The sequence below is a fragment of the Colwellia psychrerythraea 34H genome, from assembly GCF_000012325.1.
Classification (GTDB): Bacteria; Pseudomonadota; Gammaproteobacteria; order Enterobacterales; family Alteromonadaceae; genus Colwellia; species Colwellia psychrerythraea_A.
In genome coordinates this window covers 3,690,975-3,748,645 of sequence record NC_003910.7, presented here as the reverse complement: position 1 = coordinate 3,748,645, position 57,671 = coordinate 3,690,975, and the positions used below count along the sequence as shown (strand labels likewise).

52 protein-coding genes and 6 tRNA genes (2 of these 58 cut by a window edge) are annotated in these 57,671 nt (G+C 38.0%); 23 read left to right on the top strand and 35 right to left on the bottom strand.

From position 1 onward, the window contains the following. Both CPS_RS16145 and CPS_RS16140 read right to left on the bottom strand, forming a co-directional pair. On the bottom strand, positions 1-127 hold the 5' portion of the coding sequence (locus tag CPS_RS16145) for a hypothetical protein (protein ID WP_011044366.1). 113 nt of this gene lie to the left of the window's left edge; 127 of the gene's 240 nt are visible here — the first part of the coding sequence; the start codon lies at positions 125-127; the stop codon falls past the left edge of the window. Positions 128-225: 98 nt separating this feature from the next. Beyond that, complete coding sequence (locus CPS_RS16140; RefSeq protein WP_011044365.1) at positions 226-927, bottom strand: pirin family protein; 702 nt, start codon at positions 925-927, stop codon at positions 226-228. A gap of 191 nt (positions 928-1,118) precedes the next feature. On the opposite strand from CPS_RS16140, the gene CPS_RS16135 reads away from it, so the two are divergent. The 4 genes from CPS_RS16135 to CPS_RS16120 all read left to right on the top strand — a co-directional run bounded on the left by CPS_RS16135 (position 1,119) and on the right by CPS_RS16120 (position 4,170). Continuing rightward, the gene (locus tag CPS_RS16135; RefSeq protein WP_011044364.1) at positions 1,119-2,027 is read left to right on the top strand and encodes a LysR family transcriptional regulator; all 909 of its coding nucleotides are present in this window, start codon (positions 1,119-1,121) and stop codon (positions 2,025-2,027) included. Between the two features lie 115 nt (positions 2,028-2,142). After that, the gene (locus CPS_RS16130) at positions 2,143-2,697 is read left to right on the top strand and encodes a heme NO-binding domain-containing protein (RefSeq protein ID WP_011044363.1); all 555 of its coding nucleotides are present in this window, start codon (positions 2,143-2,145) and stop codon (positions 2,695-2,697) included. Further along, on the top strand, positions 2,690-3,631 hold the full coding sequence (locus tag CPS_RS16125; protein WP_011044362.1) for a sensor histidine kinase: 942 nt from the start codon (positions 2,690-2,692) through the stop codon (positions 3,629-3,631). The genes CPS_RS16130 and CPS_RS16125 overlap by 8 nt, the downstream gene beginning before the upstream one ends. Positions 3,632-3,768: 137 nt before the next feature. Then, positions 3,769-4,170 (top strand): YkgJ family cysteine cluster protein, encoded by a 402-nt coding sequence (locus CPS_RS16120; RefSeq protein ID WP_011044361.1) that lies wholly within the window; start codon positions 3,769-3,771, stop codon positions 4,168-4,170. 96 nt (positions 4,171-4,266) lie between these two features. Here CPS_RS16120 and CPS_RS16115 read toward each other — a convergent pair whose 3' ends face one another. The 3 genes from CPS_RS16115 to CPS_RS16105 all read right to left on the bottom strand — a co-directional run bounded on the left by CPS_RS16115 (position 4,267) and on the right by CPS_RS16105 (position 6,240). Further along, positions 4,267-4,605: a DUF805 domain-containing protein gene (locus CPS_RS16115; RefSeq protein ID WP_011044360.1), complete on the bottom strand. Its 339-nt coding sequence runs from the start codon at positions 4,603-4,605 to the stop codon at positions 4,267-4,269. 69 nt (positions 4,606-4,674) lie between these two features. Then, positions 4,675-5,046 carry a hypothetical protein gene (locus CPS_RS16110; protein WP_011044359.1) on the bottom strand — a complete coding sequence of 124 codons (372 nt, stop codon included), beginning with the start codon at positions 5,044-5,046 and terminating at the stop codon, positions 4,675-4,677. A 222-nt stretch (positions 5,047-5,268) separates the two neighbouring features. Continuing rightward, positions 5,269-6,240 carry a LysR family transcriptional regulator gene (locus CPS_RS16105; RefSeq protein WP_011044358.1) on the bottom strand — a complete coding sequence of 324 codons (972 nt, stop codon included), beginning with the start codon at positions 6,238-6,240 and terminating at the stop codon, positions 5,269-5,271. A gap of 325 nt (positions 6,241-6,565) precedes the next feature. Here CPS_RS16105 and CPS_RS16100 point away from each other — a divergent pair, with 325 nt between their 5' ends. Continuing rightward, a complete protein-coding gene (locus CPS_RS16100; RefSeq protein WP_011044357.1) occupies positions 6,566-8,233 on the top strand; it encodes a hypothetical protein in 1,668 nt (555 codons plus the stop codon). 197 nt (positions 8,234-8,430) lie between these two features. On the opposite strand, the gene CPS_RS16095 is transcribed toward CPS_RS16100, so the two are convergent. Next, positions 8,431-9,237 carry an AraC family transcriptional regulator gene (locus CPS_RS16095; RefSeq protein ID WP_011044356.1) on the bottom strand — a complete coding sequence of 269 codons (807 nt, stop codon included), beginning with the start codon at positions 9,235-9,237 and terminating at the stop codon, positions 8,431-8,433. 185 nt (positions 9,238-9,422) lie between these two features. On the opposite strand from CPS_RS16095, the gene CPS_RS16090 reads away from it, so the two are divergent. Continuing rightward, complete coding sequence (locus tag CPS_RS16090; protein ID WP_011044355.1) at positions 9,423-10,628, top strand: MFS transporter; 1,206 nt, start codon at positions 9,423-9,425, stop codon at positions 10,626-10,628. Between the two features lie 121 nt (positions 10,629-10,749). Here the strand turns inward: CPS_RS16090 and CPS_RS16085 are convergent, their stop codons facing one another. Continuing rightward, a complete protein-coding gene (locus CPS_RS16085) occupies positions 10,750-11,673 on the bottom strand; it encodes a LysR family transcriptional regulator (RefSeq protein WP_011044354.1) in 924 nt (307 codons plus the stop codon). 165 nt (positions 11,674-11,838) lie between these two features. On the opposite strand from CPS_RS16085, the gene CPS_RS16080 reads away from it, so the two are divergent. The 5 genes from CPS_RS16080 to nudC all read left to right on the top strand — a co-directional run bounded on the left by CPS_RS16080 (position 11,839) and on the right by nudC (position 15,948). Then, a complete protein-coding gene (locus tag CPS_RS16080) occupies positions 11,839-12,408 on the top strand; it encodes a cytochrome b (RefSeq protein WP_011044353.1) in 570 nt (189 codons plus the stop codon). A 160-nt stretch (positions 12,409-12,568) separates the two neighbouring features. Beyond that, complete coding sequence (locus CPS_RS16075) at positions 12,569-13,168, top strand: YceI family protein (protein ID WP_011044352.1); 600 nt, start codon at positions 12,569-12,571, stop codon at positions 13,166-13,168. Positions 13,169-13,565: 397 nt separating this feature from the next. Next, entirely contained in the window at positions 13,566-14,420 is an 855-nt protein-coding gene (locus tag CPS_RS16070; protein ID WP_011044351.1) for a response regulator, read from the top strand. A gap of 143 nt (positions 14,421-14,563) precedes the next feature. After that, entirely contained in the window at positions 14,564-14,902 is a 339-nt protein-coding gene (locus CPS_RS16065; RefSeq protein ID WP_011044350.1) for a winged helix-turn-helix transcriptional regulator, read from the top strand. Then, a complete protein-coding gene (gene nudC / locus CPS_RS16060) occupies positions 14,902-15,948 on the top strand; it encodes an NAD(+) diphosphatase (protein ID WP_011044349.1) in 1,047 nt (348 codons plus the stop codon). The genes CPS_RS16065 and nudC overlap by 1 nt, the downstream gene beginning before the upstream one ends. A gap of 188 nt (positions 15,949-16,136) precedes the next feature. Here the strand turns inward: nudC and pcaF are convergent, their stop codons facing one another. From pcaF to CPS_RS16040, 4 genes are all read right to left on the bottom strand, one after another. Next, the gene (gene pcaF / locus CPS_RS16055; RefSeq protein WP_011044348.1) at positions 16,137-17,366 is read right to left on the bottom strand and encodes a 3-oxoadipyl-CoA thiolase; all 1,230 of its coding nucleotides are present in this window, start codon (positions 17,364-17,366) and stop codon (positions 16,137-16,139) included. A 278-nt stretch (positions 17,367-17,644) separates the two neighbouring features. After that, positions 17,645-18,955, bottom strand: coding sequence for an aspartate aminotransferase family protein (locus CPS_RS16050; protein ID WP_011044347.1), 1,311 nt, complete (start codon positions 18,953-18,955; stop codon positions 17,645-17,647). Next, a complete protein-coding gene (locus tag CPS_RS16045) occupies positions 18,955-19,722 on the bottom strand; it encodes a 3-oxoacid CoA-transferase subunit B (protein ID WP_011044346.1) in 768 nt (255 codons plus the stop codon). The genes CPS_RS16050 and CPS_RS16045 overlap by 1 nt, the downstream gene beginning before the upstream one ends. Then, complete coding sequence (locus CPS_RS16040; RefSeq protein ID WP_011044345.1) at positions 19,719-20,549, bottom strand: 3-oxoacid CoA-transferase subunit A; 831 nt, start codon at positions 20,547-20,549, stop codon at positions 19,719-19,721. The genes CPS_RS16045 and CPS_RS16040 overlap by 4 nt, the downstream gene beginning before the upstream one ends. Before the next feature lie 195 nt (positions 20,550-20,744). Here CPS_RS16040 and CPS_RS16035 point away from each other — a divergent pair, with 195 nt between their 5' ends. The 3 genes from CPS_RS16035 to CPS_RS16025 all read left to right on the top strand — a co-directional run bounded on the left by CPS_RS16035 (position 20,745) and on the right by CPS_RS16025 (position 23,948). Then, positions 20,745-21,548 (top strand): IclR family transcriptional regulator domain-containing protein, encoded by an 804-nt coding sequence (locus CPS_RS16035; RefSeq protein WP_011044344.1) that lies wholly within the window; start codon positions 20,745-20,747, stop codon positions 21,546-21,548. A gap of 138 nt (positions 21,549-21,686) precedes the next feature. After that, the gene (rmuC, locus tag CPS_RS16030; RefSeq protein WP_041737103.1) at positions 21,687-23,042 is read left to right on the top strand and encodes a DNA recombination protein RmuC; all 1,356 of its coding nucleotides are present in this window, start codon (positions 21,687-21,689) and stop codon (positions 23,040-23,042) included. Between the two features lie 162 nt (positions 23,043-23,204). After that, positions 23,205-23,948 (top strand): substrate-binding periplasmic protein, encoded by a 744-nt coding sequence (locus tag CPS_RS16025; RefSeq protein ID WP_011044342.1) that lies wholly within the window; start codon positions 23,205-23,207, stop codon positions 23,946-23,948. Between the two features lie 380 nt (positions 23,949-24,328). Here the strand turns inward: CPS_RS16025 and CPS_RS16020 are convergent, their stop codons facing one another. Further along, the gene (locus tag CPS_RS16020; protein WP_011044341.1) at positions 24,329-25,666 is read right to left on the bottom strand and encodes a sodium-dependent transporter; all 1,338 of its coding nucleotides are present in this window, start codon (positions 25,664-25,666) and stop codon (positions 24,329-24,331) included. A gap of 208 nt (positions 25,667-25,874) precedes the next feature. Here CPS_RS16020 and CPS_RS16015 point away from each other — a divergent pair, with 208 nt between their 5' ends. Both CPS_RS16015 and CPS_RS16010 read left to right on the top strand, forming a co-directional pair. Next, positions 25,875-26,534, top strand: a complete 660-nt coding sequence (locus tag CPS_RS16015) for an MBL fold metallo-hydrolase (protein ID WP_011044340.1) — start codon at positions 25,875-25,877, stop codon at positions 26,532-26,534. After that, positions 26,534-27,358 (top strand): ion transporter, encoded by an 825-nt coding sequence (locus CPS_RS16010; RefSeq protein WP_011044339.1) that lies wholly within the window; start codon positions 26,534-26,536, stop codon positions 27,356-27,358. The genes CPS_RS16015 and CPS_RS16010 overlap by 1 nt, the downstream gene beginning before the upstream one ends. Before the next feature lie 139 nt (positions 27,359-27,497). Here the strand turns inward: CPS_RS16010 and CPS_RS16005 are convergent, their stop codons facing one another. Next, a complete protein-coding gene (locus CPS_RS16005; RefSeq protein WP_011044338.1) occupies positions 27,498-27,953 on the bottom strand; it encodes a YaiI/YqxD family protein in 456 nt (151 codons plus the stop codon). Positions 27,954-28,064: 111 nt separating this feature from the next. On the opposite strand from CPS_RS16005, the gene CPS_RS16000 reads away from it, so the two are divergent. Beyond that, positions 28,065-28,418 carry an MGMT family protein gene (locus tag CPS_RS16000; protein WP_041737102.1) on the top strand — a complete coding sequence of 118 codons (354 nt, stop codon included), beginning with the start codon at positions 28,065-28,067 and terminating at the stop codon, positions 28,416-28,418. A gap of 45 nt (positions 28,419-28,463) precedes the next feature. Here the strand turns inward: CPS_RS16000 and CPS_RS15995 are convergent, their stop codons facing one another. The 3 genes from CPS_RS15995 to tpx all read right to left on the bottom strand — a co-directional run bounded on the left by CPS_RS15995 (position 28,464) and on the right by tpx (position 31,435). Further along, a complete protein-coding gene (locus CPS_RS15995) occupies positions 28,464-29,855 on the bottom strand; it encodes an FAD-dependent oxidoreductase (RefSeq protein ID WP_011044336.1) in 1,392 nt (463 codons plus the stop codon). Between the two features lie 123 nt (positions 29,856-29,978). After that, positions 29,979-30,449 carry an Hsp20 family protein gene (locus tag CPS_RS15990; protein WP_011044334.1) on the bottom strand — a complete coding sequence of 157 codons (471 nt, stop codon included), beginning with the start codon at positions 30,447-30,449 and terminating at the stop codon, positions 29,979-29,981. A 299-nt stretch (positions 30,450-30,748) separates the two neighbouring features. Then, positions 30,749-31,435 (bottom strand): thiol peroxidase, encoded by a 687-nt coding sequence (gene tpx / locus CPS_RS15985; protein ID WP_011044333.1) that lies wholly within the window; start codon positions 31,433-31,435, stop codon positions 30,749-30,751. A 172-nt stretch (positions 31,436-31,607) separates the two neighbouring features. On the opposite strand from tpx, the gene CPS_RS15980 reads away from it, so the two are divergent. Both CPS_RS15980 and CPS_RS15975 read left to right on the top strand, forming a co-directional pair. After that, positions 31,608-32,738 carry a response regulator gene (locus CPS_RS15980; protein ID WP_011044332.1) on the top strand — a complete coding sequence of 377 codons (1,131 nt, stop codon included), beginning with the start codon at positions 31,608-31,610 and terminating at the stop codon, positions 32,736-32,738. Positions 32,739-32,821: 83 nt separating this feature from the next. Then, positions 32,822-33,790, top strand: a complete 969-nt coding sequence (locus CPS_RS15975; RefSeq protein ID WP_011044331.1) for a sensor domain-containing diguanylate cyclase — start codon at positions 32,822-32,824, stop codon at positions 33,788-33,790. A 142-nt stretch (positions 33,791-33,932) separates the two neighbouring features. On the opposite strand, the gene lnt is transcribed toward CPS_RS15975, so the two are convergent. From lnt to CPS_RS15940, 7 genes are all read right to left on the bottom strand, one after another. Next, positions 33,933-35,531 (bottom strand): apolipoprotein N-acyltransferase, encoded by a 1,599-nt coding sequence (gene lnt / locus CPS_RS15970; protein ID WP_011044330.1) that lies wholly within the window; start codon positions 35,529-35,531, stop codon positions 33,933-33,935. Then, on the bottom strand, positions 35,524-36,402 hold the full coding sequence (locus CPS_RS15965) for an HlyC/CorC family transporter (RefSeq protein WP_011044329.1): 879 nt from the start codon (positions 36,400-36,402) through the stop codon (positions 35,524-35,526). Before CPS_RS15965 ends, lnt begins: the two co-directional genes overlap by 8 nt. Positions 36,403-36,504: 102 nt before the next feature. Next, entirely contained in the window at positions 36,505-36,972 is a 468-nt protein-coding gene (ybeY, locus tag CPS_RS15960) for an rRNA maturation RNase YbeY (RefSeq protein ID WP_011044328.1), read from the bottom strand. Next, the gene (locus CPS_RS15955; protein WP_041737101.1) at positions 36,972-38,084 is read right to left on the bottom strand and encodes a PhoH family protein; all 1,113 of its coding nucleotides are present in this window, start codon (positions 38,082-38,084) and stop codon (positions 36,972-36,974) included. The genes ybeY and CPS_RS15955 overlap by 1 nt, the downstream gene beginning before the upstream one ends. A 46-nt stretch (positions 38,085-38,130) precedes the next feature. After that, positions 38,131-39,573 (bottom strand): tRNA (N6-isopentenyl adenosine(37)-C2)-methylthiotransferase MiaB, encoded by a 1,443-nt coding sequence (gene miaB, locus CPS_RS15950; RefSeq protein WP_011044326.1) that lies wholly within the window; start codon positions 39,571-39,573, stop codon positions 38,131-38,133. A 151-nt stretch (positions 39,574-39,724) separates the two neighbouring features. Then, positions 39,725-42,442 (bottom strand): ligand-binding sensor domain-containing protein, encoded by a 2,718-nt coding sequence (locus CPS_RS15945; RefSeq protein WP_041737987.1) that lies wholly within the window; start codon positions 42,440-42,442, stop codon positions 39,725-39,727. A gap of 46 nt (positions 42,443-42,488) precedes the next feature. Continuing rightward, positions 42,489-42,962, bottom strand: a complete 474-nt coding sequence (locus CPS_RS15940; RefSeq protein ID WP_011044324.1) for a hypothetical protein — start codon at positions 42,960-42,962, stop codon at positions 42,489-42,491. 270 nt (positions 42,963-43,232) lie between these two features. Here CPS_RS15940 and CPS_RS15935 point away from each other — a divergent pair, with 270 nt between their 5' ends. Together CPS_RS15935 and CPS_RS15930 are read left to right on the top strand one after the other, a co-directional pair. Next, positions 43,233-46,448 carry an EAL domain-containing protein gene (locus tag CPS_RS15935; RefSeq protein WP_011044323.1) on the top strand — a complete coding sequence of 1,072 codons (3,216 nt, stop codon included), beginning with the start codon at positions 43,233-43,235 and terminating at the stop codon, positions 46,446-46,448. Between the two features lie 86 nt (positions 46,449-46,534). Further along, the gene (locus tag CPS_RS15930; protein WP_011044322.1) at positions 46,535-47,740 is read left to right on the top strand and encodes an FAD-dependent oxidoreductase; all 1,206 of its coding nucleotides are present in this window, start codon (positions 46,535-46,537) and stop codon (positions 47,738-47,740) included. A gap of 365 nt (positions 47,741-48,105) precedes the next feature. Here CPS_RS15930 and CPS_RS15925 read toward each other — a convergent pair. The 12 genes from CPS_RS15925 to lolB form a co-directional block, all read right to left on the bottom strand. Then, positions 48,106-48,182 (bottom strand) — tRNA-Met (locus CPS_RS15925). A gap of 85 nt (positions 48,183-48,267) precedes the next feature. Then, a tRNA-Leu gene (locus CPS_RS15920) sits at positions 48,268-48,352 on the bottom strand. 52 nt (positions 48,353-48,404) lie between these two features. Continuing rightward, positions 48,405-48,479, bottom strand: a tRNA-Gln gene (locus CPS_RS15915). Positions 48,480-48,542: 63 nt separating this feature from the next. Beyond that, positions 48,543-48,617: transfer RNA gene (locus CPS_RS15910), tRNA-Gln, on the bottom strand. A gap of 42 nt (positions 48,618-48,659) precedes the next feature. Further along, a tRNA-Leu gene (locus CPS_RS15905) sits at positions 48,660-48,744 on the bottom strand. A gap of 175 nt (positions 48,745-48,919) precedes the next feature. Next, positions 48,920-48,996: transfer RNA gene (locus tag CPS_RS15900), tRNA-Met, on the bottom strand. A gap of 619 nt (positions 48,997-49,615) precedes the next feature. Beyond that, positions 49,616-50,707, bottom strand: coding sequence for a redox-regulated ATPase YchF (ychF, locus tag CPS_RS15895; RefSeq protein WP_011044320.1), 1,092 nt, complete (start codon positions 50,705-50,707; stop codon positions 49,616-49,618). Between the two features lie 48 nt (positions 50,708-50,755). Continuing rightward, the gene (gene pth / locus CPS_RS15890; protein WP_011044319.1) at positions 50,756-51,340 is read right to left on the bottom strand and encodes an aminoacyl-tRNA hydrolase; all 585 of its coding nucleotides are present in this window, start codon (positions 51,338-51,340) and stop codon (positions 50,756-50,758) included. A gap of 30 nt (positions 51,341-51,370) precedes the next feature. Next, positions 51,371-52,006, bottom strand: a complete 636-nt coding sequence (locus CPS_RS15885) for a 50S ribosomal protein L25/general stress protein Ctc (protein ID WP_011044318.1) — start codon at positions 52,004-52,006, stop codon at positions 51,371-51,373. Positions 52,007-52,302: 296 nt separating this feature from the next. Then, on the bottom strand, positions 52,303-53,247 hold the full coding sequence (locus CPS_RS15880; RefSeq protein ID WP_011044317.1) for a ribose-phosphate pyrophosphokinase: 945 nt from the start codon (positions 53,245-53,247) through the stop codon (positions 52,303-52,305). A gap of 160 nt (positions 53,248-53,407) precedes the next feature. Next, complete coding sequence (gene ispE, locus CPS_RS15875; protein WP_011044316.1) at positions 53,408-54,310, bottom strand: 4-(cytidine 5'-diphospho)-2-C-methyl-D-erythritol kinase; 903 nt, start codon at positions 54,308-54,310, stop codon at positions 53,408-53,410. A 46-nt stretch (positions 54,311-54,356) separates the two neighbouring features. Next, positions 54,357-55,004 (bottom strand): lipoprotein insertase outer membrane protein LolB, encoded by a 648-nt coding sequence (gene lolB, locus CPS_RS15870; RefSeq protein ID WP_011044315.1) that lies wholly within the window; start codon positions 55,002-55,004, stop codon positions 54,357-54,359. 195 nt (positions 55,005-55,199) lie between these two features. On the opposite strand from lolB, the gene hemA reads away from it, so the two are divergent. Together hemA and prfA are read left to right on the top strand one after the other, a co-directional pair. Next, a complete protein-coding gene (hemA, locus tag CPS_RS15865) occupies positions 55,200-56,468 on the top strand; it encodes a glutamyl-tRNA reductase (RefSeq protein ID WP_011044314.1) in 1,269 nt (422 codons plus the stop codon). 251 nt (positions 56,469-56,719) lie between these two features. Next, a protein-coding gene (gene prfA / locus CPS_RS15860) for a peptide chain release factor 1 (RefSeq protein ID WP_011044312.1) crosses the window boundary here: on the top strand, positions 56,720-57,671 show its 5' portion. It continues 137 nt past the right edge of the window; only the first 952 of its 1,089 coding nucleotides appear in the window; it begins with the start codon at positions 56,720-56,722; its stop codon lies off the right edge, out of view.

Below are 57,671 nucleotides of genomic sequence, written 5' to 3'. Positions count from 1 at the left end.
CAATACATACATGCAGTAGTTTGTTATCAGGTAGATACGGACTAATCCATGTAGGAATAAAATACACTAAAGGAACCAGTGCGAAATAGTTAATGAGTGCAAGTAAGTGTTTGTTAGGCGGTATCATAAATTACTCCGAAGACTATAGCCTATAAAATATTGTGAACTAATAAATACTGGCCGATGTTGATACATCGACCGATATTCAATTATTGTGTCTTATGTTTAACCTTGACCAACCACTATTATTTCTACATCGCTAGTGGCGATAATATCGGTTTTATAGCTACGAATTAAATCGCCATCTTCTGCACTAAAGTTGTTATTTTCATCTGAAAAATCAGCGGTGCCTTTACTGACATAAGCTAATACCTCTTCGCTAAAGCTAATGTTTTCACCTGATGATAAGCGCACAATATCTATGGTTGTTTTGCTGGAAAAAGTTTTATTCTGATTTTTTTGTCCACCAGAGTCTTTACCTCCATAAATACGGCTGACACCTTTTGCCTTTAATGGATAATGTTTATAACCAGCCGGTTCTCCTGCTACTTCAGGTAATACCCACAATTGCAACAGACGGTTTTTAGTGTTGTCAGGGTTTATCTCATTATGTGAGAAACCTTCACCACCAGCACGTTGAACCTGTACTTCACCTGCGGTCAAACTTTGGCCATGCTTTAAAGAACCTTCATGAGTTACTCGACCCGTCAGCATGATTGAAATAACATCAATCTCTTTGTGAGGATGCATGTGGGTTTCACCATGAGGGTTAAACTGTGCGTCAGCTAGATAGACAAAACTGCCGATACCATCAAAAGTATTAGGCGCTTTACGTGAGCCAAAAAGACGACGGTCTGTTACTAAGCGGTGTTCGGTTAAACCGGCAAAACCGCCTAAAGGTAATGATTTTCTGCTGAGTACTTGCATGTTCTACTCCTAATAATTGGGGACTGTGTTTCAGTGATTACAATCATAAGTGTTAAGCATTGTTTGATAAATGCCACTTTGTTGATATGATAATCTCATTATCAACAACAATAATGATTTATTGAAGAGCGTGTGAACGAGTCTTTTTATTTCACGCTCTATATAACGCTTTGTGTTTAGGAAATACAGCAATGGAACATGATTTAAATGACATGATGGTTTTCTTAGCCGTCGTTGAGACTGGCAGCTTTACCCTAGCCGCAGACAGGCTTGGTATGCCTAAAGCCAATGTCAGCCGAAAAGTGTCGCGCTTAGAGAAAAACCTTGCCGTTACTTTACTCGAGCGCTCAACACGCTCTCAGCATCTAACTGAAGCAGGGCGCCGTTATTTAGCCCACTGTAAACGCATTCATGAAGAGCTTGATTTAGCGACCGCCTCAGTCTGTGAACTTTTTCATAGCTATACAGGTGAACTAAAAATTGGGGCATCTGTTGCTAGCGGGCAACAAGTCTTAAGGCCAGCACTTGGCAAGTTTATGCGCCAGTATCCAGATCTTAAAGTACAGCTTAACTTAGTGAATAGACGGGTTGATTTTATTGAAGAGGGCTTTGATGTAGTCATTCGCATAGGGCAATTAAATGACTCGATGTTAATTGCAAAAAAGTTGGGTGCCATTAACCGAAAAATATTCGCCAGCCCAAGCTATTTAGCCAAACAAGGTAATCCAGATAAGGTTGAGCAGCTAACCGAGCATCAGTTGCTGATAATGAATCCACTTAATATTTCAGGGAATAAAGACTTAAAGTTACCGTTAACCTCAACGGATCACGAGACATTCACTTTAGATTGTCAGCCACGCTTACTTGTCGATGATTTTTCCATGCTCAAACAAGCTATTGTCGATGGTTTAGGCATAGGGGTGCTCCCTGATTACATGTGTCGTCAAGAAGTGGCTTCAGGTCAATTAGTTAATATACTACCTGACTGGGGCATGGCAAAAGTTGACATTTATGCACTATACCCAAAACATCGAGCAAAAATCCCTAAAGTCAAAGCCTTCATCGATTTTGTGAGTGAACTCTATGGTGAAGTCCTGTAGTAATGCTACGTTATCTATTGATTTTTATATCAGTTATGGGTTTAATCAATTAAGTACTAAACTGGATTAATGTAATTAGCACTTTAGTTATATTATTAAAAATAATGGGGATATTATGCAAGGATCTATATATACAGCATTCTCAGATATGATTGTTGAGCAAATGGGAATGGAGCAGTGGAATGAATTAATTGAACAAACCAAGCCACCGTCACATGGAATATATACAAGCGGAGAGCAATACCAAGACAGTGAACTGATAAACATGGTGAAAGCACTATCGATTAAAACCGGTATTGAAGTTGATCAGTTAATTGAAAAATTTGGCCGATATTTATTTAAAAAATTATACGATACCAGCCCAGTAGACATCTCCACAATAGGTAGCTTAAAGAGCTTTTTACTTGCGATAGATAACCTCATTCATGTCGAAGTAAAACGTCTTCATCCCAAAGCTTATTTACCCACCTTTGAATATGAAACGGTAGATGATAATACCCTTATTATGTATTACAGCTCTAAGCGTAAATTATGTCATGTCAGTATCGGCTTAATTTTTGGTGCCGCGGATCAATTCAATGAAAAAATATCAATAGCGCACCCCGAATGTATGCATCATGGGGCTTCACGTTGTAAATTAGTGGTAACGTTTGAAGGTCACAATGAATAAGCCAGACCCCTATAGAGTTGCCTATGAGCGAGAGCGAAAAGCGAGATTACTTGCTGAGCACTTATTAGATAACAAAACGCGTAGTCTTTATGACAATTGTATTAAGCTTGAGTCAACCGTAAAAGCACTTAAAACAACTCAGCAACAGCTCATACAATCTGAAAAAATGGCCTCTATAGGTCAGCTTGCGGCAGGCGTTGCTCATGAAATAAATAATCCTATAGGTTATTCAATCAGCAACTTATCTATGCTGTCTGAATATGTCGATTCATTTCTTCTGTTAGATGATTTCATGATCTCTAATTTACCTGCATTAGCATCACAAGATGTTGCTCAATCCTATCAACAATTGAGGGAACAAGAAGACATTGATTATATTAGAGGTGATGTAAAATCTATGATGGCTGAAACAGGCAAAGGGCTGAATAGAGTTAAAGAAATCGTTAGTAATTTGAATAAAGTGAGTCACTCTGGCTCTTTTGAAAAAGAGCTTTGCGATATTAATATGCTCATTGAAGAGTCTCTTAAAGTTGTATGGAATGAGTTGAAATATTGCTTAACGGTAAATAAACACTTTACAGGATTACCTAAAATTTATTGTCATCCAGGTGAAATTAACCAAGTGTTGTTGAATATGTTTATAAACGCGGCCCACGCAACAAAAGACAAAGGTGCTTTAGATATAACGACCGGAATTAAGCAGGAGAAGGGAAGGGAGTACCTGACTATTGAAATAAGCGATCAAGGTGAAGGTATACCTCAGAAGGTAATTAATAAAATTTTCGACCCCTTTTTTACCACTAAACCAGTAGGTGTTGGCACCGGATTAGGTTTATCAGTCTCTTTTGGGATTATTGAAAAACACAAAGGTAAAATAGAGGTGGCTAGTGAGGAAAATCAAGGCACTACCTTTACTATTTACTTACCATATTAGCCATTAACTCAATAATTGACTTAGCTACAGCATGGCTACAAATGCTGTATCCGTTATAATTCAAACCTCTGAGACATGCATCTTGATTGATAACGGGTATATAATGATGCCGTGTCTAGCCAATTAAATAGCGAACTATGAAAGATTGTAATCAATGCGGAAAATGTTGTATCAAATATGGGGGAGAAGATCTTTCGGCCACAAAAGAAGAAATTGACCTGTGGGAGATATTTAACCCAGATATATTCAAATACGTGATAAACAATGAGATATGGTTCGACCCTGAATCAGGTGCAAGGTTAACAAGTTGTCCTTTTCTCGATATTGCTCCCAAGAAAAATCCGCTCGACCCAAACATGTATACCTGCAGCATTTACTTAGACAGACCAGAAGACTGTCGTCATTACCCTAGTCTTATTCCTGAAATGATTAGAGATGAATGTGAAATGATTGAAGTAATAGATTTAGCTAATCCAAAAAAAGCGCAAATAAAATTAGACATAATGATGGAAGATAGTCGCCCGGCAAGTTTTACTTAAAGTTCATCTAAATATAGTTACCTCCTCAATACATTGAGGAGGTAACTAACCTACGTGACATGACGTCACTTGCCATGCTTAGTTAGCTTGTAAGTTTTATGCGGTTGTAACAGACTTAGGGTTAACACCATAATCATTCGCATCATGTCCATCTTGTGCTAAGAAATAGATTAAAACAATCAAACCAATGATAGGAATTAATACTATTAATTGCCACCATCCAGAACGGCCAGTGTCATGTAATCTTCTTGCCGCTATGCTAATACTTGGGATTAGTAGTCCAAGACCGACCAATGCAGAAATGGCATCCAAACCAAGAACCGCTAAAACAACATTGATGATCATATAAATAAGTATGTACATCCAATACTCTTCTCTGCGTGCTCTGCCAGTGAAATCAGCATATTTTTTTAGTGCGCCTGTAAAATAATCCATTTTTGGACTCTCCTTGTTGTTAATAAACTTTTTAAAACTAATATTTGTTAGTTTGCGTGGATACTCTAATTAATCAAATACATAAGGGCAAGCACTATACTCATTAAAAGCATCATCCCAACGCTGAACGTCATTAGCACGTCTCCAACGAGCATGATAAAACTGCATCAAACAAGTGCCTTGTTTTAATTCTATGACAAGCGTATCAAATTCATTTACCTCACCATAATTGGGGTATGTATCGGCAACGCCCCATGATTTAGCTTTGTTTGTTTTTGCAAAATTTTGCCAAAATAAATCAATATCACTCCACTCATTTTTTTCGGCGTTCCAAGCTTGAAGCGTGCCTGAATCACTCTTTTTAACAAAACCATGCTCTGGTGCTGCAGCGTGAACATTGGTAATGATAAAACAAAGCATGAAAATAAATAATGTTTTCATTGGTGACTCCTAATAACTAAATGCCTCATTGAGAGGCGAGTAATTGTTTTCAAAAATGAGAGGCTGAACGAGATATAGCCAACTTATGTCAAGACTATAGTTATTATGATTTACGCGTCAACTTTAATTTATCTTAATTAACCGAGGTATCAAACTGTTAAACAGTAAATAACCTGAATTTATCTGGAAAAGTTTTAACCGTAACTAGAGCAACAGAGATATTTATTTATTCAGAATAGAGGGTTTTTCACTCTTGATTACTTGGGATAACCAGCGGGTAAAAGCGACCATGGGAGCATAGTTAAGTTTGTCATTGGGGGTGACTAAGTAATAGCCATTATCGGTACGTTGGGGTTTATTGCAAATCACCTGTAACTCACCACGTTGCAATTCACTTTCAACCAAAAACTTCGGCAATAAGGCCACGCCTAATCCTGCCACAGCAGCATTAGTTACTATGGAGAACTGCTCAAAATGCATGTCTTGTAGTGTTTTTTTCTTTGGCTGTTCTTTTGTTGTTGAGTCGACATTATGTTCATCAAACCAGTGCTGCCAAGCATTAGGCCGGGTTGCGATATGCAATAGCGGTAAATTAATTAAACGGGCACAAACATTATCGACCTTTGCCAATTCAGCCTGTTCGAATAATTTAGGTGAGCATACAGGTACGCTTTCTTCGGCCATTAAAAAAGTACAGTTGGCTTGCGACCAATCCGCTTTGCCAAAATGAATAGCGCAATGAATATCCTCATGAGAAAAATCAAATTGTGACAGCTTACATACCGTATTGATGGTGATTCGTGGGTGTTTTGCTAAAAAATCAGCCAGTCTTGGCATTAACCACCGAGAGCCAAACGTGGGTAATATCGCAATATTAAGTATGCCACCATCGGGGTTTGTCATGAGGTTTAGTGTTGCAGAACGAATATGACTTAATGCCGAATTGACTTCTTTAGCGTAGGTTTTTCCGGCTTCGGTCAGCGATATATTCTGTTTATGACGATGAAATAAATTAACACTTATCTGCATCTCTAGTGCATTCACTTGGCGGCTAATAGCCCCTTGCGTTAATGCTAAATCTTTTGCTGCCGCAGTAAAACTGCCTGTTCTTGCTGCAGCATCAAAGGCGGCCAACATACTGGTACTGGGTAATGATTTTTTAGATTGAGGACTTTCAGTAGGCAGTGAGTTCATTGGCTAAATAGTTCATTAGGTATGGTTAATTGGGTAATAGCTTAATATTGAGCGGTTTTTACATGCTTGTCAGTATAGCTAAGGGAAGGTTTCACTTTATTACTTAACATCAAACTAACGCTATAAATTAACGCAATAAAGGCATTCTTTTATTAAGGTTATTACCAAAGCTCATGACTTGGTGATTTTTACTCGTTTGATTCACGTCGCGCTTTCTTTGAAAATCACATCATAAAATATTTATTCGACCTCAATCTTTAACTTATCACCTTATAAAAAAGCGTGAACTCATCAATGTATTGAGCTTCTGCTAGAGAGCCTTATTATGACCGATTCCACCTCTAAAATTTCAGTAAGTAAAGCGCAGCATATTGATGTTGCGGTACTTAACCCAAAACAGCTTGATCCTAAGTTAGATGGCAATGTTCATGTTCGAAATAGTGGTATTAGTGATGTGAGCGAAATTGATATTAACGACATGATGGACGTATATCACTACAGTGATGATGTGCGTAAAACGATTAAAGATGAACAGCTACTGTCACCAGGTTTACTTAGCCGTTTACATGCGTCGTACCCACAGCATTCAGGCTTGCTAGATAAAGAAGCGCATATGTTCGATGAGAAAGATCAATACACAGGGCTTTCAGGCTTTCGCCGTGTGGTTGAAATTCTTGTAGCTAATAATATTGATATTGGTGATATTGAAGAGCGGGAACTTTTTATTGAGGTTTACCGATTTTTAGCCACTAAGCACAGTTTAAATAGCATTGACTGGACTAACTTTTATGAAGATTCTGTTTTTCAGTTAGTGATGCCACAACCTAATATGATTAACAAAATTACGGTGGCTGAATACTTAGCGGCAAGCGTGGCAGAGAAAAAAGTCATTGTTGAAGAATACCAAGAGAAAACCAGTCCGCATGATGGTAACCAACAACTCAATAAACCTTGGTTTGAAAACGAGCAAGGTGAAATAGAGTTTCTTGATGGTAGTCAGCATAAATATCCTCAGTGTCAGTTGATTTTTGATAAAACCACCCAAAACTGCTTTTCGTTTTGTACTTACTGTTTCCGTCATGCGCAAGTTCGTGGTGATGAAGATATGTTTATCCAAAAAGAAATTGACCAAATTCATCGTTACTTAAAAGTGCATGAAGAAGTCACTGATATGTTAATTACCGGTGGCGATGGCGGTTATATGCCTGCTAGTCGTTTTGAGCAATATGTCACGCCATTATTGGAAGACCGAGACTTATTGCACATAAAAACGGTTCGCCTTGCTACACGTGCGTTAACTTTCCAACCAGAAATGATTTTAAGCAGTAAGTACGACAAGATGTTAGCCGTATTTGATAAAATGCATGATAATGGTATTCAATTGGCATGGATGGCGCACTTTTCTACGCCACGTGAATTGTTAAACCCAACCACTATTGCCGCTATTCGTCGCTTGCAGCGTCACGGTGTGGTTATTCGTAGTCAAAGCCCAATGATGAATCACATCAGTTTATTCGAGAACAAAGATGGCTCAATTGATATCGATCGCAGCGCGCAAAACTGGATAGATTTATCTAATATCCTAGGGACTATGTTAATTAGTTTTCACTCTATGTATTGCGCCAGACCGACAGGTGAACATCATTATTTTACTGCGCCGCTTAGTGCCGTTAGTCAAATATTTGATAAAATATACCGTGAATTACCGTCGATTAACCGCCCATCTCGTCATCTTTCTATGACCACTTCTGCAGGGAAAATCTCGATAATGGGTGAATGTGAAGTTGGCGGAGAACGAGCCTTTGCTTTGATGTTCACCGAAGGGCGTAACATGAAATGGATGGACAAAGTATTTTTAGCTAAATATGATGAAACCACTAATGATGTGAAATTACTCAAACCGTTTGATACCGACAAGTTTTTCTTTGAAGAAGAGTTGGCCACGATTGAACATGATTTAGCGACAGCATTAACCAATCGATTAAAACCATAGATTTAACTTACAGAGTAGAGTTATAAAATAAAAGATTAATGCTAGTAACACGCTAATTTTGACTTTTGAATCAGCTCAAATAAAAGCCCTGTTGAATTAGCAGGGCTTTTATATTTTAAACTCAGCTTGAACCTAATTATCTCAATTTGACTAAACTCTGCTTAATACAACTAAGTTGGGACATATTCAGTGCTAAGCTATGTCGCAAGATATTTTTTAGGCGAACAACCTAACTGTTTTTTAAAGGCGGTTATAAAGGCCGATGTAGATTCATAACCTAGCTCAAAAGCAATATCGACAAGTCGCGCATTGCTGTTTAGTAATTCTAATGACTTTAATATTCTCAGCTTTTGCTTCCATCGGCTAAAGCCCATGCCATAATTTTGATTAAATAATCTATTCAAGGTACGACTTGAAGCACCTACTTTAAGCGCCCATTGCTCAATAGTTAATTTATTTGCGGGTTCTTGATTCAAAGTTTCAATGATAGGAAAAAGTCTTTTATCTTGAATAGTTGGCATAAAAAGCTCATTACTTTTAGCTATTGCTAAGCGGTCCAATAATACCAGTAGAAAACGCTGTGTCTCTTCCGTTTCTTCATAGTCTTCAGACCAGTTTGAGATCTCTAATATCAATGACTTTAATAAAGGGTCAACTGTTAACGGGCGTACTTTATCCCCTAACATTTCACTCAAAACCGGGTCGAAATATAAACTACGGTAACTGACTTTATTTTTGCAAAAGTGTTGATGAGCCATGCCTGGTGGCAGCCACAATGCTTGTTCTGGCGGAATAACAAAAATACCTGCATCGGTTTCAATATGCATAACACCAACACATGAGTAAGAAAGCTGTGACCACGGGTGGGAGTGACTAGTGATCTGAGTCATAGGTTTAAATTCTGCTGACAAGGGTAATACCGAGCGAGGTAAACTTGAATAAAGCCTGTTAGAGCTTTTTTGATGCCATATACCTTTTGTCTGAATTGATAAACTAACTGTCATAATTGTCGCTATTGGTCATATTAAAATCATCATATAATGGTCATTGTAGTGACACAAGCCGAACGTTATAAAAGAGCTTGGATAGTTATTAATTTTTTTACACTTATTTACTCTTGGTGAACTACTTCATATGAGTTATCAAGTGTTAGTCACCTAGCGTTAGTTAATTAAGGCAATAGACCCACATGGAAAAAGTAACCGCAGAAAAAGCAATTCCACTTATAGCAGAGCAGGGTAATAAGTGGCATAGTCCCTTTGTTTTCTTAGCTATTGCTAGCATTGTAATGTCAGTTACTTTTGCTGGTTGGATGGCTATGCTCAATAATTTTGTTATTGAACAAGCTGCGTTTACGGGGGCTGAAATAGGCATGTTACAGTCTTTAAGAGAAATTCCCGGTTTCTTAGCATTTACCGCAATTTTTGTTTTATTGGTGTTTACCGAACAAGTATTTGCGTTGATTTCTTTGTGTCTATTATCCATAGGGGTTGCGGTTACAGGACTCTTCCCCAGTATTTACGGCCTTTATGCAACTACTGTATTGATGTCGATTGGTTTTCACTATTACGAAACCTTGAATACCTCATTAAGCTTACAGTGGTTTAAAAAAGATGAGGCTGCGGAAAAGCTTGGTCAATTAATGTCAATAAAATCTGCTGCTTCACTGACTTGTTACGCCTTGATTTGGTTGGGCTTCAGTGTTTTTGCTACTAGTTATCAAGTGATGTACCTATTTTTTGGTTTGAGTGGTTTATTACTGACGTTATGGTTGGCATTCTCTATGCCTAAGTTTGTAATGGATCATCCACAGCATAAAAAAATAATTTTAAGAAAACGTTATAGCTTGTATTACTTGCTGACTTTTTTAGCGGGCGCGCGCAGGCAGATATTTGTTGTTTTTGCTGGTTTTCTTATGGTTGAAAAGTTTGGCTACAGTGTTCAGGAAATTACAGTTTTGTATATGATTAACCATGTAATTAACTTCTTTTTAGCACCGAAAATAGGCCTTTGGATTGCAAAAGTAGGAGAGCGTAAAGCGCTGACTCTTGAGTATTTAGGCCTAATTACTATCTTTGTTGGTTATGCGCTGGTTGAATCTGCCAATGTGGCTGCTGTGCTTTACGTAGTAGACCACTTGTTTTTCGCAATGGCTATTGCTTTAAAAACTTACTTTCAAAAAATAGCAGACCCTAAAGATATTGCTTCAAGTGCAGGGGTTAGCTTTAGCATTAATCATATTGCCGCTGTTGTTATTCCTGCTACTTTTGGTTTAATTTGGCTTTATGATCATACGTTAGTATTTTATGCGGGTGCATTTATCGCATTACTCTCTTTAGCGGCTAGTCGCTTTGTTAATACTGACAAGTATTCGCCATCAAACGTTTCTGATTAAAGCTTTTCATTCAAGCTCATAATTATACGAACTACTGATAGAGAAAACTGACTTGCCGATGTAGAGAGCCGCTTCAACTCAAGTCACTTTTTCGTTTCAACAACGCTCTTGGCGAGGGGAGTTAGTCTTTATTAGTCTTGCTATCTGAAATGCGCAAGTGTTCTTGTTCAATATCTGATAGCGCGGCTTTTAAAAAGTGATAAAAACTTTGAATGCGGGCGCTATGCTTTAAATCTTTATGATAAACGAACCAGATAGACTCACCGTTTTTGGGAATGTCTAAGTCGATTTTAACCATAGATGGATTTAGGCTTGCTTGGTGATCGCTTAAAGGACCAATGCCCATACCTGCGATAACCGCGTCGTGAATATCAGAAAAGTTGTTACTTTGAAAAACTATTCTGTTTTTATCTATTTTATCAACAATGTAATTAACAAAAGGGATGCGGTATTTCTCAGGTGTTGGTAATACCCATTGGTGATCGTTAAACTCATTGATAGTTTTAGGCTGACCAAATTCATCGATGTAATCTTGTGTCGCATGATAGGCCGTCTCTAGTTTAATTAGATTTTTAACGACCAGGTCAACACCAACAGGGCTTGGACCTGCTCTTAAGGAGACATGCGCAGCACCTGAATCGAGCGGTACAATATCATCTGTAGAGATAAGTTTAAGGCGGATTTTTGGGTACTTAGCTCGAAATGCTTTTAATGCGGGTGTGATCACAGGAGAGAATGAACTTACTGTGGTGATCCTGAGTTCGCCACTAATATCACCCTCTACATTTTGTAGTTTATTTTCTAAACTAGAAAATTTTGCCAGCATCTCGGGCATTTCATCCATTAAAACACAACCAGCATCGGTAAGCTTATAACCTCGTTGGTGGCGAATAAATAGTTTCACTTCAAGCGCTTGCTCTAATTGATTGATGCGTCTTAATACGGTGGCATGGTTTATTCGTAATGATACGCCTGCTCTACTTAAGCTACCATCAAGTGCGACTTGATACGCTATTTTATAATCATCCCATGAAGTCTCTTTCATATTACACCCTATATAAAATGCATTTAGTTGTGCATATTTGCACAATAGTTTCGCATTTATTGTTATTTTTTAATAGGTTTTAGTTCGCTATAGTAGCTTTAACAATTTGACAAGGATATTGTTAGCTTTTTAAATAAAGCGTTAACACAAAAGATAGATTACACCATGAGTAATAGCATATTAAAGAATACTGAAAACAGCTATGGCCTTATTGCCATTATGTTTCATTGGCTTATGGCAATAAGCATCTTTTCCTTATTTGGCTTAGGTCTTTATATGGTTGAACTAACTTACTACGATGCTTGGTACAAAGGTTCGTTAGATTTACATAAGAATATTGGTATGACGCTTTTCGTCGCATTGATGCTAAGAATCGTTTGGCGTGTGGTTAATGTTACGCCAAAAAATGCTGATAGATCTGCAAGTGAAATTGAAGTTAAAGCGGCCCATTATGCGCATTTAGCACTTTATGGCTTGATGGTAGTGTTGATGATAAGTGGCTATTTAATCTCAACGGCAGATGGCAGAGCGATTGATGTTTTCGGTTTACTATCGATACCAGCATTGCCAATAGATTTTGCTAACCAAGAAGATATTGCAGGTATTATTCATGAAGTTTTAGCATGGATCTTAATTTTACTCAGTGCTGGTCATGCACTTGCCGCATTTAAACATCACTTTATTAATAAAAATGATACCTTAGTACGGATGGTCAAAGTACTACCTAGAAAATAACTAATTAATTATGTATCTAAAAACAATCTAAAAAATATCGAACTAAATCAATAAATAAAGAACTAATTAACTTACCTAATATAGACGCAACTAAGTTAACGCATTCAATATTAATTTACACTTCATTCTTATTAATTTGAGAAAAGACAAGGAACATCACATGAAAAAGACATTAATTACCACCACACTAGCAACCACGTTATTAGCAAGCTCATTATTTGCCGCTATAGCGCCAAACACAGCACTTGCCGCCGATTATAAAGTCGACGTGAAAGGTGCACATGCCTTTGTACAATTTAAAATTAAGCATCTTGGGTATAGCTGGTTATTAGGTCGTTTTAATACCTTTGATGGCGATTTTTCTTATGATGACAAGTCACCTAACAGTGCAAAAATTAATATCGAAATAGATACTAAAAGTATTGACTCGAATCATGCAGAACGTGATAAGCATCTTAAAAGCGAAGACTTCTTAAACGTTAGCAGCTTCCCAAAAGCAACTTTTGTTAGTAATAATATTAAATTTAGTGACGATGAAAACGCGATTGTTACAGGTGAATTTACCTTGAAAGGCGTGACTAAGACTATTTCATTTCCCGTTGTAAAAATTGGTGAAGGGCAAGATCCTTGGGGCGGCTATCGTGCTGGTTTCTCTGGTACTACTAGCTTTAAATTAGCCGATTATGGTATTACCTATAATTTAGGTCCAGCCTCAACGCAGGTTGAAATGGCATTACATATTGAAGGCGTAAGAATCTAGTCCAGAATTATTTCAACTACCTATCTTGAAGCCAGCTTATTGCTGGCTTTTTTAATTGCTCCCGTAATTATTATCCTGTAGTAAATAATCCTATTGCGGTTAATCAAATAAAATTAATTGAAACGTTATTATCCTCTTACCTTTTATTTTCTTGCATTGTTTTTTGCAAAAACCATCTCAATTTGAAAATACCAACATCAGTGTTGAACTTGTCTAAATAGATAGAGTATTGCCACGACTACCATAAATAAAGGGCTAAGGTTGTTAGAAGTTATTTCCTTACGTCTTGGTATATCAATTGCAGTTTAGCTATTAGTTAGGGCTTACTCGTTTGAACTGAACATAGCAAACTCTATTCAGTTACTTCCTTTTATATTTTCCAAGGTCAGGAGATCATATGTTAAAAGAAAAAAGTGTTCTCATAGTAGATGATGAAATAGGTGTTAGACAGGCGTTAAAAAGAGGTATACACCGTCAATTTAACAGGGAAGAAAATAGAGTTTCTATTAATGAGGCGAGCAACGGTAAAGAAGCAATAGCTTTGGCAAATAGTTTTCTTCCTGATTTGATTATAATGGATATGCGCATGCCCATAATGGATGGATTAAAAGCTTGCAGTATTTTAAGAAACGACAGTAAGTTTTCTGCGACTAAGATCATTATGCTAACGTGTGAAATATCTGAGGAAAGTGCAGGTTTACTCGCGGGTGCTGACGATTACATTATCAAACCTTTTGATATAAAAGCCTTACTTATTCGTGTAGAGAATGGCTTATTTAAGCAAAGAGCAGTTGATACTACAGCCGATATTGAAAGTGATGGTGTTTTAACTAAAAATCTTTTTGTTGAGTGTTGGTTAGACTATGAAATTGCACGAGCACGGCGCTTCCAGCATTCCTTAAGTTTGCTTATGATAAAAATAGAAACAATTGATAGAAAAGCATCATTTTTAAGTAAAGATAGAGAAGTGACAACGCTCTTAAAGCGCCGTAAATCAGACCTTTTAATAAAGTGGGGGGAAAATACCTTTGCTATTTTACTTATCGAAACGAGTGCCGATGATGCTATCTTACTGGCTAAGCGTATTAGCTGGTTAGCCAAAAAGAGCCCTAATCTTGCTCAGCCTAGTTTAGGTATTGCAAATTTAGAGGGTAGTCTCACTAATGATTTGATCATCAATGCTGAACATTCTTTAGCTGCATCAATATGTACCGGAAAAATTGTATTAAATAGGCTGGTCGTCAACCTTTAGTATAGTCACTTTTTTGTGTTTCTTCGCGCTAGGAAGAAGCTACAAAATATACCTTTTTACTTGGTATTACTCGTCATATGTTTGTTATGGTAACTTTGCTACAAATATTGTAGCATGATGTTTTACCATTTGTAGTAGTGACTATGACAATACCACTCCCTGGATTAGAAGTACGCGGTTCTAAAACTGGTAAACCTATTATGGCATTACTCGATTTACTAGGGCGAACGTGGTCGTTAGGTATTATTTGGAATTTACATAGTGGTCCTGCAACGTTTAGAGAATTACAGCAACGTTGTGAGAAAATTTCGCCTACCTTGTTAAATACTCGATTAAAAGAACTCAAAACACTGCAGCTTGTCGAATGCCAAGAAGCGGGTTATCAATTGACCCATCAAGGTCTTGACTTATTTGATATTATTTCTCCATTAGGAAGTTGGTCTTCTCAATGGGCACAAGGACTTAAGGAAGACAGTAAATAATGACATTAGCGTATGGCAATATGCCGTTAGATAGAGGGACTAATCAACGAAAAAATAAGCGCTGGTTAGCTACAGAATTTACCCGTGAAGATACTTTATTTTGCGTTATTAATGATGGTCAATGTCTCTTTGAAGAAGGCGATATTCTTTCGCCAATTTATCTTAGCAAGTCACAAGTGCCCACGGTAAGTGTTGATAGTTGCATTTATTTAGGTAAAGGGCACTTAAGCAAGAGAAAACTTGGTCTCGAAAGCATAGAAAATGACCGTTTAACTATTACTATTACCGGTAATAGTAATAGTATCCAGGCATCAGCTATTGCAATTTTTGCTATCGATTTTGATAAATTACGCTTTTCTACACAAGAAATATTAGGTGAAATGGGCCAATGGCAAGGGCTTAGAAAAGTGACGGCCAGTTTATCAGCCATTGATGCTTCAATATTAGCGTTAGCCAAAGGTTTGGTGCATTGGCATATAAGCCATCAATTTTGTGGTCAATGTGGGCATGCAAATCGTTCAGTTGAAGCTGGACACGCGAGGCGTTGCTCAGATTGTCGAAATATGAGCTTTCCACGTACCGATCCTGCAGTGATCATGTTGGTAGAAAAAATGTTTGCCGATGGTATTCCACGTTGTTTATTAGGTAGGCAAGCTAGCTGGGCTGAGGGAATGTATTCAACGCTAGCCGGTTTTGTTGACCCTGGTGAAACGCTCGAGCAAGCGGTCATTAGAGAAGTTGTTGAAGAAACGGCGATACATGTTGAAAAGCCACACTATATTACCTCACAGCCTTGGCCATTTCCTGCCTCGATAATGTTGGGATTTACCGCCGTTGCGACTTCAGAAAAAATTGATATTAGCCAAGATGATTTAGAAGATGCCCAGTGGTTTTCACGCGAGCAACTTGTCAATTTTGGCATTAATAATTCAGTTATAGCAGAGGACGGTGGCGCTGAGAAACCACAATATAAAATGAGTAGTGGTGATTCGATTTCGTCTTATTTGGTCACGGCATGGAAGAATAAGGAAATAGGGCAGTATTAGTAGCAAGCAAGCAAGCAAGACACTAAAACTAAAGTGAACAACAGCTAAAATCTTTTATAGGCTCAAAAAAAGAGCGGCTAATTAATAATTAGCCGCTCTTTTTATTTACATAGTTTTTTATCGCTTGAGTTATTGCTTGAGTTACCGCATCTTGCGATAGCTTTCATGTAATATATCACTGAAGGTATTTACTGTGTATTCTCACTGTATTTTTCACTATATCGCTCAATGACCATCGCAATGCCTTGGCCAACACCAACACACATAGCGCAGAGAGCATAACGTTTACCACTGCGCTCAAGCTGCTTCGTTGCCGTAATTAATAAACGTGTGCCACTCATGCCTAATGGATGACCCAGCGCAATGGCGCCGCCTTGTGGGTTTAAACGTGCATCATCATCTTTAAGACCCAATTCACGCGCACTGGCAAGTGCCTGTGCAGCAAAAGCTTCGTTGAACTCAATAATGTCCATATCATCAATACTAAGGCCTAAACGTTTTAATAGTTTGGCACTCGCTGGCGCGGGGCCAATACCCATAATTTCAGGAGTAACACCAATAACAGCAGAGCCAAGTATTCTCGCTTTTGGTGTTAAGCCATTTGCTAAAGCCGCTTCTTTACTCGCGAGAATAACCGCTGCAGCACCATCATTTACGCCAGAAGTATTACCTGCAGTGACTGAGCCTCCTTCTCGAAAGGGGGCTTTGAGGCTTGCTAGTTTATCTAACGGGCTAAGACGTAAATGTTCATCTTTTTCAACAATGACATCATCACCGCGACGTTTTGCAATAACCACAGGGACTATTTCTTCGGCAAATCGGCCGTCTTCTTGTGCGGCTTTTGCTTTACTTTGACTAGCAAAAGCGAATTTGTCTTGAGCTTCACGACTAATGTTAAATTGCTCAGCCACATTTTCTGCCGTTTCAGGCATAGAGTCTGTGCCATAGGCGGTGTGCAGTTTTTGATTAACAAAGCGCCAGCCTAATGTTGTATCGAATAATTCAGCACTGCGTGAAAAAGCCGCTTCAGCTTTAGCCATTACCATAGGTGCGCGCGACATGCTTTCGACACCGCCTGCAATTAACATATCCGCCTCGCCAGCTTTAATCGCATTTGTTGCCATCGCAATAGCATTCATACCTGAGCCACATAAACGGTTAATGGTGCAACCAGCGACTTGAGTTGGATAGCCTGCTAATAAAAGTGCCATACGAGAGACGTTGCGATTGTCTTCACCTGCCTGGTTGGCACAGCCCAAAATAACATCGTCTACTTGGGTTAAGTCTAATGTTGGGTTTCTGTCTTTTAATGCTTTAAGTGGAATAGCCGCTAGGTCATCGGCGCGCACTGATGATAAAGCACCAGCATATTTTCCAATTGGCGTGCGTACGCCGTCACAGATATATACGTCTTTCATTCTTTATTTCCTTTGTAGGTTTCACTCCTTCGCTATTTGAATCATTTCGTTGTCAAAAGTACTGATACCAATCAAATTAACCACTAATTAATCTAATTGGTATTATTGACCAACGTCAATTCCGTGCTTTTTTCTTGAAATTAGTTCAATTATCTTTGAGTTCAATTCGTTACTTTATCAATTATTTATTTTGAGTTATTCCCGAGTTTACAATAGGGAGTCAAGTTATTTCAACGCTAAGATTTCGGCTTTAGATACAAACCAAATAACAAAGCATGTTATGCCATTTCTGGTTTTATCAGTTCAAAGCCATCTTTTAATGCACAGACTAAATGATCTATTTCTTTTTTAGTCATGGCGGTTGATAACGTTGCAGTGCAAGTATTTATCATCATAATGCCATTATCGAATAAATGATCGAGTAATTTAGTGATTAATTGGCTTTCTTTTTTATCAACATAGCCGTCACGGTAGTTTTTAGGCGGCTGTGCTTTGAGGTGTATTCTAAACATACTACCTGCGCCAGTCACACATGCCTTAATGCCTACATCAGACATCGCCTGTGTAATCGCTTCTCTTGCATAACTGGCAAGTTGATTCAGTTTGGTAACGGCTGCTTGATCAAAGTCTTTCATGGCGGCTAAACCTGCTGTCATGGTAATTGGATTAGCCGAGAAAGTACCTGAGTGGGGTAATAAAACCTTAGGCTCAGTTGGATCGAGGACTTTCATCACCTTATCACAACCTGCTAAAGCGCCTGCAGGGAAACCACCACCAATTACTTTTCCCATCGCGGTTAAATCTGGCGCAACATCATAGTTTTGTTGGGCACCACTGTAATTAGTTCTAAAGGTAATGACTTCATCGAATACTAACAGTGATTTATTATCACGAGTCCACTGATGTAATGCATTAATAAATGCATTGCTGGCGGGAATTAAACCAACACGATGAGGTAATAAATCAACTAAAATACAGGCAATGTCATCTTTGTGTTGATCTAAGATTTTAATCGCTCGCTCAGGATCATTAAAAGGGATCACTACAACATCTTCTAATGCTTTTGGCGGAGTACCTACCGCTACAGGAATGCTATTTGGTTTATCAAGTTCACCCCAATTATTTGGGGTTGCTGTTTGGCTTACTTCAGCATAATCGTATGCACCATGGTAAGCACCTTCAACTTTGGCTATTTTAGCTTTACCTGTATAGGCACGTGATGCTTTTAACATTGCCATAACCGCTTCGGTTCCCGAATTTACAAACCTAATTTTATCGAAGCTAGGTACTCGATCGCATAAAAGCTGAGCATAGTTAACCTCAGCTTCAGTTGCCATGGTAAAACAACTGCCTTTAGCGAGTTGCTCTGTTACGGCATCAACAATTGCCGGGTAGGCGTGACCATGAATTAATGACGCCATGTTATTAGCAAAGTCGATGCGCGTAACACCTTCTACATCGGTAACATAACAACCTTCACCTTTGTCAGCGTAAAATGGATAGGGTTTTCTAAAAATGGTATTACGACTAACACCTCCAGGTAATACTTTCAGCGCTTTGTTAAATAGTTTTTCGCTTTTATTTGCCATTACTGCTTCGCCTTATACTGTGTACTTCTGACTGGCTTATTAGAGCTATTAACGGTTTTATTATTTGCAACTTCATCTTTTTGAGTCAGCCCATTAAGTAGCGCTACCCCTGTACGTTCTTGTACGTAATCAAAGCTAATACCGGGCGCTAGCTCTATAAGTACTAAACCGTTTGCTGTGACATCAATGACACATAAATCGCTATAAATACGATTAACAACTTGTTGTCCGGTGAGCGGGAAAGTACATTCAGGTAATATTTTAGCTGCCCCATTTTTGGTAGTGTGTTGGGTAATAATGTAGATGGTTTTAACACCCGCCACTAAGTCCATAGCACCGCCCACGGCGGGAATTGCATCAACAGCGCCGGTTGACCAATTGGCTAAATCGCCTTTCATTGAAACTTGCATAGCACCTAGCACACAAACATCTATATGATTGCCGCGGATCATGGCAAAGCTATCACCATGATGAAAATATGAAGCACCAGGAATAGCTGTTATTGCTTTTTTACCGGCATTGATTAAATCAGCATCAAACTCTTCATCGCTGGGAGAATTTCCCATGCCAAGTAAACCGTTTTCTGTGTGATAGATAACTTCTCTGCCATCAGGAACATATTGAGCGACTTTTTCTGGAATACCTATGCCAAGGTTTACATAGCTGCCATCTTCAATATCTTGTGCACAGCGTTGCGCCATTTGTTCTCGGTTCCAGCCAACTTGTGTCGTGGTTTCAAGGTTTTGTTGTTCTGTTAGTTGGCTCATGCTTGTGTTTCTCCGACATTTATCTTTTCTAGGTTACTTGGTGAAACGTTATTTTGTGCAGTGTTCTTTGCCGTCGGATTCTTTGTTGCTGGGGTTTTTGTTACTGGGCTTTTTGTTACTGGGTAAGTAATACCGTCTTTCACTAGTTGAGATTCTTGTTGAGGTTGAGTCACCTCAATTAACGCATTAACGAATATGCCGGGGGTAATGACGTTTTCGGGATCAAGATCACCCAATTCAACCATATTATTAACTTGCACTAAGGTGTTTGTTGCTGCCATGGCCATAATTGGCGCAAAGTTACGGGCAGTTTTGTTAAAGGTTAAATTACCGTATCTATCCGCTTGCTTGGCTTTGATAAGAGCGAAATCTGCTTTTAGGCTACGCTCCATAACATAATCATCGCCTTCAAAATTTCGCAGTTCTTTACCGTCCGCAAGTGGTGTTCCAACCGATGTTTTGGTGTAAAAAGCAGGGATCCCAGCGCCACCAGCACGAATTCGTTCGGCTAACGTTCCTTGAGGAACAAGTTCTAGATCAATTTTTCCACTGCGATATAACTCGGGAAAAACTAAAGAATTAGCCGTGCGCGGGTAGGAGCAGATCATTTTAGCCACTTGACCATTTTCAATTAGGGCAGCTAAACCTACTCGGCCACTGCCAGTATTGTTATTAATGACGGTTAAGTTCTTTGCACCATGATCTATTAATGCGTGAATTAACTCTATTGGGCTACCTGCTTCACCAAAACCACCAATCATTACCGTATCGCCGTCCTTTATATCGGCAACCGCACTGGCGCAACTCGCTACTCTTTTATCTATCATTTCGCACTACTCATATCATGTTCGTGTTATACCAAACGGAGCAATAAATTAGTCCTATTGAATTATTTAAGGATCTAGGTTATTTCATCTGGCAGTTATTTAACGTTAGCTAATGTAAAGTTAACTAAAACAAGTTGTGCGCTATGCGAACACTTGTTAGTATGCCGAACATTAGTGTAGGTTTGAGATTATTCAATGTCAAAGCAAGAACAAGAAAAACATGATGGTGATCAAGTTATGATCAAATCAACCGAAATTGTACAATCATTACTCAAAGGTTTGGTGGTGATTCAGGCCTTTGATCAACAAAGACCCACGATGACCTTGTCTGAAGTTGCGACCGCTACAGGTTATACGCGCGCAGCAGCAAGACGATTTCTACTAACCTTAGTTAGTGAAGGTTATGCTAAGCAAGAGGGAAAGCAGTTTTCGTTAACGGCGAAAATACTCAAGTTGGGTTTTTCATACCTTGCTTCTCAAGATGTTTGGCAAAGCGCAAAACCTTTGATGCAACAGTTAGTTGAGCAACTTAATGAGTCTTGCTCGGCAGCGGTATTAGACGGTGAAGATGTTGTCTACGTTGGGCGGGTTGCTACCACTAAACGCATCATGTCTGTTAGTTTAAATGTAGGTACTCGCTTACCGGCATTTGCAACCTCATTAGGTCGTGTACTGTTAGCGGACCTGAAAGATGAAGTATTAAATGACTTTTTAACAACCTGTCGCATAGAGCAATATACTGCCTTCACCCTTACTAACAAGGCGGAATTAGCCGCAGAAATTACACGGGTAAATCAGCAAGGTTATTCTTTGGTAGAACAAGAATTAGAGCTGGGCTTAACCTCTATTTCTGTCCCCGTACGAAATCAAGCAGGAAAAGTGCTTGGTGCGTTAAGTATCAGCACGCATATTTCTCAAACAACGAGACAGCAAGTATTAACGACCATTTTGCCCACGCTAAAAGCCTGTGCGGCTGCTATTGAACAGCTAACTTATTAAAATACTGGTTGAATATAGCTAGTTATGTTTTAATATATGAAAAGTACTGTAATAAAATACAGTACTCATTGCTGGTATTCTTCGAGAGTATTTGAGCCAGTTTAAGTGAGTAACAATTTAATGAATTTGGTATCAATTATGAACTTTTCCATAGAGCCACAACACCTTTTACCACTCGCACTCACATTAGCATTAGTATTTTTCTTAATGCTGATATGGGTGTTATTTCGATTAAGCAGCATCAAAAATGCAGTGCTAACACAAAATTCTGAGCAAGAAGAGCGTGTTCAAGCATTATTAAGCCAACATTTTTCAGAACAATTGTTACATTTACAGCAAAATTATCAACATGTTAACCAACAACAGTTATCACAAGCCCATGATAAGCAACAACTGCAGTTATCGAATAATATTGAACAGCAAATGGCTGATTTACGTATCAAGCTCATGCGGCAAATTAACGAATTACAAACTCAACTTGCCACCAATCAAAGCCAATCATTAGATCAGGTGATTAATCATCTAAATAATACGGGTCAAGCTAACCGAGAAGAGTTGGCTAAAACACTGGCACAAAGTAGTGATCAAATGAGTAAACGTATAGATGGTTTGACCCTAGCGACCGATAAACGTTTACAAGAGATTAGTGGTCAAGTAGAAAAACGCTTGGCTGAGGGGTTTGAAAAAACCACCAAAACCTTTAGTGATATTTTACAACGTTTGGCGTTAATTGATGACGCGCAGAAGAAAATTACTGAATTATCTACCAACGTAGTTAGCTTGCAAGAAGTACTCAATGATAAGCGCTCACGGGGCGCCTTTGGTGAAGTACAATTAAATAGCTTGATTAGAAATGTATTGCCGGAACAAAGCTTTAAACTTCAACATACGCTATCAAACGGTAAAATTGCCGATTGTGTGCTCTTTTTACCTAAACCAACGGGTAACGTTGTTGTTGACTCTAAATTCCCATTAGAAAACTATCGAAAAATGGTGGATTTTGAAACCCATGAGGCAGAGCGAAAATCAGCTATGCGCCAATTTAAAATAGATATCAAAAAACACATTAATGATATTAGTGATAAGTATTTGATTGATAACGAAACAGCTGATGGCGCTATTATGTTTATTCCTGCAGAAGCGATTTTTGCTGAGATCCATGGTCACCAAAGTGATCTCGTAGAATATGCTAATAAGAAACGCGTTTGGCTGACATCGCCCACGACCTTAATGGCAATATTAACAACCGCACGCTCGGTACTTAAAGATGAGGCGACGCGACAGCAAATTCATATTATTCAGGCACATTTGTCCGATTTAGCGCAAGACTTTAGTCGCTTTAAAGGTCGCTTTGCTAACCTTGCTAGGCATATAGATCAGGCGGCAACGGATGTGAAACAAATACATACCTCGGCAGATAAAATATCTACCCGTTTTGAGAAAATAGAGCAGGTGGATCTCAGTGAAAAAGAATCTTTAGAATTGCTTGACTAAAAGTACTGGCAGGAACATTTTCCTAACTTATCATAGAAACTAGCTACTATTTATCGTCTTTTTGTGTTTTATTGGTTATTGTGATTTATACAAAAAATGACTAATGTGGCTAATCAGTTGCTTTATTCTCGTTAATAACACTCTGTTAGTGGGCTATTTTATATGATTAAAATATTATGCCGTTTGCTCTTATTTTCACTATTATGTTCATCCAGTTTGATAATGGCTGAGCAAGACTTAAAGATAGGTATTGGCAATTTTGCACCTTTTCTTGATGAAGAAGATAATCAAGGTGTGTTTCTTGAACTGACCGAAGAAATATTTAAGCAATTACCAAGATATAATGTGCAGTTTATCTATATGAGTAACAATAGATTGTTACATGAAATCAATTCAGGACAACGAATTGATGTTGCCTGCAATATTTTCTCAAACTCATCAGTTAAAGGCTTTTTATCCTCGCCTGTTTTCCGTTATACCGATGTCGCAGTGTCAAAAAATTCAGCAAAAATTAAGGTTAACCAAATTTCCGATTTACAAGATTTCTCTATTGCTGCCTATCAGGGGGCTAAAGAAATGCTTGGTGACGATTATAAAAAAATGGCTCTTGCTAATCCTCATTACAGTGAGCATTCAAAGCCAGATGAGACTACTTATATGATGGTTGCTGGTGAGAAAGATATTCGTATCGGAGATATACATATTTTTCTAAATGACTTAGCAGATAAACGTTATATAAATGAAGATAAAATAGCAGCGAAAGACTTTACCATACATAGATTATGGCCAGACGTTTACTCACACATGGCTTTTAAAGATGAGATGCTACGAGACTCCGTTAACAAGGTAATCAAAGAATTAACGGCTAATGGTACGATAGAGGCCATTTACCGTAAACATCGCTAGTTTCGCTCACGACGCTAATCATTAGCACCAATGAGTATTGTTTAGCTGAACATGCACTTCACTTCAAATCAGTTCACATCATCTAGCCTCAATAGACAATCAGAGTATATATCCGCTCCACTTGAATACGCTCGTTTCAGGAAGTCTGAGCGATTCATAATCAAGGAACATTTTTTTATTAAGGGTCATTCCCTTAAAAAGAAATGTAACGCAGAGTATGATTTGTTCAGCCTTCCACAAGGGGGCTGGTTTAGTAGCGCTTTAATTTGCGTTATTGATTTCGACAATAGATATAACTATTCTCTTCAATCAATGCCTTGCCTAAAGGCGTTTCTAATTCCAGCTGAATCATGTATCTTCAAGTGGAACGGGTATAACGATTAAAAAGCCACATTAATAAAGACTACCACTAAAAGAATTGGGCAGATAAAGCGTAAATAAAAGCCAAGTAATTTTAGTGACATGTGTTTATTTAACTGAGCAATATCGGTAAGTTGATTCCCTCGTTTCCACAACCAACCAATAACGATGAAGTAAAACAATGACATTAGGGGTTGTAAAATAGTAGTTAAGAGCTGGATCACTAAGCCAAATAGTTGCTCAAAAAAGGCAATGAGAAACATACTGGCAATAAATACTAACCCAGAGACTAACCAAGTTGCACGTTTTCTTGTCATCGCTTTATCTTCAATGAGATAAGCAACGGGCACTTCAGTTGATGAAATTGTTGAGGTAAGGGCTGCAATTGATAACAGTGAGAAAAAAGCAAAAGAAACAAGTAATCCCATGCCTCCCATAGAGCTAAATAAGGTTGGTAAAATATTAAAAATAAGTTGCCCTTCACCAATGAGATGACCGTCTACAAAAACTTCTTGTCCACTATGTTGAGCGACAAAGAGAGCAGGGATAATCAGTAAACCAGCAATAAAAGCAATAAAGGTATCAAGTAACGTTATCGATAATACTAACTTACCTACACTTTGTCCTTTAGGCATATATGAGCCATAAGCCATCATAGCGCCAACACCAATAGCGAGTGAGAAAAATGCTTGCCCCATGGCCGAAATAATCAATTTTGGCTCAGTGACTTGACTAAAATCAGGGACTAAATAAAGCGTCAAACCTTCTTTCGCACCATCTTGCTGTAAGATGTAAATGATTAAACCAAACAACATCACTAATAACATTGGCATTAATCGCGCAGACCAACGCTCTATGCCACTGTGAACGCCTTGATGAACGATAGCAGCACCTAGCACGATAAATATGGGCGTAAATATTACATTTCGCAGCGTGCTTGAGGTCGATAGCCAATGCGATAAATCCAGTAAACCAACTAATTCAGCTAATGACGCTAGCGCATGCGACAACATCCAACCGGCTACTATGGTATAAAAACTGAGCATCATCATCGCACCAATAATCCCTATGATGCCAGCAGAGTGTCCGAGTTTATTAAAGCGCTTACCACATGCGTTAGCTAAGGCGGAAACAGGGTTAGTTTGTGCTTGATTGCCAATATAAATTTCTGCATAAAGTGCAGGCAAAGCAAGTAAAAAAGTCACCACTAAATAAACAACTAAAAAAGCACCACCGCCATTATTTGCCGCCTGAGTAGGGAACGCCCAAATATTGCCTAAACCTATAGCAGCACCTGCTGCAGCGAGAACAAAACCAAGACGAGAATGAAAAGAATCGCGAGAAGAAGCTGTGGTCATAAATAGTGAGTAGTCGATAAAATTAGTTGCGCAAAGCTTACCGAGTTAAGGCGCTTAGGGGAAGCACTATTCATTGCTTTTATTACATTTTTGTTAGCAATATAACGGAATAATTTATGGACACAGGAGAGACTGAAACTCGCATATTGAGGTGGCTTGAGTATATAATACTGTCATTTTGTAAATAGTAACAATTGAAGAGCAAGATATGTTGAAGCATGAAATTATTCCGGTAACCCCTTTTGAGCAAAACTGTACTTTATTTTGGTGTAGTGACACTAAAAAAGCTGCGGTAGTGGACCCTGGTGGTGATATCGAAAAAATTAAAGCGGGTATTACCAAACATGGCTTAACACTTGAAAAGATTCTAATTACGCATGCACATATTGATCATGCGGGTGCAACTGATGATCTTGCAAACCACTACGATGTGCTGATAGAAGGCCCACACAAAGAAGATCAGTTCTGGATAGATGGAATTGAAGATCAAAAGCAACGCTTTGGTGGTGCTTTCTCTTATGCGAAAAAATTTACGCCAAACCGTTTTTTAGATCAAGGTGATACCGTTAGTTTTGGTAATATTGTTATGGAAGTGTATTTTTGTCCGGGTCATACACCTGGGCATGTTGTGTTCTTTCATCGTGAGTCAAAACTTGCCCAAGTTGGCGATGTGCTATTTAGTGGCTCAATAGGGCGCACTGACTTTCCTCGTGGCGATCATGCAACGCTGATTAATTCTATTCGTAAAAATTTATTCCTTTTAGGTGATGATGTTCGTTTTATCCCTGGACATGGCCCAATGAGTACTTTTGGGCAAGAGCGCCGCAGTAATCCTCATGTAAGTGATGCTGCGGTAGGGATGAGATAATGGGGCTTTTGGTAGTCAAGGCTCAGCGCCAACTTAGAAAAATAGATAACAGCAAAGTATTTCAAGGTGTTGTCATTGCGGTTATTTTATTATCTGCGTTATTGATTGGCGCAAAAACACATAATCTATCCTCTAACGTAGTCGCTATTTTATTGCTTATGGATGTAGCGGTGACTGTATTTTTTGCTATAGAGATATCTATTCGTTATTTAGCGTGTCCCCAGAAAAAGAACTTCTTTAAAAGTGGCTGGAATATTTTTGATACGGTTATTGTTATTGGTAGCTTAGTTCCATCAGGTGGCTCAGGTGTGCTACTCGCTCGATTATTGCGAGTCTTTCGTGTTCTGCGTTTAGTATCCATGGTGCCAGAATTACGCTTACTGATTAATGCATTACTAAAAGCGATACCTCGTATGGGGTATATCGCGCTGCTTATGTTTGTAATTTTCTATATTTATGCCGCAATCGGTAGCATGTACTTTCACTCAATTAACGAAGTGTTATGGGGTGATGTTTCCATCTCTATGTTGACCTTATTTCGTGTTGCCACTTTTGAAGATTGGACCGATGTTATGTACGAAACCATGGCTGTACATCCACTAAGCTGGATTTATTATTTAACTTTTATCTTTTTAACCGCCTTTATCTTTTTAAATATGATGGTGGGTACGGTATTAGAAGTGATGAGTCAAGAACATGAGCAGTTTCGTGCAGAGCAACACGGTGAAAGTGGAGATGGCGGTGAGCCCGCTAGTCGCGCACAAATTGATAAATTAGAAAGTGAAATAGCAGAAATTAAAGCACTCTTGTTAGCCAAAACCTAAGAGTGAAATAGGCTTGTGTTACTTGCATAGTCTTAATTGAAAATCACTTAAAGTTAATTCGCAGATACTCACTTGAGTATCTGCCTATCCTCTAATCGCATGAGTATGCAGGTTCCAGCTAAAATACGTACTTTTATACCTATTGAGTTTTCTTAAATTGGGTAATAATACGGTCAAGGTGGTTAGCAAAATTTTGTCTATCTGTTTGATTTAAAGCAGGTGGCCCACCTGTATGCACGCCGCTAGCACGCATGGTGTCCATAAAGTCACGAATATTGAGACGCGATTTTATATTTTCCTTAGTATAAAGCTCGCCACGTGGACTAAGGGCAATACCCGACTTATCTATCACTTCATCTGCTAGTGGAATATCACTGGTGATAACTAAATCATTAGCTTCAATACGCTTAACTATTTCATCGTCGGCAACATCAAAGCCGCTACTTACCTGCATGAAACTTATAAAAGGCGAAGGAGGTATGCGGACATGATGATTAGCCACCAAGGTGATGGCTATTTTCGTTCTGTCAGCTGCTTTGAATAATATTTCTTTGATCACCACTGGACATGCATCAGCATCAACCCAAATTTTCATGTTTTTCCTCAGGGTCTATTGACCGCTCGCGTTATTTTTACTTATGCTGCTATGATACCGTAATTTATTCGGTAATTAACAATTCGGATGAAAAACAGGACTAATAACACAATGCTAAATCCTCATTACCAACAAATATGGCAAACGGTACAGTTAATTCCGCAAGGTAAGGTGGCTTGTTATGGGCAAATTGCGGATTTAGCCGGTTTGCCTGGTAGAGCGCGTCTGGTCGGTAAATCGCTTGGTAAAGTACCAAAAGATGGCTGGCGAGGGCAAAGGGTACCTTGGTTTAGAGTTATTAACTCACAGGGTAAGATTTCTTTCCCTCCAGGCAGTGAAAATTTTGATAAGCAAAAGCATCATTTGCAAGATGAGCAGGTCGTTGTGATTGGTAGCAGGATCAAACTAAAAGAATTCCAATGGAAGCCCGATTTATCAGAATTATTGTTTTCACTAGAATTTTAACTAATCGCTACTCTAAGGTTTTATTCTTAACTTATGCAAACCGGGCTATTTGAGTAAAGGGGCAAGTCTTGTTAAGGCCATTTTTTCTAACTCCTGGTATATGTGATCCTCCTGCCAACACTGGTGAATATTCTTAATTTGCATTATTTCAGCCATAATGCTCTTTTGTGCTACTGATATCTCTCTGGCTTTTACGTATGATATATCAGGAGAAAAACTGACCATTTGATCTAATGAAGGCCAAAGTTCGGGGTACTTTAATGCGAATTGATGAGCTATCTTTTTATTCAATTGCTCATCAATATTATCATCAAGACTGCTTATCTCAGTAAAATAGTCATTAGATAATTTACTAATAGCATCGTTATTTTTTTTACGTTGTAAGTAATAAGCGGGTAATATTTTTAGCCAGTCATCACGGTATAACTTGATAAGCTTTGCGAGTACGTGACAATCTTCAAAACTACTATTTAAACCTTGGCCATAGAAAGGCAGCATGGCATGCGCAGCATCGCCTATCAAAGCCACTTTGTTATTTATCACCCAAGGATCGACACTCACTAAAAATAGTGGACTAGGTGTTTTATTTAGGAATTCAGTGACAGGACTTTCTAATAGTGGCATAACATCAGTAAAATGATGGAGAAAAAAATCCTCTACAGCCTTTGCACTTGTCAGTGACGAAAATGAAATAGGTCCTTGGTAGTTTAAGTATAAGGTACAGGTAAAACTACCATCATTATTTGGCAGTGCAATCAATAAAAATCCCTTGCGAGGCCATAAATGACTAGCATGTGGCGATAATTTAGAACTACCATCTTTGTTCGGGGAAATGGTTAATTCTATGTATGATTGCTTCATATAACGTTGAGAATAGCTAAAACGTGGTGTTTCCTGCGCAAGACGACGTACTTTAGAAAAAGCACCATCGGCAGCAAAGACGTAATCTGCATCTATCTCTTTATGGCCTTTTCTACCTGCTTTCAAGTAGCTGAAAGAGGAGCAAGCAGTGCTAAAATCTACGTATGTTAATCGTTGCTCAAAGTGTAAGTTAACTTGTGCTTCTTGCTCAGCTTGACTGATCAGAATATCAGTCAATTTTTCTCGTGATATAGACCAGATAGCTTGATTTTTTTTGCCATAGTTTTGTTCTGATATAATCCCATCTTGCCCATGGAATACACGCTTATAAAGTGGCGTAGCATATTGACGAACTTTCTTATCAATGCCAATAATAGCCAGTGCCGCCCATGCTCTCTCTGATAAAGTAATATTAATAGATCTACCTTGCTGAGCAATGTGCGTTCTGGGGTCTGGGCGTGATTCAAAGACATCTACCTGATAATTGGCACGTGATAAAATAATGGCTAGCATGGCGCCTACAGGGCCAGATCCTGCGATGGTGATTTTATTTTTTAACTGTGGAAGTTCAGTCAATGGCTAACTACTTAAATAATTTTTATCACTATTTAAATAGCATAGTAAAACAAAAAAGCCCAGTCAAAGACTGGGCAAAAACAACAGATAAAACAAAAGGAGAAACATGAAATAAATTAGGAGTTATGAATTTCCATTCAATAAACTTTTACCATTTATAGCTATCTTTCGAGACTTTAATGCTTCTGGGATTTCTCGTTCTAAATCAACGTGTAGTAAACCATTTTCCATAAAGGCGCCAATGACTTTGACGTGTTCTCCTAGTTGGAATTTACGCTCAAAATTTCGCTCTGCAATACCTTGATGTAAAAAATGACGAGTGGTTGCTTCGCTTTCCTGTGTTGAATTAGCTGGGGGTTGCTTGGTACCAACAATGATTAAGCCATTGTCTTTAGATTCAATATCAATATCTTCTTCACGAAAGCCTGCGACAGCCATAGTAATCCGGTATTGATTTTCGGCCAATAACTCAATGTTATATGGCGGGTATGATGATTGTTTGCCCGGCTGGGAAGCTTTATCAATTAAACTAGCTAAATGGTCAAAGCCAATAAATGAACGATAAAGAGGGCTGTAGTCTGTAGAGTTACGCATAATAAGTTATCCTATAATATAGCAATAAAGTGATTATTATTTTAAATAGCGATGTTGATGTTATTAGTGATTTTATAGCAAAAATATTGCCTAGCGTTTAATCACAAAATCATATGTCATTTAAAATAATGCTGCCTTTCACAATGAACAGGCAATTTTTGTTGTGTAGCCCCTTACGGCGACTACACAATTAAAGATGGGATTGTTTATTGATTTTTCAAGAATAAAGTTGAATTAATTTGTGTTTTATTTTTCAAGTATTTGTTTTTAAGTGCTATTTTAAGTTTGTGCTTAAAGCATTATTTTTCGGTTTCTTTTACGGGAAGTTCTTTAGTCGCATCAACTTCGGCTTCAGGATCGATAACGATAACAGGCGCCGTATATCTAACTTTAGCTAGCGCTTTATCATAATTAGGATGTTGTGATATGTTAGCAACTAGCTCTTTGTAAACAATCTTTCCTTGGTTATTTATAACAAATATGGCACGGGTAAGTAGTCCCATATCCTTAATTAATAAACCATAGCTCGTGCCAAAATCACGCCAAACTGAATCGGATAGTACTTTAATATTGTCGACTTTTTCAGCATCACAAAAACGTTTTTGAGCAAAAGGCAAATCATTACTGATGGTTAAAATGGTAATATTCTCAGGGAGCTTTGCTGCTTCTTCATTAAATCGTTTTGTTTGGATAGAACAAACACCGGTATCTAAGCTTGGCACTACTGAAATAAGTACCGTTTGTCCTTGAAAGTCTGCCAATGTCACCGGTGCAAAGTTTTTATCTACAACTTTAAACTGCGGAGCTTGCTCGCCAACATTTACCTGTTCGCCTAACAGGGTGACATACTTATCTCCTGCTTTGACTAGGTTTTGTGTTGATTTAAGTTTTTTTGAGTCAAAATTATCACTATGGCTAGTGAAAGCAATCGTAAAACTGGCGATAAAAAATGCACATAAGGCAATGTTTGAAGTAGGAAAATTCATGGTTTATTGAAATTAATGGTTAAGGTGAAATTATATTAGCCGTTTAGCGATAAAAATTCTATAAATAGAACTTAATCATTGTGTTTTATGTTGGATACTTTAAGGTTATCAATAGAGGCTAGATATTTAATACTCGGCCATTGTTATCGTTTATGTAAGGCCTAAGATTAATATGACCACTAAATTATTAATTTGTGATGATTCTAATATGGCGCGCAAGCAAGTAGCGCGATCATTACCTGATGGTTGGGATGTTGAAATAAGTTTTGCCGCTGATGGTGTTGAGGGAATTGAAGCGATAAAGGCAGGGAAGGGCGACGTACTATTACTTGATCTTAACATGCCAAAGATGGATGGCTATCAAGTGCTTGAAGCCATTATGGCGCAAGATTTACCAACACTTACCATTGTAATATCAGGTGATATTCAACCTGAGGCTCATCAACGTGTGACGAGTTTAGGCGCACTAGGTTTTATTCAAAAACCGGTCAATAAAGATATTCTCACTGAAGTACTATCATCGTATGGACTTTTCTCTCATGAAATTCCAGCGACGAATCATGAATTAGACACATCGCATAATACGTCAATTAATATTCCTGCAACTACACCATCTGCTGTTATAAATACTCCTGAGAAACCCAAGGTTACTCAAATTAATGTCTCTACGGTTGAGAGTGAACCACAAGTTGCAGAGACAAATCTTACCTTATCAACGGATGTTCGCGATTGTTATCAAGAAATAGCCAATGTTGCTATGGGTCGAGCGGGTGATTTACTTGCTCGTTTACTCAACGTTTTTGTTGAATTACCTATTCCTAATGTTAATTTCATCGAAGTGAGTGAGCTTCGAATGGCGTTGAAAGATATCGAAAATCATGAAAGTACATCGGGTATTTGCCAAGGCTTTATTAGTGCAGGCATTTCAGGAGAAGCCTTGCTGATCCTTAACGACTCTAGCTTTAAAGATGTCGCATCACTGATGAATTATCAATACGATGCAGATATGGGGACTGAGTTAGAACTATTAATGGACTTAGCAAATGTACTTATTGGTGCCTGCTTAAAAGGAATATCAGAGCAGCTCGATATTCAGTTTAGTCAGGGACATCCTGAGGTCTTAGGGCAACATAGAAAAATTTCTGATTTAATTGCAAATAATGCCAATAAATGGAAAAAAACACTCGCAATAGAAATTAGTTATAGCATAGAGGACTATCCAATCAAGTGTGATTTGTTATTACTCTTTACGGAAAAGTCTATGCAAACACTTAATAATAAATTGGCCTATTTGATTGATTAACTCATGAGTTAACAGGTACAAATCACTTATGGCAAATGACATAAGTATAAGTTAGCGCGATTAAGCGACGACAGGAATTGGTTATGACGTTAGAAAAATCACAATTAAATGAATTACATTGGCTAATGGAAATGTTGCATAACATTGATGTTGGTCTAGTTGTGCTTGATAAAGAGTTCACCATTCAAATATTTAATGGTTTTATGGAAAACCATAGTGGTTTATTACCTCGTCAAGTAAAGGGAAAGTTGATATTTGATCTCTTTGAAGAAATCCCTAAAGATTGGTTTACTCGCAAGGCAGAATCAGTTTTTTTACTGAAAAATAAAGCCTTTACCATATGGGAACAAAGACCCTACTTGTTTAAGTTTGATAGTTATCGCCCTGTTACTGGCAGCGCTGATTTCATGTATCAAAACACCACGTTCATTCCGCTTTTATCTTCTACGGGTGACGTTAGCCACTTGTGTTTATTGGTTTATGATGTCACAGACAATGCTGTGCATAAGCAAGGCTTGAAAAAAGCGAATGAAGAATTGGCAATATTAAGTCAAACAGATGGCTTAACTCAATTGTTCAATCGTGCGCACTGGGAGACGTGTTTATTAGCTGAACATAAGCGTTGGGGCCGAAGTCAACATGCTAGCTCATTAGTGATGTTAGATATTGATCACTTTAAAAATGTAAATGATACTTATGGTCACGTGGTTGGTGATGTCGTTATTCGCCACCTTTCTAGCTTGATTCGCCACCATGTTAGGGAAACCGATATTTGTGGTCGTTATGGCGGTGAAGAGTTTGCCATTTTATTGGCAGATACCTCCCTTAAAAATGCCTACGTATTTGCTGAACGTCTTCGAAAAGAAGTGGCTAAGGCCACTGTGACTTACAATGATATTGATATTAATTACACTATAAGTGTTGGTGTAGCTGAAGTTGATGAGAGTATTACAAGCCATGAAGCTTGGGTTGAATGTGCTGATGCCGCTTTATATCAATCAAAAGAAACAGGTCGTAACAAAACGTCATTGCATCCGAAACAAAACAGATAGATAAGCTAGTAGAATAAATAAAGTGCCACTCTCTTCATTTTATTTATTCTACTGATGATTCAAGGCTTACCGTGAAAGCATCGTTAATAGTAAAGCGATTACTATGCAAATGACTAAATTTACGTGACTACAGTTTACGTTGCTAAAGTTTAAAAATTTTCATCAAGGTCAATGGTAACAGTATCATCAACCATAATATTAGATTTGGCCATTGGCTATAGGGAGTATCACCCTTAACAAACTCAACCGTTCCTTTAAGTACTACCTCTTCAAATTGTGGTGCAATCGCAGTAACTTCTCCCAAATGATTTATCATGCCTGTCACACCGTTATTTGTTGCCCTTACTAATGGGCGACCAAACTCTAACGCCCGCATTCGAGCAATTTCAAAGTGCTGGTGAGGACCATGAGAATCACCAAACCATGCATCATTACTGACTGTTAAAATCATATCGGTATCATCAGTGAAATTGGCTGCTAATTGCATTGGAAAAGCTATTTCAAAACAGTTTAACGGTAATATATGTAAGTTATTAGCGATTAAATTTGGTTGAATGTAGTTACCGGCAGTAAAAGAGGACATCGGTAGGTTGAAAAAGGGTGCTATTGGGCGAAGCAGTTCTTGGAACGGGACAAATTCACCGATAGGTAATAAGTGACTTTTATAGTATCTATTGCTGTGGTTATAATAATAACCTTGTTCATCTTCAGTATTTTTCTTACCTAGAACCACCAAAGCATTAAAGTACTCTTTGCTTTCAAAATTGTAGTTAATTAAACCCGTAATTATTGTGCTGTTGTTCAAAATCGCTGAGCTATTCACTGTACCTAAATAGTCTTGTACTGCAGGCTCTAGCGCTGGAATAGCCGACTCAGGCCAAACAATAAGATCGGCATCATAGTTTACACGCGTTAAATCTAGGTATTTCAACATGGTTGGCCACTCTTGCTCTGGCTGCCATTTTATTGATTGGGCTACATTACCTTGAATTAGCGCCACTTTAGTCGATTTACCGGTTAACTCGGTCCAGCTTACATGGGCGAAACTAAAGCTGGTAAGCATAATGCTTACCATTAAGCTGAGTGGTAAAAGTAAATTTTTGTGTGATAGCGTGATTGAGGATTTTTGATTTTTGTTATTGATATAATCTAAACAAAAACAGTAAATTTTTACCCAGCAAATATTTAATACTAAGATAATGCCTGTAAGACCTACTTCACCGATAACAGGTGCAAAGCTGGCCAACGGACTATCTATTTGACTATAACCAAGCGATAGCCAAGGAAAGCCTGTTAACACCACCGCGCGCAAGTATTCGCACAGTAACCAAATAGAAGGGAATAACCATAAATTAACGTGTTTATTCTTGGCTATTCTCGCCGTTAAGTAACCTGCAAGTGCTGGGAATAATGCCAGGTAAGCACATAACGCTAACATTAATAGCAAAGAAACTATTAGTGGCAGGCCACCAAATTGGTCGATACTGACATGAACCCAGCTAATACCACTGCTAAACCAGCCAAAGGCAAAAAGGGCTGTTTTTTTAGCGGCTACTCTTGGGGAGGAATTTTTGACTTGATATAACATGATGCTAGGTAACGTTAATGCCAACCACCAATAAGAAAAGGGGGCGTAAGCAAAAACCAAGAAAAAGCCACTAAGAAAACACAGCCAATTACTTGGGTTTGTTAGTTTGCTTTTTATTGATTGAAAAACAGAAGCCTTAATGATGTTAGTCACTCACTTTACCGTTAATTTCGTGACCTTTATCAACACTTACTTGTAGCATTTGCATACGTCTACTATCGGCTACTAGCACTTTAAATTCAAAGTTGCCTAAGCGAAATAGTTCACCTTTTTGTGGCATATGATTAAACTGACGCAAAACAATACCACCAATGGTATCGGCATTGGTGTCATTAAAATTACAGTTAAAGTAATCATTGAAGTCGCCAAGCTCGGTCAGCGCTTTTACTAGATAAACATTTCCTGCTAAGTGCTTAATTTCTTCTTCAATTTCATCATCGGTTTCATCTTCAATTTCACCAACAATTTGTTCTAAAATATCTTCGATGGTGATAACACCGGAAACACCACCGTATTCATCAACAACAATGGCCATATGGTAGCGATTTGAACGAAACTCTTTTAATAAAGGTTCGACCTTTTTACTTTCAGGAACAATAATAGCAGGTCGAATAACGTCACTTAAGCTAAAATTATCACTTTGAGAGTTAAAGCCAAAAGCAAGTAGATCTTTCGCTAATAAAATACCATCAACGTGATCGATATCCTCATTAACAACGGGAAAACGTGAATGACCAGACTCTAGAATAATAGGTAAGAACTCATCAAGGCTATGGTTTATATCAATCGTAACCATTTGAGAACGTGGGATCATAATCTCTCGTACGCGCATTTCAGATACGTCTAAGACACCTTTAATCATTTGCTTGGTTTCAGGATTGATTAATTCTCTGTCTTGAGCATCATTTAATATATCAATCAATTGATCTTTATTTTTCGGTTCAGGCGTTAATACTTGCATAACTTTATCTAAAAAGGACTTACTGGCTGAACCGTTACTAGAGTGGGGGGTGTCATCGCTCATAGAGCTATTTGTATTCCTGTATTATGGTATTGGGCATGTAATCGAACATGTTACTCATCAAATTATGAGTTAATTCTATTTCTATCGTTATAAACTAATGATTTACTGTTCTAAATAAGGATTACTAATCCCTAGTTTTTCTAAAATGGTAATCTCAATAGACTCCATTTCAAGTGCTTCAGTGTCACTTATATGATCAAAGCCAACTAAATGCAAGCAGCCATGAATAACAAGATGAGCCCAATGTTCAAACAAGGCTTTATTTTGCTCTTGCGCTTCTTGCTTCATTACTTCAATGCAAATAATCAAGTCGCCTAATAGGTTAAGTTCAATGCCATCAGGTACTTCAAAAGGAAAAGATAAAACATTGGTTGGTTTATCTTTGTCTCGATATTGTTTATTCAGCTGTTGGCTTTCTTCATTATTTACCAAGCGAATGGTAAGTTCAAAATCTTGATTTGGGCTACTGCTAACTTCGGCTAGGGCAGTATCAACCCATAACTGAAATTGCTCTTTAGTGGGTAATTTGGTGGGAGTACAGGCAACTTGAAGATCAATCACATGAGCCATTAGCTTACATCGCTTTTATCATTACTTGTTTGTTGAGCCTGTTTTTTTTCTTGTTTTTGTCTATTTATTTTTTGCTCATAACTATCATAGGCATCAACTACTCGGGCAACCACGGGATGACGAACGACGTCTTTTGATTGGAAGAAGTTAAAACTAATACCATTGATGTCTTGTAAAACTTCAATGGCATGACGAAGCCCTGACATCTGATGACGAGGTAAATCGACTTGCGTAATATCACCGGTAATAACAGCACGAGAGTTAAAACCAATACGCGTTAAGAACATTTTCATTTGTTCAACGGTAGTGTTTTGACTTTCATCTAAAATAATAAAGGCATCATTAAGTGTTCGGCCACGCATATAAGCCAGTGGAGCAATTTCTATAACATTACGCTCTATGAGTTTTTCGACTTTTTCAAAGCCAAGCATTTCAAAAAGAGCATCATAAAGCGGCCTTAAATAAGGATCTATCTTTTGTGATAAATCACCAGGTAAGAAACCTAATTTTTCACCCGCCTCTACAGCTGGTCTTGTGAGTAAAATACGACGCACTTCTTGACGTTCTAGCGCATCGACAGCACAAGCAACAGCTAAATAGGTTTTACCTGTGCCTGCAACACCAACACCAAAACTAATATCACTCGTTATTATGCTTTGTACATAAGCTTGTTGATTACCATTGCGGGGTTTAACGACACCACGCTTTGTTTTAATGGTTAGCATATCATCAAATTTATTATCTAATTGACTATTTATTTGTTTGCCTAATTCTGATGATACTTTATCGCTCGGTTGCTCTTGTTCGAGACAATCAGCTTCTAGAATGGCTAAATGAACCATCTCAGGAGTGATTATTTTGCCTTCACCTTTAACTTCTTGGCTTTCAATATACAAGTCTTTCAATACTTGAACAACGGCCTGAGAATTTGACGGCTGACCAACGACAGTAAACTCATGGCCACGATAGCTTATTTCTACACCTAAGCGGCGTTCAATGGTTTTCAGGTTATCGTCCATAGGGCCACATAAATTTGCTTGTCTATGGTTGTCTACAGGCGTCAAACTGAAAACGGCTCGGGTTAGTTTAGTCGCTGATGTCGTCAAATTCATTTCCGTTTTGTAAAAGTTAAAAGGCTATATAAACCCCAAAGGGTGTTTATGGTGTAAAAGTACCCACACCTAACTCGTCAAGATTACTTGGCGTTGCCATGTGATGGTTATTTGCCAAAATATCAGCAGGAGAATGAGCTATACGTAGACCCATTTCTTTTTCTTCTCTTACTAATTCACCACGTAAAGAGTTGGCAACTACATCAGTAATTTTGATATCGACAAATTGTCCAATAACGCTATGTGGGGCAACAAAGTTAACCGTACGGTTATTTTCTGTTTTACCACGTAATTCCATAGGATTTTTTCTTGAAGGACCTTCAACAAGAACACGTTGCTCTGTATTAAGCATTTGTCTGGCAATGCGTAATGCTTGATGTGTTATTTGCTCTTGTAGTAGCTTTAAACGATCTTTCTTAGTTTGATCACTAATATCATCAGGTAAATCGGCTGCTGGAGTACCAGGACGAGCGCTATAGATAAAGCTAAAACTTAAATCAAAATCAACCGCTTTAATTAAATCCATCGTTGCCGTGAAGTCTTCATCGGTTTCCCCTGGGAAGCCGATAATGAAATCAGAAGACATAGATAATTCAGGGCGTACTTTTTTCAATTTTCGAATTTGAGATTTATACTCAAGCGCGGTATGGCCACGTTTCATTTGCGTTAGAATGCGATCACAGCCACTTTGAACCGGAAGATGCAAGTGATTTACTAGTTCAGGAACATCGGTGTAGGCTTCAATAATATCGTCAGTAAACTCAACCGGGTGAGAAGTGGTATAACGAATACGATCGATACCATCTATGGTGGCAACCAAACGTACTAGATCAGCAAAGCGACAAATTGAACCATCATGTGTTTCACCACGATAAGCATTTACGTTTTGGCCTAATAGGTTTACTTCACGAACACCTTGCTCAGCAAGTTGCGCTATTTCGTATAATACATCATCAAGTGGACGACTAACTTCTTCGCCACGTGTGTAAGGCACTACACAGAAAGTACAATATTTACTACAGCCTTCCATAATAGAGACAAATGCACTGGCACCGTCAGCTTTAGGTTCAGGCAATCGGTCAAATTTTTCAATTTCTGGAAAGCTTACATCAATAATTGGACTCTTTGAGTGCTGCAATTGATTTAGCATTTCAGGTAAACGGTGCAATGTTTGTGGACCAAAAATCATATCGACAAAAGGAGCACGTTTACGTATAGAGTCACCTTCTTGTGAGGCAACACAACCACCAACACCAATGAGTAAATCTGGTTTTTTATCTTTTAGATTTTTCCAACGACCTAGTTGATGAAATACTTTTTCTTGAGCTTTCTCACGAATGGAGCAAGTATTAAGCAAAATAACATCAGCTTGTTCCGCTTCTTCAACCAACGAGAAACCATGGGTTGAATCCAACAATTCTGCCATCTTCTGCGAGTCATACTCGTTCATCTGACAGCCCCAAGTTTTGATATATAGCTTTTTACTCATTACTTCACTCTTTGCACACGAATTCGTACTGGAAATGCCTAAGCAAACCCCGTACAGATAAAAGGACGCGTATTTTATACCAATTGGTGACTAATTTCGAATGAATAAGGCAAATGTCTTCATTATTTTGTTTTATCAAAAAAAGAAGGGTCTAATTTAAGGTCATCAATGGGAAGCTAATGACTAGTTGGCTGCTACCGTCATCATTATCAAAAGTATTGAGTGAAGCGTGGTGTTTACTGGTAATTTGACGAATCGTATAACTAGCGAGATCGAAGTCGATTCTACTGTTGAGTTGGTTAAAAGAATCATTGTCGCTATTAACAGTGAGCCATAATTTTTGCTTAACCTCTTGTAACGTAAGATTGAAGTTTTGTGCTTCACTCTTAAATATGGCCGACATCAGTGCTTCAAATATGACTTTGTAGACATCTGATCTTAATTCATAATTTAAGCTATCGATTTTATCATCAAGAGTACAGTATAGTTTTACTTCGTATTTACTATGAATATAGTTAGCTAAAAAAGGAATCGCTACAGTTAAATCTTTGCCAGCAAGACTATCGGGTTCCTGTGAATCAAGGTTCTCTTTAAGCACTAATATACTTTTTTCAATCAATTGCTTACTTTGTTCTACTTCATTACTTGCTAGCGACGTAGAGGTGAGTTGTAAATTACGTTGAATAGTTTTCATCACTCGACCGCAATTTCTCATGTCATCTTTGAGCAAATTGTGAATGTTTCTAATTGATTTCGTCCGTAAATAAAGTAACCAAGAGGTCAACAACACGATAAACAAGATTAATATGATGTAAATAATTTTCAGTTCTACTGTCCAGTACCAAGGATAGGCGACATCTATCTCAGTATAAGCTTTTACATCACTCCAATGCCCTAAGCTATTAGTTGCCATAATCTCAATATTATAATGACCTGAAGCCAGGCCTGTTAAGGTTAATTGGTTATTACTAATTTGCTGCCATTGGCTATTATTAATTCGGTACTGATATTTTTTCGCTAACCCTGGGCGATAGTCCAAACTAGCCAAGTCAAAGGTGATGACATCGTTACCACTTTCAATCTTAATCGTTTTATTAAGTAAATAAGCTTTACCTGAAATAGTTGTTTTGCTGATAATAACATTCGGATTAAACTGTTTTTGTTCAGATAGATCGAGTGCCAAAATACCACTGTAGTGAATGGCATAAAGGGTGTCATTTTTTACTAACATACTGCTGACAAAAGAATACTGTTGGGTATTTTCTATCATAGTAACTTGATAATTTTTTGGCGATATACGATATAAACCTGGCTGGCCAGATACCCATACGTCACCATTAATTTTTATCATTTCGGTGAAGCTATGATCTTTAGAAAGCTGAGCTAATAAGTCACCTTGTTGATTAAACACTAAAATACCATCGCCGAGCGTTGAGGCAAAAATTTTGTTGTCAGCTAAAACAAATGAAACAACTTTACTTTTATTTGGCGACTTCAGTGTTGTGGTCACGTTGGTTGCTTGTTCGTAAATGCTAATGTGCCTGCTGTTTGCAATCCATATTTTTCCTTCCTCTAATGGTAAGACATCAATAATCTCAGGACTCAACAATCCCTTTTTAACATCGATATGATTTATAATTTTTTTACTATTTAAGTCATAGATATAGAGGCCATCATCATTAGTGGCTATGTAGAGTAAGTTGTTTTTATGCTTAAGTTTTAATACAAGTTGATCTGCAATAATATTCAGTTTACTCACTTTCTCTTGGTTTTTATCATAGCGCCATAAACCATCAAAACTTGCGATGTATAGGTTTTTGTTTACCTCTATGGCATCAAATATTTTTAGGCCTTTTTTAGTGAAGGCAGTATTTACGCTTGGTTTAAATATAGGTTTTAAGAAGTTTTGTAAACCAGCGCCATAACTGCCAATAATGATCTCATTATCAAATAGTTTGATTTCATTAGCATTGATTGGAATATCAAAAATAACTTCATGATTGGTAATGTAGTTCTCATTAACTTGTTCAATACCTTGATTACTCACTAACCATAAAACTCCCGATGCATCATGAAATATATCTCTAATACGTACGGTTTTACTTTGTCCATAGTGATGAGGAATTGTTGAAAGTGTCAGGCCATTATATTTGGTGATAATATTTTTTTTATTTACTGTAAAGAAATCATCACTATCAAACGCTTTAGTTAGCCCATAGATGGTCTCATTATGCCCTATATTTGATATTGTTCCGTCATCTGAAAAACGGTAAATCTTGTTCGCTGTTATGGCTATCACTGCATTAGATATGGCCGTTAATGCAGTAATCGGCTCATTAATGATAATAGAAAGGCGGTCACCTTGTAATTGAAATAAGCCTTTTTCATTCGATATGTATAGGTGCCTTTGATTATGAACAAGATGATCAATACTAATATCATTTTCAATAATATTAGTTTCTTTAGTACTTGGGTTATATCGATACAACTTATTTGGGGCATTGATGTAATATTTATCTTTAAACATTACTGCATCAAAGTGGTTCTGCCGTGGAATATCAACAGGGATTTTTGTAACAGTACCGGTTTGAGTGTGAAATAACCATAAGCCGTGAGTTTCTGTGGCAAGTAAAAGGTTGTCATCAATAAGGCTCATATTATGTATCCAAGAATATGGCAGTGGCCATTCTTGATTACTGAGCGAAAAAGTAATATTACTATTGGCATCAACGCGCGTTAACCCTTGTTGACCGGCTAACCAGATAAAACCGTCCTTGTCTTGGAGTATTTTATTAACGTTACTTAGGGTTTTAATCGATGTTGCATTGTTGGCTTCACTTAAAAAGCTAACGCATAAGAGGCTAAACACTAGAAGTATAGAAAGCTTAGCCTTAAACATTTTATTTAGCTGGATATTAAACGATACTTTGTGGTTTAGTTTTATTGTGCTCTTTTTCTCCACAGGCGACAAAAACTTGCGGCAAGCCATCATGAATGGTTGGCTTTTGTACCAGTAAGTAAGTGGGTTTTCGAGGATCATTTTGATGGTTTTTTTCTGCCCAAGCGTTAGATATTTTATCAGCAAATTGCTGCCCGTATTTTACTGCGAAGGCAGTGACTAGCATCTCAACACCAAAGTCATCCATAACCATCATAGTATTGTCATGGTAGCCGCTTGTACTATCAAAATCTATATCTACGGTTAGAATTTTATTGTTAGGTAATACTAAATCAGCGCGAAGCTTAGCAACCACAGCTCTATCACTATGTGCTTTTAAATGAGTTCGATTAGGTTTTTCAGTGAAATCATAGATTAAATTGATATCTTTACTTAATCGTTTTTCTTCGGTATTTCGGTCCGTGGTGGATTTCTGTAACAATGCAGACATAGTGCTTCCTTAATGATTTGATTAACCGTTTTATTCTCAACTAAGTTACCTAGATGATATCACTTGTTTTGAATAATTGTCCCAAAGTAAAAAAGTACAAATTTATATTTAACTTCAATGTCTTGGCTCTTTACTATAGCGGATATTTCAGGGTAAACAAGCATTGTCTGACTATCTTGATATCAAACAAATTTGTTTTTTAATACTCGTGATAGCATCCGTGCAATACGCCCAGTTCACCCTTTGCTTAAAATAAGTAGATCTATTGTAATGTTCCAAAATTTTGCTTGTCATTTTAGTATTCGAGCACGACTAAAAACGTTTTTATTGCTTCCTTGGCTAATCATTTTATGCTTTGGACTTAACCATACCAGTGAGTATTTAGAGGATATTAAACTGGCGCGTAAAGCTATTTTGTCTATAGAAATTTCGAGTGAAATTGACGACTTAATCCATGAACTACAAAAAGAACGAGGTTTATCTGCAGGTGTTATCGACCGAAATAGTAAGAAAAAGTTAGTTCAATTACAAAAACAAAGACTGCAAACAGACTCGCGTATCGAGCACACTATTGAGTTCATCCAACGTATTGAATTAACGCAGTTAGAGCTTAATACTATTGCCAGTCAGCAGGTAATAAATGACGTGCTTAAAGACATTTTTGTAAGTATTAAAGGATTATCAAAAGCACGGAGAAAAATTGATAATTCTGAGAGCCAAGATTACTTTGCTTACTACTCCCAGTTTAATGAAGACCTATTACGTTTAATATCACAAGTACAAGTTCATCTTAAAAGCACTGAACAAAATAGAGATAGTATCGACTTTCTTAATTTACTCAGACTAGAAGAAAAATCAGGACAGGAACGTGGTGCTTTAAACGCTTTTTTGAATACTAAACAGCTATACGCCAGCCAGCTCCAGCAAGTTATCTCTTATGGAAATGCACAAACAGAGCTCATTAGTGATTTATTTTCTGTATCAAAATCGCATCATCAACTGTGGTTACAGCGGCAACTTAATTCAGAAAATAACCAGCAAGTATTGCTCATTAGAGACCTACTCAATGAAAGATTAATACGCGCTGAGCAATTGGCACAACTTGAACGAGAAATAGGCTATGGCGGCTTAATACATGATTTTAAAAATTATGTATTAAGAGGAGAAACCAATTACTTTGACAGTTTTCTAACTCGCCTATCTTCCAGTCAAAACTATCTGACAACATTTAATGATATTGCCAACTTAACAAATGATGAAAAACAAGCGGTTGATATTATTGGGCAGACCTTAAATCGTTATCACCAGCATATCTTATTAGCAAAAATGTCAAGAGACAAAGGCAGACATGCTGAGCAAATAGATGACGAAATTCGCATTGATGATAGCCAAGCGGTAGCTGCGATTAAGAAGCTACAACAAAATGATGTCGGTATTGATACTGAGCAGTGGTGGCATTTGTCTTCGTTACGCATTGATGAATTTAGAGCAATAAGCAATCATATCCTTTCTGAAATGCAGAATTTAGCGAGTCATGAAGAGCAACAAGCAATCGATAGTTTAGTGCTCTACATAACAACATTTATTTTGGTCTTTATAACAACCTTATACCTCTCTTTCTTAGCGGTTAGGCGCATTGTTGCGAAAATTAAATATATCAGCACCGCAATGACAACAATGGAGGTTGAGCATAAATTTAATCAGCCATTGAAAGTCAAAGGAAAGGATGAAATATCCGATATGGTGATAGCTTTTAATCAAATGTTAGCCGAACGTATTAAATCAGAAGGCGAGCAAAGGATTTCTGCGGCAGTATTTAAGTATGCTTCAGAAGCAATCATGATCACGAATGCAGAGAATAGGATTGAAACGGTTAACCCTGCATTTTGTCATATCAGTGGTTTTAGCATAGAAGAGGTATTAGGTAAGTCACCTAATATTCTAAACTCAGGTAAGCATGACAATCATTTTTATCAAAAAATGTGGCAATCTCTTGAGCAAGATAATAGCTGGCAAGGTGAAATTTGGAATAAAAGAAAAAATGGTGAAATTTACCCTGAATTTTTAGCTATTTCAGTGGTGAGAGACCAAGATAAAAAGCCACTCCAATATATTAGTTTATTTTCAGACATCACTAAGCATAAAAAATATGAGGAAGATATTTGGTTACAAGCTAATTATGACTCACTCACCGGGCTACCTAACCGTGGTTTATGTGTCGAAAGATTACATAATAAGTTAAAGGGGGATAAAGCTGAAGATAGTGAAGTAGCTTTATTGTTCATTGATTTAGATCGGTTTAAATTTGTCAATGATACCTGGGGACACAGTAGTGGAGATGAGTTATTAAAGTTGGCGGCGATTCGGTTAAGAAACTGTATACGTGAAAAGGATACTGTAGCTCGATTTGGTGGCGATGAGTTTGTTGTTCTATTAGTAGGCCTATCTAATCGTTTTGCTATTGAACGAGTCGTTAAAAATATCCTGACTAGTTTATCGATGCCTTTTCATTTACGAAATAATAATGAAGCCGTTGTTTCTGCGAGTATAGGCGTTACGATTGGCCCTGTTGATGGTGACAATGTTGAATTACTGCTTAAAAATGCGGATACTGCTATGTATCAAGCAAAAGCTGCGGGCCGCAATACTTTTCAATTTTTTACGAAGAGTATGAATGAAACTGTCAGTAGACGGATGCATATAGAGCAAGCTTTAAGGCAAGCAATTAAGCGGCAAGAATTTGTCTTGCATTATCAACCGGTAGTTTCACTCGATACGGGGGAAATTATTGGCGCTGAAGCACTCATTCGCTGGCAACACCCAGATAAAGGATTAATTTACCCCGATAGTTTTATAGAAATAGCTGAGGAAGCTGGCTTGATTGAACCTATTGGACAATGGGTGATTGAACAGGCATGTACTGATTTAAGGTATTGGCACGATCTTGGTCTGAAAATACAAGTGGCCGTTAATGTCTCTAGTCGACAATGCAAACAAACAAGTCAAACGCCGATAAAAGACATCATAAAAAAAGCCCTGAAAGTTAATAATATTTCGCCATCTAGCTTGAAAGTTGAAATTACCGAAAGTTCATTGATGGATAATTCAGAAGAAATGATGACTACTTTACAAGATATTCGTAGTTTAGGCGTTGCTATTTATATGGATGATTTTGGTACGGGTTATTCATCGTTGAGTTATCTAAAACATTTTCCCATCGATGTAATGAAGATAGATCGTTCTTTTATCGCCGGATCTATTGATGATAAAACCGATGCAAGTTTAGTTGAAGCAGTCGTTTTAATTGGGCATAGCTTATCGTTAAAACTGGTTGGTGAAGGTATAGAAACTAAGCAGCACTACGACTACCTACGCTCATTAGGTTGCGATTACGGCCAAGGTTATTTTATCTCTAAACCGATAGCCTCAAAAGCGCTGATTACCTTATGCCAACAAGTGGGTAATCCGCCTAAATGGTTAGATTGATATTAATTAATTGATAAAGGGTCGAAATTATTCGCGTGCTTGGGTAAAATAACAGTCTATTCCGATATTGTTGTGAACATTAAAGTATGGAACATTTTGATTGTGTGGTTATTGGCGGTGGTATGGTTGGTGCAGCAAGTGCATTGACCTTAGCGCAACTTGGTTTAAAGGTTGCTTTGGTGGAGAAATTCACGCCCCAAGCTTTCAGTGCTGAGCAACCTCTTGATTTACGTGTATCAGCGATTTCTTTAGCTTCACAAAACTTACTCAATCAAGTTGGCGCATGGCAACAAGTTAAACAATGGCGCAGTTGTCCTTACAAACGTTTAGGTGTTTGGGAGTATGAAAGTGCTTATACTGAATTTAACGCTGACGACATTGAGCAGTCACATCTAGGACATATCGTAGAAAACCGTTTGATTCAACTCGCGCTATGGCAACAAGTTACTGCTATGAGTAATATTCACACATACTGCCCAGAAAGCTTACTCTCCCTAAACCAAGATGATGACTCCGGCAATAACAGAGCAACACTAACACTAACTAATAGCGTGGTAACGGCAAAGCTAGTTATTGGCGCTGATGGCGCTCAATCAAAAGTAAGGCAAATGTCTGCTATTGGCATGACAGGCTGGGACTATCAACAGTCAGCCATGTTGATTAATGTTGAAACGTCAATGTGCCAACAAGACATTACCTGGCAGAAATTTTCACCTACAGGGCCAGTAGCCTTTTTACCATTGCCAGGACAAAGTCCATTAGGTGGTTATGCCTCTTTAGTTTGGTATCACCAACGAGATGAAATAACCCGCTTAGCTTCGTTATCAAATAGCCAACTGCAACAAGAAGTACTTAAATGCTTTCCTGCACAATTGGGTGATATCAAGGTGCTGGCCAAAGGTGACTTTTCATTAACACGTAGACACGCTAATACCTATCAGCATAAGCGAGTTTTGTTATTAGGTGATGCAGCTCATACTATCAATCCAATGGCCGGGCAGGGGGTAAATTTAGGCTTTAAAGATGTACTGGCCTTGCAGCATGTTATCGCGGAAGCGATTGGCAATGGTGAAGCATGGCATGATGAGGCTGTGTTAGTTCGTTATGAAAAAATGAGACGCAAAGATAACTTACTTATGATGTCTACTATGGATGCTTTATATGCTGGTTTTAGTCATCCTTCACCACTTATTAAAGCTGCCCGTAATTTAGCCTTGTTAGCGGTTAACAAAGTACCTGTTCTAAACTCGACTATAAAAAACAAAGCATTGGCTTATGCGTGTGGTTTATAGATAAGTTACCGCAGGTTAAATAGGAAATTATTGTTCGGGGGAGTTGAACCCCAGCATTAGAATGAAAGAGTTATACAATGTACTTTTGATGAGCAGGAATGGCTCTTAAAGTGATAAACATTATGGAAGTAGCATTTATGAGTAAGATTACTAGTAGTTCATGCCGTGATTACTTATAAAACCTTACATATATAGCATAGAAGTATGGCTGATTTTTATAACGAGTAATTAGTAGCGAATAATTGAGTATAAGGTTTCAATTTGTAAGTATCATTTGTAGTGTACTTGACGTGTTATTTGAGATTCTAGATATTTTGAAAGGGTATGGTTCAAGAGGATTGAACGCATTTTTACAGAGGTAAAAATGGTGGCTACACCGGGACTCGAACCTGGGACCCCATCATTATGAGTGATGTGCTCTAACCAACTGAGCTATGTAGCCTTTGAAACACAAATAATTATCTAATATAAGCAGTGCTTAAGTTTTAGATAATAAGGGGAGTGTTTTGTTTTCTAGATATTTGAAATGGTGCGGGTCAAGAGACTTGAACTCTCACATCTTGCGATACTGGAACCTAAATCCAGCGCGTCTACCAATTCCGCCAAACCCGCATTACATTCAAGGTTTAAAGAGACTTGGCTCTGTGTACCATTTTTAAAAAAATGGCAGGGATAAGAGGATTTGAACCTCTGAATGACGGGATCAAAACCCGCTGCCTTACCGCTTGGCTATATCCCTCCAGGATAATAAGTTACATTGCATACTTTTTATTAAAATTGAATTAACAATGATGATAAAAAGTGGCAGGGATAAGAGGATTTGAACCTCTGAATGACGGGATCAAAACCCGCTGCCTTACCGCTTGGCTATATCCCTGCAATGTACTTACTTTTTACGTGCAACAACGTTGCTTTGAAATGGTGCGGGTCAAGAGACTTGAACTCTCACATCTTGCGATACTGGAACCTAAATCCAGCGCGTCTACCAATTCCGCCAAACCCGCATACATTCAATTTTTAAAGAGACTTGAACTCTCACATCTTGTAATACTGGAACCTACTCTCTATAAAAAAAAGTAGCGCGTGTATCGTTTTACCAATTCCGCCAAACCCGCATTACATTCAAGTTTTTAAAGAGACTTGAACTCTTTTTACTTAAGTATAAATACTGAAGTAAAATGGTGGCTACACCGGGACTCGAACCTGGGACCCCATCATTATGAGTGATGTGCTCTAACCAACTGAGCTATGTAGCCTTTACCAACCTGCTCTGTAGCAAGTGCGGCGTATTATGCTAATCTACTTGCCTTCCGTCAACAGTTATTTTCAAAAAAGTTGTACTTTTTATTTGTTTGGCTATTGCGTGTGCAGTTTGACGAATAACTATGCAGGGAAACAGTGAAAAAAGCAGTGAATTGATGAATTAGGTAATACATTTGTCTTTATAGCGAAAGAGATGAGATTGCCATTCTTTGGTTTACTAGGTTAGTTGCGTTGAATATTTTGTTAAATTATCTATTTCAAGCTAAATTATTTGTTTGTAAATTGCCAATGATGAAATGTTAGAGCGCTAATCAATAATTTTTTACGATGAAAACTAATAAATGTTCCCTATGTATGTCTGTTATAAATATCAGGAGTCAGCAGGACTTTTTAATAAGTACTTAAGCAATTATTATTACGAAGAGTAATGAACGGGGTAACAGCATACTACTATGCTCAATCAAGCGCCTTATTCTTAATATTTTCGATTATTTCACCTTTTACAGTAAACATTGCAACCTTACTTAATTCAATTGCCCTAGTTAGTGTTTTACAGGCACAAAAAAGGCCCATCATGATGAGCCTTTTTGAGAATATAATTTTTACAGCGTGTTAGACATTAAAGCGGAAGTGGATTACATCGCCATCTTTTACACGATACTCTTTACCTTCTAAGCGCCACTTGCCAGCTTCTTTAGCACCCGACTCACCATTAAATTCAATAAAGTCATCGTAGCTAATAATTTCGGCACGAATGAAACCTTTTTCAAAATCAGTGTGAATAACACCTGCTGCTTGAGGTGCGGTAGCATTTTGTTTTACTGTCCACGCGCGTACTTCTTTAACGCCGGCAGTAAAATAAGTTTGCAAGTGTAGTAAAGAATAACCGGCATTTATAACACGATTAAGTCCTGGTTCTTCTAAACCCAAATCAGCCATAAATTCAACACGGTCTTCGTCATCCATTTCAGACAACTCACTTTCAATCTCAGCACAAACAGCAACAACGATAGCACCTTCTGCATCCGCTATTTTTTGTACTTCATCAAGATAAGGATTATTTTCAAAACCATCATCGTTGACATTAGCTATATACATTGTTGGTTTTAGTGTCAAAAAGTTTAAGTAATCGACGGCTGCTTTTTCTTCTTTAGATAACTCTAAAGAACGTACCATGTGGCCTTCTTCAACATGCTTTAATATTTTCTCTAATACCGGCATTTCAAATTTAGCGTCTTTATCTCCACCTTTAGCTTTTTTGGCTAAACGAAAAATAGCACGTTCCGCTGTGTCCATATCAGATAAAGCTAATTCAGTATTGATCACATCGATATCATCAACAGGACTTACTTTATTAGCAACATGGATAATGTTGTCATTATCAAAACAACGTACAACATGGCCAATGGCATCGGTTTCACGAATGTTAGCTAAAAACTTATTACCTAAACCTTCACCTTTTGATGCTCCAGCAACAAGACCTGCGATATCTACAAATTCCATTGTTGTGGCTAATACACGCTCAGGTTTTACTATGGCTGTTAATTTATCTAAGCGAGGATCTGGTACTGGTACTACGCCAGTATTTGGCTCAATAGTACAAAAAGGGAAGTTTGCCGCATCAATACCTGCTTTGGTAAGTGCATTGAATAGTGTTGATTTACCGACGTTAGGCAAGCCAACGATACCACATTTAAAACCCATAATTTTTTACCTATTGATTATTTCTAGCGTGTATTTACTTGTGTATAATTACTCGGCTTTAAAAGAGTGTAAGCGATTTTGCGCTTTCTTTAAGTCGTCTTTTAGCCAAATATCTAAACATCGACTGGCTTCGTCGATTGCTTGTTCAATTTTTGCTTGTTCTGCACTCGGCGCTTTACCCAGTACATGACCCGTTACTTTATCGCGATGACCCGGATGGTCAATACCAATACGTAACCGGTAAAAATCTTTATTGTTAGCCATGCGATCAATAATATCGCGCAAGCCATTGTGTCCGCCGTGCCCACCGCCTTTTTTAATCTTACAAACACCAGGCAACATGTCTAATTCATCATGGGCAACTAAAATTTCATCGACCGATATTTTATAAAAATTAGCTAGAGGTGCAACTGCTTGACCGCTACGGTTCATAAATGTAGTGGGGATTAATAAGTGAACAAGGTTTCCCGCAATTAACCCTTTACCGTAAAGGCCAGAGTATTTTTTTTCGGGACGAAGGGAAATGTTATGGCTACGTGCTAGTTCTTCTACGAACCAAACACCTGCATTGTGGCGTGTTTTGCTATATTCGGGGCCAGGATTTCCCAGCCCCGCAATTAGTTTAATAGTCATTATCTATAATATTATAAATGAATGTGGCTATTATTCAGCAGCTGGAGCTTCTTCTGCTGGAGCAGCAGCTTCATCGTCAGTGCTTACTTTTGCAGCTTTCGGTGCATTAGCAGAAACAACAGCTAGATCGTGATCTTCGCCTTTAGCCAATTCATCAGAAGTAACGCCTGCAGGGAAGGTAACGTCTGATAAATGGATAGTTTGACCAAGTTCTAAACCAGCTAAGTCAATTGAGATGAACTCAGGTAAGTCTTTTGGTAAACAAGTGATAGCGATTTCATTCATGTGGTGAGAAATGTTCGCACCAGTTTTAGCCGCTTCATCTTCGTTTAAGAAGTGAATAGGAGCGTTTGCATGAACAGCATGCTTTGCATCAATGCGTAAGAAATCTAAGTGCATTACAACTTGCTTGAACGGATGACGTTGCATGTCTTTAATTAGACATTCAACTGGCTTGCCAGCGATGTTCAATGTTAATACTTGCGAGTAGAACGCTTCTTCTTGTTGAGCACGGAAAACGTTTTTGTGCTCTAAAGTTAAAGAAATAGGTTCTTCATTTTCACCGTAAAGGATAGCAGGAACTTTGTTCGCGTGACGTAGGCGGCGGCTCGCACCTTTCCCTAAATCAGTACGTACTTCAGCTTCTAATGTTAATAAATCAGTCATTTTAATACTCTTTTGTTATATAAGTTAAAAAACTTAAAAATTTTATCTTGTTTTTTGCGACCAAAAACAAGGAGACACCATTTGAATCTACATTAAATATGCTTAGCTATAAATAACTAGGCCATTAGATAAAAAAGGCGCGGCATAATAACATTTAGGCTTAGGTAAAGCTATTAAATAAACAGAATAATTGACGGAGGTATCGGGGGAAGAGAAGGGCAATAAAAAAGCAGCCTAAGTAGTGGCTGCTTTTTTGCAATAGTTGTCATTAATCGCTAGGCGATCATTGTCAGGAATTAGTCAAACATTGCAGAAATAGATTCTTCATTGCTTACACGACGAATCGCTTCACTTAACATGCCACTTAATGTTAATTGACGAACCATTTTAAGTGCTTTAATTTCATCAGAAAGAGGTATTGAGTCAGTAACAACAACTTCATCAATAACAGATTCTCTAAGGTTTTGTGCTGCATTACCTGATAGTACTGGGTGAGTAGCATAAGCAATAACACGTTTTGCGCCATGTTCTTTTAATGCTTCTGCTGCTTTAGCTAAAGTGCCACCAGTATCAATCATATCATCTACGATAATACAGTCACGGCCTTCAACTTCACCAATAATATGCATAACTTGTGCAACGTTCGCTTTAGGGCGACGTTTATCGATAATGGCTAAATCAGCATCATCAAGTAACTTAGCTACAGCACGAGCACGAACTACACCACCGATATCAGGAGAAACAACAACAGGGTTGTCTAACTCACGATTTTGCATATCATCTAATAAGATAGGTGTACCAAACGCATTATCAACAGGCACATCAAAGAAACCTTGAATTTGCTCTGCGTGTAAGTCAACAGTTAATACACGGTCAACACCAACACTTGATAAGAAGTCAGCAACTACTTTCGCAGTAATAGGTACACGAGCACTACGTACGCGTCTGTCTTGGCGAGCATAACCAAAATAAGGGATTACAGCAGTGATACGGCCAGCAGAGGCACGACGCAAAGCGTCTATCATTACAATTAATTCCATTAAGTTATTGTTGGTTGGAGCACAGGTTGATTGAATAATAAAAACATCAGCACCACGGACGTTTTCATTTATTTCAACACTAATTTCACCATCACTAAAACTACCGACTTTAGCATCACCTAGAGGCATATATAGGCGATTAGCAATTTTCTTGGCCAGTTCAGGGGTGGCATTACCCGCAAAAATCTTCATGTCAGGCACTTTCGATTCCTCAGAAATATTTGACATTAATAGTAGGCTCTTTGATTGATAAGCAATCATTGAACAGTATAGGCCGGCTTAACTGTAACAGCTTTTTTCTAGCACAATAATGTGCTTAAAAACAGCCGTATTGGTTAAGTTAGCAAATCTTTATAAAACTTTACTCGCTCAATGATAGCTTTGCTATTACAGAGCAGAGTGGAGACTTATTCAGTCCTTGCGCTACAAAAGAGCTTATTCCTTTAGGGAGTTTCGCTTGTAATGAACGCGCCTCTTGATAACTAGAAAATTGCGTAAAAACACACGCTCCAGTTCCTGTCATTCTTGAGGGTGCGTATTCTACCAACCAAGCCAGTAACTTGGCAACCTCGGGATACTGTTTTATTACTAATGTTTGGCAGTCATTATGAAAGCTTTCAGTGACGAAGTCGCTAGTGTTAAGGGCTGTGGGGTCAAGTTTCTTAGTATTTCTAGGTAGATCTACAGCAGTAAAAATTTCCTTTGTAGAGATGCTACATTCAGGTTTAGTAATCAAATACCAAGACTCTTGAGGTTTGATAGCGGTGAGATGGTCACCTACGCCTTGGGCAAAGGCAGAAAAACCATGAATAAATATAGGTACATCGGCGCCAAGACTCAAACCTAACGATGACAATTCACTTAAAGAAAACTCGCACTGCCATAACAAATTGAGTGCAACTAAAACGGTCGCTGCATTTGATGAACCACCACCCAAACCTCCACCCATTGGTAGGATTTTATTGATACTGATCTTAACGCCCAAATCAGTATTACTTCTATTTTTTAGTAATCGTGCTGCTTTGACAATTAAGTTATCGTCATTATTAACACCATCAATAGGTGTTAATAATTCTATATCAGGCGTTTCGGTCGCCGTTAAGGTAAGAGTATCGCTATGATCGATAAATTGAAAAAGTGTTTCTAAATTGTGATAACCATCTTCACGTTGTCCGACAATGTGTAAAAATAAGTTAATCTTTGCTGGCGATGGAAATTCAATCGCTTTATTAAGAAAAGAGTTCGAGTTAGAAGCGCAAGTCATGTAAATATTCTGCTTATTTTGAGTGATATTATTTGGCAATAGCCAATTATTTGTTGGTAATAGACCAGTCATTGACGACAATTTTAATTAATAAATCATCTTTCTTAATCGAAAATTTAGTCGCTAAGCTATAGCTATCAATTTGCTGATAGTTAGCGTAGCTGACTTGCCATAATTCATTATTATAATAGCTTGATAGCGTGAGTGGTAGCTGCGTAGTTTTTTGATAATGAATACTATCATCTTCTTGATAGGGTATACCTTTGAGCCAAAACGTCAGTGCTTGGGTTGGTAAGGTTAAACCGGTAATGGAATGAATAAGTACTTCTAAATTATGGCCTTGATAGGTTTTTCCATCTACTTGTATTTTATGGCTGTTAGCATTCGAATCAAGTTGTAGAACATTTATCCCTAAATAAGTGGTTAAATTGAGTTTTTGGGTGCTTTTATTTTCGTCAACTTGCCAAGATAATGTTGCGCTACTGCGTGATTTTTTTTCTATAAAAGCTATTTTACCCTTTATTTTCCACTGCTGTAAGTGTTGCAGTTCGTCAATTCTTTGTTGGGATGTTTGTTTAATTAATACCTGAGTTTCATTATTAGGCAGAGTACTACAACCTGATACTAATACCGTACATAAGGTAAGGGTGAGTAAATAGGGTGAATAAAGGTGAGCTTTAATAAATTGGGACATTAATGATAAGTGCTTAAAACGATGATAATTGTTATTGAAACATAGCTTTTTAGCCTTTGTAAATAGCAGTATTATTTTTAGGGTCTTTTATCACAGATCATATTTTAATAGCAGGGCTTAGGGTATACTTACGTTACTATATAAAACAAGTTCTATAAAACTTGTCGGAAATGTTTACAAAATAGGTTTATTACTGTGTCTATCGTTGCTGTTGGAATTAATCATAAAACTGCGCCTGTTGCGGTCAGAGAGAAAATATCTTTTAATCCAGATAAGCTTTCTATTGCCCTTCAAGAAATGCTTAATGCAGTACAGTGTCGTGAAGTTGCTATTCTTTCTACCTGTAATAGAACAGAGTTATACCTAGTACAAGATGGTGACTTTGATGTTACTCAGCAACGCCTAATTAAATGGCTAGAAAGTTTCCATAACGTACCCGCCTCGACTATTTTACCTAGCCTATATTGGCATAAAGACCAGCAAGCCGTTAATCATATGATGCGCGTAGCCTGTGGTTTAGACTCTCTTGTTTTAGGCGAACCGCAAATCCTAGGGCAAATGAAACAAGCTTATAGTCAAGCGAAAGCTGCTGGCTCTATGTCATTGATTATGGACCGGTTATTTCAACGTACTTTTGGCGTAGCAAAACAAGTTCGCACAGAAACTGAAATTGGTGCCAGTGCAGTATCTGTTGCCTTTGCTTCAGTAAACTTAGCCAAGCATATTTTTGGCGGCCTTGAAAAAACTAAAGTATTGCTTGTTGGTGCAGGTGAAACTATTGAGTTAGTTGCAAAACATTTATATGAAAATAATGTCGGTAAAATTACCGTTGCTAACAGAACACTTGCACGTGCTGAAAACATGGCAACGAAAATTGGCGCTGATGTTATTACTTTAGCGCAAATACCTGAACATATGTGTAATGCTGATATTGTTATCAGCTCTACCGGATCTACTTTACCTATCATTGGTAAAGGCATGGTTGAGCAAGCGTTAGCGTCACGTAAGCATCAACCTATTTTTATGGTTGATCTTGCTGTTCCTCGTGATATTGAAGAACAAGTTTCAGAACTTGAAGATGTATTTTTATATACCGTTGATGACTTACAAGGCATTATTGCTAAGAATATAGCCAATCGACGTAAAGCTGCAGTTCAAGCTGAAAGCATTGTGAATAGCCAGTCCGATAATTTTATGGCATGGCTGCGCGGTTTAAATACGCAGGACACTGTCATTAGTTATCGTAAACAATGTTTAGATAACCGTGATGTTTTACTCGAAAAAGCATTCATACAATTAAAAAATGGTAAAAATTCAGAAGCTGTTCTAGCTGAACTTGCCAATAAACTTACCAATAAATTCATGCATGCACCTACCAGTGCTCTCCAGTCTGCTGCCCAAGGTGGTGAACTGGATAAACTTATCTATTTACGTGACATCTTTAATATAGATTCACAAGAGTAGACCTCGTATTATTTTATGTACTCATAAAAGCAAAGACCTTATTTGATTTATTTAGCATGGCTATGCTAAAAATTCGACTGTAATTAAATCCGCTTTAATGTGAACAAATTTTAACCCTGAAAGATTAACATGCCCTGACTCTGCTAGTGCACCGCCATGACAATTTGCAGCGGACATGGTGGATTGCGTTATTACTGTGTTAGAATAGCAGTAATTTAGTCATCCTTATCTAAAATATAAGAATATTCCCAATGAAATCATCAGTTTATCAGAAACTTGAAGTGCTAGTAGAGCGCTTTGAAGAAGTACAGGCATTATTATCCGATCCTGCAACCATTAGCGACCAAGAAAAGTTCCGTGCTTTATCTAAAGAGTTTAAGCAGCTTGATGCAGTGACTTCAGTTTTTAATAATTATAAAAGTGCTGAAGATGATTTTTCTACAGCAGAGCTGATGCTTAAAGATGACGATCCTGATATGCGAGAAATGGCACAGGAAGAATTCAAAGACGCGAAAAAAGCGGTTGCTGATATTGCGGATGAATTACAAATTTTATTACTTCCACGCGATCCTAACGATGATAACAACTGTTTTGTTGAAATTCGTGCTGGAGCTGGTGGTGATGAAGCGGCTATTTTTGCTGGTGATTTATTTAGAATGTACAGCCGTTATGCAGAAAAGAAAGGCTGGAAAATTGAAGTAATGAACTCCAATGAAAGTGAGCAGGGCGGTTATAAAGAACTGATCATGAAAGTAAATGGTGAAGGCGTTTTCGGTCATATGAAATTTGAGTCGGGTGGTCACCGTGTACAACGTGTGCCAGCGACTGAATCTCAAGGTAGAGTACATACCTCGGCTTGTACTGTAGTTGTTATGCCTGAAATTCCAGAGGCAGATGCGATTGAAATTAATAAAGCTGACTTAAAAGTTGATACTTTCCGTGCATCAGGTGCAGGTGGTCAGCATGTTAACAAAACAGACTCGGCTATTCGTATTACCCATATTCCTACGGGTGTTGTGGTTGAGTGTCAAGAACAACGCTCACAGCATAAAAACAGAGCGCAAGCGATGTCAGTACTTCAAGCACGCCTGCAGCAGGCTGAAGATGAAAAACGTCGTAGTGAAGAAGAATCATCACGTCGTAACCTTGTTGCCAGTGGTGATCGCTCTGAACGTATTCGTACCTACAACTTTCCACAAGGTC

Excerpts from the sequence above, each read along its gene's own strand:
- CPS_RS16080 (WP_011044353.1), top strand. The coding sequence starts at position 11,839 with ATGAGTAATAGCATATTAAAGAATACTGAAAACAGCTATGGCCTTATT.
- CPS_RS16070 (WP_011044351.1), top strand. The coding sequence starts at position 13,566 with ATGTTAAAAGAAAAAAGTGTTCTCATAGTAGATGATGAAATAGGTGTT.
- CPS_RS16015 (WP_011044340.1), top strand. The coding sequence starts at position 25,875 with ATGTTGAAGCATGAAATTATTCCGGTAACCCCTTTTGAGCAAAACTGT.
- CPS_RS16040 (WP_011044345.1), bottom strand. The coding sequence starts at position 20,549 with ATGATAGATAAAAGAGTAGCGAGTTGCGCCAGTGCGGTTGCCGATATA.
- CPS_RS15930 (WP_011044322.1), top strand. The coding sequence starts at position 46,535 with ATGGAACATTTTGATTGTGTGGTTATTGGCGGTGGTATGGTTGGTGCA.
- lolB (WP_011044315.1), bottom strand. The coding sequence starts at position 55,004 with ATGTCCCAATTTATTAAAGCTCACCTTTATTCACCCTATTTACTCACC.
- CPS_RS16065 (WP_011044350.1), top strand. The coding sequence starts at position 14,564 with ATGACAATACCACTCCCTGGATTAGAAGTACGCGGTTCTAAAACTGGT.
- CPS_RS16045 (WP_011044346.1), bottom strand. The coding sequence starts at position 19,722 with ATGAGCCAACTAACAGAACAACAAAACCTTGAAACCACGACACAAGTT.
- pcaF (WP_011044348.1), bottom strand. The coding sequence starts at position 17,366 with ATGAAAGACGTATATATCTGTGACGGCGTACGCACGCCAATTGGAAAA.
- CPS_RS16135 (WP_011044364.1), top strand. The coding sequence starts at position 1,119 with ATGGAACATGATTTAAATGACATGATGGTTTTCTTAGCCGTCGTTGAG.
- CPS_RS16020 (WP_011044341.1), bottom strand. The coding sequence starts at position 25,666 with ATGACCACAGCTTCTTCTCGCGATTCTTTTCATTCTCGTCTTGGTTTT.
- CPS_RS15885 (WP_011044318.1), bottom strand. The coding sequence starts at position 52,006 with ATGACTGATTTATTAACATTAGAAGCTGAAGTACGTACTGATTTAGGG.
- CPS_RS15935 (WP_011044323.1), top strand. The coding sequence starts at position 43,233 with ATGTTCCAAAATTTTGCTTGTCATTTTAGTATTCGAGCACGACTAAAA.
- CPS_RS16090 (WP_011044355.1), top strand. The coding sequence starts at position 9,423 with ATGGAAAAAGTAACCGCAGAAAAAGCAATTCCACTTATAGCAGAGCAG.
- CPS_RS15975 (WP_011044331.1), top strand. The coding sequence starts at position 32,822 with ATGACGTTAGAAAAATCACAATTAAATGAATTACATTGGCTAATGGAA.
- CPS_RS16115 (WP_011044360.1), bottom strand. The coding sequence starts at position 4,605 with ATGGATTATTTTACAGGCGCACTAAAAAAATATGCTGATTTCACTGGC.
- CPS_RS16095 (WP_011044356.1), bottom strand. The coding sequence starts at position 9,237 with ATGACAGTTAGTTTATCAATTCAGACAAAAGGTATATGGCATCAAAAA.
- CPS_RS15955 (WP_041737101.1), bottom strand. The coding sequence starts at position 38,084 with ATGAATTTGACGACATCAGCGACTAAACTAACCCGAGCCGTTTTCAGT.
- CPS_RS16085 (WP_011044354.1), bottom strand. The coding sequence starts at position 11,673 with ATGAAAGAGACTTCATGGGATGATTATAAAATAGCGTATCAAGTCGCA.
- CPS_RS16010 (WP_011044339.1), top strand. The coding sequence starts at position 26,534 with ATGGGGCTTTTGGTAGTCAAGGCTCAGCGCCAACTTAGAAAAATAGAT.
- CPS_RS16075 (WP_011044352.1), top strand. The coding sequence starts at position 12,569 with ATGAAAAAGACATTAATTACCACCACACTAGCAACCACGTTATTAGCA.
- pth (WP_011044319.1), bottom strand. The coding sequence starts at position 51,340 with ATGACTATTAAACTAATTGCGGGGCTGGGAAATCCTGGCCCCGAATAT.
- CPS_RS16125 (WP_011044362.1), top strand. The coding sequence starts at position 2,690 with ATGAATAAGCCAGACCCCTATAGAGTTGCCTATGAGCGAGAGCGAAAA.
- rmuC (WP_041737103.1), top strand. The coding sequence starts at position 21,687 with ATGAACTTTTCCATAGAGCCACAACACCTTTTACCACTCGCACTCACA.
- miaB (WP_011044326.1), bottom strand. The coding sequence starts at position 39,573 with ATGAGTAAAAAGCTATATATCAAAACTTGGGGCTGTCAGATGAACGAG.
- ispE (WP_011044316.1), bottom strand. The coding sequence starts at position 54,310 with ATGACTTGCGCTTCTAACTCGAACTCTTTTCTTAATAAAGCGATTGAA.
- ybeY (WP_011044328.1), bottom strand. The coding sequence starts at position 36,972 with ATGGCTCATGTGATTGATCTTCAAGTTGCCTGTACTCCCACCAAATTA.
- CPS_RS16035 (WP_011044344.1), top strand. The coding sequence starts at position 20,745 with ATGTCAAAGCAAGAACAAGAAAAACATGATGGTGATCAAGTTATGATC.
- CPS_RS16100 (WP_011044357.1), top strand. The coding sequence starts at position 6,566 with ATGACCGATTCCACCTCTAAAATTTCAGTAAGTAAAGCGCAGCATATT.
- CPS_RS16110 (WP_011044359.1), bottom strand. The coding sequence starts at position 5,046 with ATGAAAACATTATTTATTTTCATGCTTTGTTTTATCATTACCAATGTT.
- CPS_RS15940 (WP_011044324.1), bottom strand. The coding sequence starts at position 42,962 with ATGTCTGCATTGTTACAGAAATCCACCACGGACCGAAATACCGAAGAA.
- CPS_RS16140 (WP_011044365.1), bottom strand. The coding sequence starts at position 927 with ATGCAAGTACTCAGCAGAAAATCATTACCTTTAGGCGGTTTTGCCGGT.
- nudC (WP_011044349.1), top strand. The coding sequence starts at position 14,902 with ATGACATTAGCGTATGGCAATATGCCGTTAGATAGAGGGACTAATCAA.
- ychF (WP_011044320.1), bottom strand. The coding sequence starts at position 50,707 with ATGGGTTTTAAATGTGGTATCGTTGGCTTGCCTAACGTCGGTAAATCA.
- CPS_RS16050 (WP_011044347.1), bottom strand. The coding sequence starts at position 18,955 with ATGGCAAATAAAAGCGAAAAACTATTTAACAAAGCGCTGAAAGTATTA.
- CPS_RS16025 (WP_011044342.1), top strand. The coding sequence starts at position 23,205 with ATGATTAAAATATTATGCCGTTTGCTCTTATTTTCACTATTATGTTCA.
- CPS_RS15980 (WP_011044332.1), top strand. The coding sequence starts at position 31,608 with ATGACCACTAAATTATTAATTTGTGATGATTCTAATATGGCGCGCAAG.
- tpx (WP_011044333.1), bottom strand. The coding sequence starts at position 31,435 with ATGAATTTTCCTACTTCAAACATTGCCTTATGTGCATTTTTTATCGCC.
- CPS_RS16005 (WP_011044338.1), bottom strand. The coding sequence starts at position 27,953 with ATGAAAATTTGGGTTGATGCTGATGCATGTCCAGTGGTGATCAAAGAA.
- CPS_RS16000 (WP_041737102.1), top strand. The coding sequence starts at position 28,065 with ATGCTAAATCCTCATTACCAACAAATATGGCAAACGGTACAGTTAATT.
- CPS_RS15965 (WP_011044329.1), bottom strand. The coding sequence starts at position 36,402 with ATGAGCGATGACACCCCCCACTCTAGTAACGGTTCAGCCAGTAAGTCC.
- CPS_RS16105 (WP_011044358.1), bottom strand. The coding sequence starts at position 6,240 with ATGAACTCACTGCCTACTGAAAGTCCTCAATCTAAAAAATCATTACCC.
- CPS_RS16130 (WP_011044363.1), top strand. The coding sequence starts at position 2,143 with ATGCAAGGATCTATATATACAGCATTCTCAGATATGATTGTTGAGCAA.
- CPS_RS15990 (WP_011044334.1), bottom strand. The coding sequence starts at position 30,449 with ATGCGTAACTCTACAGACTACAGCCCTCTTTATCGTTCATTTATTGGC.
- CPS_RS16120 (WP_011044361.1), top strand. The coding sequence starts at position 3,769 with ATGAAAGATTGTAATCAATGCGGAAAATGTTGTATCAAATATGGGGGA.